Source organism: Paenibacillus gorillae, from assembly GCF_000513275.1.
Taxonomy (GTDB): Bacteria; Bacillota; Bacilli; order Paenibacillales; family Paenibacillaceae; genus Pristimantibacillus; species Pristimantibacillus gorillae.
Genome location: NZ_CBVJ010000111.1, coordinates 1 through 57671 on the forward strand (window position 1 = coordinate 1; position 57671 = coordinate 57671).

General features: G+C 49.0%; 54 protein-coding genes and 2 pseudogenes. 18 read left to right on the plus strand and 38 right to left on the minus strand.

Going from position 1 to position 57671, the window contains the following annotated elements:
* Positions 1 to 14 precede the first annotated feature (14 nt).
* From TY10_RS21040 to TY10_RS21060, 5 genes are read right to left on the minus strand one after another with little or no spacing between them, the layout of a single operon-like run.
* Entirely contained in the window at positions 15 to 1352 is a 1338-nt protein-coding gene (locus TY10_RS21040; protein WP_042167864.1) for an LLM class flavin-dependent oxidoreductase, read from the minus strand.
* A gap of 15 nt (positions 1353 to 1367) precedes the next feature.
* Positions 1368 to 2003, minus strand: a complete 636-nt coding sequence (locus TY10_RS21045) for an ABC transporter permease (protein WP_042167867.1) — start codon at positions 2001 to 2003, stop codon at positions 1368 to 1370.
* Between the two features lie 22 nt (positions 2004 to 2025).
* Positions 2026 to 2988: an ABC transporter ATP-binding protein gene (locus tag TY10_RS21050; RefSeq protein WP_042167870.1), complete on the minus strand. Its 963-nt coding sequence runs from the start codon at positions 2986 to 2988 to the stop codon at positions 2026 to 2028.
* Positions 2989 to 2999: 11 nt separating this feature from the next.
* Entirely contained in the window at positions 3000 to 3908 is a 909-nt protein-coding gene (locus TY10_RS21055; RefSeq protein WP_042167871.1) for an ABC transporter substrate-binding protein, read from the minus strand.
* Between the two features lie 20 nt (positions 3909 to 3928).
* Entirely contained in the window at positions 3929 to 4561 is a 633-nt protein-coding gene (locus TY10_RS21060) for an ABC transporter permease (protein ID WP_042167874.1), read from the minus strand.
* Between the two features lie 236 nt (positions 4562 to 4797).
* Here TY10_RS21060 and TY10_RS21065 point away from each other — a divergent pair, with 236 nt between their 5' ends.
* Positions 4798 to 5220 carry an Lrp/AsnC family transcriptional regulator gene (locus tag TY10_RS21065; protein WP_042167877.1) on the plus strand — a complete coding sequence of 141 codons (423 nt, stop codon included), beginning with the start codon at positions 4798 to 4800 and terminating at the stop codon, positions 5218 to 5220.
* Between the two features lie 114 nt (positions 5221 to 5334).
* Here TY10_RS21065 and TY10_RS21070 read toward each other — a convergent pair whose 3' ends face one another.
* The 3 genes from TY10_RS21070 to TY10_RS21080 are packed head-to-tail and all read right to left on the minus strand — an operon-like array spanning position 5335 to position 8155.
* Complete coding sequence (locus TY10_RS21070) at positions 5335 to 6285, minus strand: alpha/beta hydrolase (protein ID WP_042167880.1); 951 nt, start codon at positions 6283 to 6285, stop codon at positions 5335 to 5337.
* A complete protein-coding gene (locus TY10_RS21075; protein WP_042167883.1) occupies positions 6278 to 6682 on the minus strand; it encodes a MerR family transcriptional regulator in 405 nt (134 codons plus the stop codon). The genes TY10_RS21070 and TY10_RS21075 overlap by 8 nt, the downstream gene beginning before the upstream one ends.
* Positions 6683 to 6712: 30 nt before the next feature.
* Positions 6713 to 8155: an alpha/beta hydrolase family protein gene (locus TY10_RS21080; RefSeq protein ID WP_042167887.1), complete on the minus strand. Its 1443-nt coding sequence runs from the start codon at positions 8153 to 8155 to the stop codon at positions 6713 to 6715.
* Between the two features lie 183 nt (positions 8156 to 8338).
* On the opposite strand from TY10_RS21080, the gene TY10_RS32140 reads away from it, so the two are divergent.
* The 3 genes and pseudogenes from TY10_RS32140 (at position 8339) to TY10_RS21090 (ending at position 11090) form a co-directional block, all read left to right on the plus strand.
* Complete coding sequence (locus TY10_RS32140) at positions 8339 to 9838, plus strand: AraC family transcriptional regulator (RefSeq protein WP_272945316.1); 1500 nt, start codon at positions 8339 to 8341, stop codon at positions 9836 to 9838.
* Positions 9768 to 10271 carry an ABC transporter substrate-binding protein gene (locus tag TY10_RS32145; RefSeq protein WP_272945317.1) on the plus strand — a complete coding sequence of 168 codons (504 nt, stop codon included), beginning with the start codon at positions 9768 to 9770 and terminating at the stop codon, positions 10269 to 10271. Before TY10_RS32140 ends, TY10_RS32145 begins: the two co-directional genes overlap by 71 nt.
* 98 nt (positions 10272 to 10369) lie before the next feature.
* Positions 10370 to 11090 (plus strand): annotated as a pseudogene (locus TY10_RS21090) (3-ketoacyl-ACP reductase).
* A 42-nt stretch (positions 11091 to 11132) separates the two neighbouring features.
* Here the strand turns inward: TY10_RS21090 and TY10_RS21095 are convergent.
* The 4 genes from TY10_RS21095 to TY10_RS21110 all read right to left on the minus strand — a co-directional run bounded on the left by TY10_RS21095 (position 11133) and on the right by TY10_RS21110 (position 14513).
* On the minus strand, positions 11133 to 12326 hold the full coding sequence (locus TY10_RS21095) for a hypothetical protein (RefSeq protein WP_042167889.1): 1194 nt from the start codon (positions 12324 to 12326) through the stop codon (positions 11133 to 11135).
* A 241-nt stretch (positions 12327 to 12567) separates the two neighbouring features.
* Positions 12568 to 13434: a hypothetical protein gene (locus TY10_RS21100; RefSeq protein WP_052350685.1), complete on the minus strand. Its 867-nt coding sequence runs from the start codon at positions 13432 to 13434 to the stop codon at positions 12568 to 12570.
* Positions 13427 to 13960 carry an RNA polymerase sigma factor gene (locus TY10_RS21105; RefSeq protein WP_162160658.1) on the minus strand — a complete coding sequence of 178 codons (534 nt, stop codon included), beginning with the start codon at positions 13958 to 13960 and terminating at the stop codon, positions 13427 to 13429. The genes TY10_RS21100 and TY10_RS21105 overlap by 8 nt, the downstream gene beginning before the upstream one ends.
* 190 nt (positions 13961 to 14150) lie before the next feature.
* Positions 14151 to 14513: a MerR family transcriptional regulator gene (locus TY10_RS21110; RefSeq protein ID WP_420329423.1), complete on the minus strand. Its 363-nt coding sequence runs from the start codon at positions 14511 to 14513 to the stop codon at positions 14151 to 14153.
* 116 nt (positions 14514 to 14629) lie between these two features.
* Here TY10_RS21110 and TY10_RS21115 point away from each other — a divergent pair, with 116 nt between their 5' ends.
* The 3 genes from TY10_RS21115 (at position 14630) to TY10_RS21125 (ending at position 17646) form a co-directional block, all read left to right on the plus strand.
* Positions 14630 to 15268, plus strand: coding sequence for a nitroreductase family protein (locus TY10_RS21115; RefSeq protein ID WP_042167894.1), 639 nt, complete (start codon positions 14630 to 14632; stop codon positions 15266 to 15268).
* 230 nt (positions 15269 to 15498) lie between these two features.
* Positions 15499 to 17145 (plus strand): hypothetical protein, encoded by a 1647-nt coding sequence (locus TY10_RS21120; protein WP_042167896.1) that lies wholly within the window; start codon positions 15499 to 15501, stop codon positions 17143 to 17145.
* Positions 17146 to 17157: 12 nt separating this feature from the next.
* Complete coding sequence (locus tag TY10_RS21125) at positions 17158 to 17646, plus strand: hypothetical protein (RefSeq protein ID WP_042167900.1); 489 nt, start codon at positions 17158 to 17160, stop codon at positions 17644 to 17646.
* 80 nt (positions 17647 to 17726) lie between these two features.
* On the opposite strand, the gene TY10_RS21130 is transcribed toward TY10_RS21125, so the two are convergent.
* From TY10_RS21130 to TY10_RS21165, 8 genes and pseudogenes are all read right to left on the minus strand, one after another.
* The gene (locus TY10_RS21130) at positions 17727 to 18041 is read right to left on the minus strand and encodes a hypothetical protein (RefSeq protein ID WP_042167902.1); all 315 of its coding nucleotides are present in this window, start codon (positions 18039 to 18041) and stop codon (positions 17727 to 17729) included.
* A 23-nt stretch (positions 18042 to 18064) separates the two neighbouring features.
* Complete coding sequence (locus TY10_RS21135; RefSeq protein ID WP_042167904.1) at positions 18065 to 19375, minus strand: hypothetical protein; 1311 nt, start codon at positions 19373 to 19375, stop codon at positions 18065 to 18067.
* A 66-nt stretch (positions 19376 to 19441) separates the two neighbouring features.
* On the minus strand, positions 19442 to 19741 hold the full coding sequence (locus TY10_RS21140) for a BlaI/MecI/CopY family transcriptional regulator (RefSeq protein ID WP_238327847.1): 300 nt from the start codon (positions 19739 to 19741) through the stop codon (positions 19442 to 19444).
* Positions 19742 to 19885: 144 nt separating this feature from the next.
* A complete protein-coding gene (locus TY10_RS21145) occupies positions 19886 to 20158 on the minus strand; it encodes a barstar family protein (RefSeq protein WP_042167907.1) in 273 nt (90 codons plus the stop codon).
* Positions 20155 to 20691, minus strand: coding sequence for a ribonuclease domain-containing protein (locus TY10_RS21150; RefSeq protein ID WP_238327848.1), 537 nt, complete (start codon positions 20689 to 20691; stop codon positions 20155 to 20157). The genes TY10_RS21145 and TY10_RS21150 overlap by 4 nt, the downstream gene beginning before the upstream one ends.
* A 158-nt stretch (positions 20692 to 20849) precedes the next feature.
* Positions 20850 to 22406 (minus strand): ABC-F family ATP-binding cassette domain-containing protein, encoded by a 1557-nt coding sequence (locus TY10_RS21155; RefSeq protein WP_042167910.1) that lies wholly within the window; start codon positions 22404 to 22406, stop codon positions 20850 to 20852.
* 190 nt (positions 22407 to 22596) lie between these two features.
* Positions 22597 to 24297: a carbohydrate-binding protein gene (locus tag TY10_RS21160; protein WP_081735401.1), complete on the minus strand. Its 1701-nt coding sequence runs from the start codon at positions 24295 to 24297 to the stop codon at positions 22597 to 22599.
* Positions 24298 to 24735: 438 nt separating this feature from the next.
* Positions 24736 to 24909 (minus strand): annotated as a pseudogene (locus TY10_RS21165) (small acid-soluble spore protein H); the annotation flags it as partial.
* A gap of 262 nt (positions 24910 to 25171) precedes the next feature.
* Here TY10_RS21165 and TY10_RS21170 point away from each other — a divergent pair.
* Entirely contained in the window at positions 25172 to 26764 is a 1593-nt protein-coding gene (locus tag TY10_RS21170; RefSeq protein ID WP_042167915.1) for a hypothetical protein, read from the plus strand.
* A gap of 102 nt (positions 26765 to 26866) precedes the next feature.
* On the opposite strand, the gene TY10_RS21175 is transcribed toward TY10_RS21170, so the two are convergent.
* The 7 genes from TY10_RS21175 to TY10_RS21205 form a co-directional block, all read right to left on the minus strand.
* Positions 26867 to 27676, minus strand: a complete 810-nt coding sequence (locus TY10_RS21175) for a response regulator transcription factor (protein WP_042167918.1) — start codon at positions 27674 to 27676, stop codon at positions 26867 to 26869.
* On the minus strand, positions 27648 to 29363 hold the full coding sequence (locus TY10_RS21180) for a sensor histidine kinase (RefSeq protein WP_238327850.1): 1716 nt from the start codon (positions 29361 to 29363) through the stop codon (positions 27648 to 27650). Before TY10_RS21180 ends, TY10_RS21175 begins: the two co-directional genes overlap by 29 nt.
* 117 nt (positions 29364 to 29480) lie before the next feature.
* The gene (locus TY10_RS21185; RefSeq protein WP_042167923.1) at positions 29481 to 31136 is read right to left on the minus strand and encodes an ABC transporter permease; all 1656 of its coding nucleotides are present in this window, start codon (positions 31134 to 31136) and stop codon (positions 29481 to 29483) included.
* Positions 31133 to 32239 carry an ABC transporter ATP-binding protein gene (locus TY10_RS21190; RefSeq protein WP_042167927.1) on the minus strand — a complete coding sequence of 369 codons (1107 nt, stop codon included), beginning with the start codon at positions 32237 to 32239 and terminating at the stop codon, positions 31133 to 31135. The genes TY10_RS21185 and TY10_RS21190 overlap by 4 nt, the downstream gene beginning before the upstream one ends.
* A 40-nt stretch (positions 32240 to 32279) precedes the next feature.
* Positions 32280 to 33308, minus strand: coding sequence for an ABC transporter substrate-binding protein (locus TY10_RS21195; protein ID WP_042167929.1), 1029 nt, complete (start codon positions 33306 to 33308; stop codon positions 32280 to 32282).
* 278 nt (positions 33309 to 33586) lie between these two features.
* The gene (locus tag TY10_RS21200) at positions 33587 to 35248 is read right to left on the minus strand and encodes a hypothetical protein (RefSeq protein WP_042167932.1); all 1662 of its coding nucleotides are present in this window, start codon (positions 35246 to 35248) and stop codon (positions 33587 to 33589) included.
* A gap of 111 nt (positions 35249 to 35359) precedes the next feature.
* A complete protein-coding gene (locus TY10_RS21205) occupies positions 35360 to 36121 on the minus strand; it encodes a DUF975 family protein (RefSeq protein ID WP_202903212.1) in 762 nt (253 codons plus the stop codon).
* 250 nt (positions 36122 to 36371) lie between these two features.
* Between TY10_RS21205 and TY10_RS21210 the strand changes: the two genes are divergently transcribed.
* The 3 genes from TY10_RS21210 to TY10_RS21220 are packed head-to-tail and all read left to right on the plus strand — an operon-like array spanning position 36372 to position 39104.
* On the plus strand, positions 36372 to 37172 hold the full coding sequence (locus TY10_RS21210) for an ABC transporter ATP-binding protein (protein WP_238327852.1): 801 nt from the start codon (positions 36372 to 36374) through the stop codon (positions 37170 to 37172).
* Positions 37141 to 37965 carry an ABC transporter permease gene (locus TY10_RS21215; RefSeq protein WP_052350687.1) on the plus strand — a complete coding sequence of 275 codons (825 nt, stop codon included), beginning with the start codon at positions 37141 to 37143 and terminating at the stop codon, positions 37963 to 37965. The genes TY10_RS21210 and TY10_RS21215 overlap by 32 nt, the downstream gene beginning before the upstream one ends.
* Before the next feature lie 23 nt (positions 37966 to 37988).
* Entirely contained in the window at positions 37989 to 39104 is a 1116-nt protein-coding gene (locus TY10_RS21220) for an ABC transporter substrate-binding protein (protein WP_042167939.1), read from the plus strand.
* Between the two features lie 73 nt (positions 39105 to 39177).
* Here TY10_RS21220 and TY10_RS21225 read toward each other — a convergent pair whose 3' ends face one another.
* The 6 genes from TY10_RS21225 to TY10_RS21250 form a co-directional block, all read right to left on the minus strand.
* Positions 39178 to 39993 (minus strand): cupin domain-containing protein, encoded by an 816-nt coding sequence (locus tag TY10_RS21225; RefSeq protein ID WP_042167942.1) that lies wholly within the window; start codon positions 39991 to 39993, stop codon positions 39178 to 39180.
* A 97-nt stretch (positions 39994 to 40090) separates the two neighbouring features.
* Positions 40091 to 41509, minus strand: coding sequence for a dihydroorotase (locus TY10_RS21230; RefSeq protein ID WP_042167945.1), 1419 nt, complete (start codon positions 41507 to 41509; stop codon positions 40091 to 40093).
* Positions 41506 to 42615, minus strand: a complete 1110-nt coding sequence (locus TY10_RS21235) for an acyl-CoA dehydrogenase family protein (RefSeq protein WP_052350688.1) — start codon at positions 42613 to 42615, stop codon at positions 41506 to 41508. Before TY10_RS21235 ends, TY10_RS21230 begins: the two co-directional genes overlap by 4 nt.
* Entirely contained in the window at positions 42585 to 43628 is a 1044-nt protein-coding gene (locus TY10_RS21240) for a PrpF domain-containing protein (protein ID WP_042167947.1), read from the minus strand. The genes TY10_RS21235 and TY10_RS21240 overlap by 31 nt, the downstream gene beginning before the upstream one ends.
* A gap of 5 nt (positions 43629 to 43633) precedes the next feature.
* The gene (asnB, locus tag TY10_RS21245; RefSeq protein WP_042167949.1) at positions 43634 to 45448 is read right to left on the minus strand and encodes an asparagine synthase (glutamine-hydrolyzing); all 1815 of its coding nucleotides are present in this window, start codon (positions 45446 to 45448) and stop codon (positions 43634 to 43636) included.
* Positions 45449 to 45647: 199 nt separating this feature from the next.
* Positions 45648 to 46178, minus strand: a complete 531-nt coding sequence (locus TY10_RS21250) for a cupin domain-containing protein (protein WP_042167951.1) — start codon at positions 46176 to 46178, stop codon at positions 45648 to 45650.
* A 230-nt stretch (positions 46179 to 46408) separates the two neighbouring features.
* Here TY10_RS21250 and TY10_RS21255 point away from each other — a divergent pair, with 230 nt between their 5' ends.
* From TY10_RS21255 to TY10_RS21270, 4 genes are read left to right on the plus strand one after another with little or no spacing between them, the layout of a single operon-like run.
* A complete protein-coding gene (locus TY10_RS21255; RefSeq protein ID WP_042167953.1) occupies positions 46409 to 46951 on the plus strand; it encodes an NADPH-dependent FMN reductase in 543 nt (180 codons plus the stop codon).
* A 43-nt stretch (positions 46952 to 46994) separates the two neighbouring features.
* Positions 46995 to 48347 carry a purine/pyrimidine permease gene (locus TY10_RS31755; RefSeq protein ID WP_052350689.1) on the plus strand — a complete coding sequence of 451 codons (1353 nt, stop codon included), beginning with the start codon at positions 46995 to 46997 and terminating at the stop codon, positions 48345 to 48347.
* On the plus strand, positions 48319 to 48969 hold the full coding sequence (locus tag TY10_RS21265) for a DsbA family oxidoreductase (RefSeq protein ID WP_042167955.1): 651 nt from the start codon (positions 48319 to 48321) through the stop codon (positions 48967 to 48969). The genes TY10_RS31755 and TY10_RS21265 overlap by 29 nt, the downstream gene beginning before the upstream one ends.
* 24 nt (positions 48970 to 48993) lie before the next feature.
* Positions 48994 to 49617, plus strand: coding sequence for a DsbA family oxidoreductase (locus tag TY10_RS21270; protein ID WP_042167958.1), 624 nt, complete (start codon positions 48994 to 48996; stop codon positions 49615 to 49617).
* A gap of 156 nt (positions 49618 to 49773) precedes the next feature.
* Here TY10_RS21270 and TY10_RS21275 read toward each other — a convergent pair whose 3' ends face one another.
* The 5 genes from TY10_RS21275 to TY10_RS21295 form a co-directional block, all read right to left on the minus strand.
* A complete protein-coding gene (locus tag TY10_RS21275; protein ID WP_042167960.1) occupies positions 49774 to 50322 on the minus strand; it encodes an OsmC family protein in 549 nt (182 codons plus the stop codon).
* A gap of 29 nt (positions 50323 to 50351) precedes the next feature.
* Positions 50352 to 51026 carry an amino acid ABC transporter permease gene (locus TY10_RS21280; RefSeq protein ID WP_042167962.1) on the minus strand — a complete coding sequence of 225 codons (675 nt, stop codon included), beginning with the start codon at positions 51024 to 51026 and terminating at the stop codon, positions 50352 to 50354.
* 184 nt (positions 51027 to 51210) lie between these two features.
* Complete coding sequence (locus TY10_RS21285) at positions 51211 to 52035, minus strand: amino acid ABC transporter substrate-binding protein (protein WP_052350690.1); 825 nt, start codon at positions 52033 to 52035, stop codon at positions 51211 to 51213.
* A gap of 195 nt (positions 52036 to 52230) precedes the next feature.
* Positions 52231 to 53181 carry a LysR family transcriptional regulator gene (locus tag TY10_RS21290; protein ID WP_063510457.1) on the minus strand — a complete coding sequence of 317 codons (951 nt, stop codon included), beginning with the start codon at positions 53179 to 53181 and terminating at the stop codon, positions 52231 to 52233.
* Positions 53182 to 53457: 276 nt separating this feature from the next.
* The gene (locus tag TY10_RS21295; RefSeq protein WP_238327854.1) at positions 53458 to 54549 is read right to left on the minus strand and encodes an LLM class flavin-dependent oxidoreductase; all 1092 of its coding nucleotides are present in this window, start codon (positions 54547 to 54549) and stop codon (positions 53458 to 53460) included.
* 221 nt (positions 54550 to 54770) lie between these two features.
* Here TY10_RS21295 and TY10_RS21300 point away from each other — a divergent pair, with 221 nt between their 5' ends.
* The 3 genes from TY10_RS21300 to TY10_RS21310 are packed head-to-tail and all read left to right on the plus strand — an operon-like array spanning position 54771 to position 57327.
* Positions 54771 to 55766 carry an oxidoreductase gene (locus tag TY10_RS21300; RefSeq protein WP_042167966.1) on the plus strand — a complete coding sequence of 332 codons (996 nt, stop codon included), beginning with the start codon at positions 54771 to 54773 and terminating at the stop codon, positions 55764 to 55766.
* 36 nt (positions 55767 to 55802) lie between these two features.
* Positions 55803 to 56651, plus strand: coding sequence for a transporter substrate-binding domain-containing protein (locus tag TY10_RS21305; RefSeq protein WP_081735405.1), 849 nt, complete (start codon positions 55803 to 55805; stop codon positions 56649 to 56651).
* 46 nt (positions 56652 to 56697) lie between these two features.
* Positions 56698 to 57327, plus strand: coding sequence for an amino acid ABC transporter permease (locus TY10_RS21310; protein WP_238327860.1), 630 nt, complete (start codon positions 56698 to 56700; stop codon positions 57325 to 57327).
* The last annotated feature ends 344 nt before the right edge of the window (positions 57328 to 57671 follow it).

Here is a 57671-nt window from a genome sequence, read left to right on the forward strand (position 1 = left end):
TTTATGTTTACATCCTAGTTCTGATAAGCCGGCAAAGGACGGCTTAACCCCAAGTGGTCGCGAAGTGTCGTTCCGCGATACTGGGTCCGGAACAAACCCCTCCTCTGCAACTCCGGTACCACCTCGTTCACAAACTCATTCAGCCCGCTTGGCAGCAGCGGCGGCATCAGATTGAATCCGTCGCATGCTTCCTGCCGGAACCATTCCTCCATCAGGTCAGCTAGTTGCCCAGGCGTCCCGACAAAGGTTTTGTGACCTCGCGCGCCAATGACACGCTGGCTTAATTGACGGATCGTCATTTCTTCCTTCTCAGCCAAACTAATGAGCATTTTAATCCGGCTAATTACCCCGCTTGTAGAGGTTGCAGGCAGAGGGATAGATGGCAACGGCCCGTCTAGATCATAGGAAGCTAGATTGAAATTCAATAAGCCGGATAGTTGAGCTACGGCCACATGAGGAAGCACCAGAGCGTCAAGCTCCTGCTGCTTTTCCCTCGCTTCTTGCTCGGTTGCTCCAAGTATCGGCGAGATGCCCGGCATAATTAATAGCTCATGTTCTTCACGGCCAAAGTCCGCCATTTGATTCTTCACACTTTTATAGAACACTTTGGCTTCCTCTATCGTCTGCTGCGCTGTAAATACAACCTCAGCGATGCTCGCCGCAAATGCTTGACCTGCAGGCGAAGAGCCTGCCTGAATGAGAACCGGATAGCCTTGCGGAGGGCGCGGCACATCCAACGGGCCTTTCACGGTGAACCAGTCACCCTTATAATTAATCTCCCTAACCTTATCCAGATCAGCATAAACACCGGATGCCTTGTCCGCCAACAGCGCCGTATCCTCCCAGCTATCCCACAGCTCCTTAACGACCTCAACAAACTCCCCAGCACGCTCGTAACGAAGCTCATGGGCAAGATTCGTTTCTCTGCCAAAGTTATGTGCCTCGGCCTCCGTACCCGTCGTTACGATATTCCAGCCGGATCGTCCCGCGCTAATATGATCCAAGGTAGCCAGCTTTCGGGCGGTGTGGAAAGGCTCATTATAGGTTGTGGAGGAGGTGGAGACCAATCCTATCTGTTCTGTAACAGCAGCCAACGCTGACAGCAAGCTGTAAGGCTCCAGCGCACCGCCTACATTATGCCCGATCGAAGATAGGCTCCTCCCTACAGCCAGCGCATCGGCGATAAACACCATGTCCAGCTTGCCTCTCTCTGCCGTTTGTGCCAGCTTGACTAACTGGCGAAAATCGATATTGCCTGTGGCATTCGCCTCCTGATGCCGCCATGCCGCTGCATGATGACCAGCGCCCAATAGAAATACACCTAAAGCCATATGTTGTCGCGAATTGCTCATTATGCATTCTCCTTATTAGAGGGAGACTTCCCCCTTCGCTCGCCGCAAAGCTTTGCGCTCCAGACGGAATAACAGCTGATTGCTCACAATAGCCATGCCAGATACAAGCAGCGCTCCCCAGATGATTTTGGCCGGATTATTCTGATATAAGCCATCAAACAACAGGACGCCAAGTCCGCCTGCATTGATCCAGGAAGCAATCGTGGCGATCCCGATCGTCGTCGTAATCGTCAGCCGGATGCCGCCAATAATGATCGGCAGCGCCAGCGGGAGCTCAATACGCCAAAATAACCGCAGCGAGCCTAGCCCCATTCCCCTGCCTGCTTCAATAATGCTCGGGTTGATCGACTTGAAGCCCGCAAGCAGATTGCGGACAAGGAACAGCTGGCTGTAGGCTATAAGGGCAATAAGGGCAGGTGTAATGCCTACCCCGACGAGCGGAACAAGAAAGGCGAACATCGCCATACTTGGCACGACATAGACGAGGCCTAATGCGGCTAGTACTGGAACCGTGAAGGCTTGAACCCGCAAGAGCAGAAGACTAACCGGAAGGGCAATGAGCAAGGCAATCACCAGCGTCGCCAACGTAAGGAAAATATGCTGAACGGTCAACAACAGCAGCTGATCGTAATGCTTGATTGCGTAGTCCATGTCTACACCCCCTTCCTGCCCCTCACACCTTCAGTTTCAATTGCTCCCAAGTGATGCTGCCAACGGGGGTCTCCTCTTCATCAACGACCCACACGACAGTCACTTCCGGCTGCAGCAGAAGCAGCAGCACTGACTTTAACGATGATTCCCGGCCAACTGCTCTTGCCACACCCTGGCTGCTCTCATTCGAAACAGAATCCAGCGGAATCATAGCATCCTCTGCCTTGATTAAATCCAATTGATTGAATTGATTGTCCGACTTAACCAGCTTCTGAACAAATTCATTGGCCGGACGGGCTAAAACTTCAAGCGGTGTATCGTATTGCTGAATCGTACCGTCATTCATCACAATAATCCGGTCACCCAGCTTCATCGCTTCCTGTACATCATGCGTTACGAACATAATCGTTTTATTCAGCTTCTTCTGAATTTGAATCATTTCATCCTGGAGCGACTCCCGGGTAATCGCATCGATCGCTCCAAAGGGCTCATCCATCAGCATAATGGCCGGATCGCCCGCCATAGCGCGGGCAAGACCAACCCTCTGCTGCTGTCCGCCAGATAATTGCGCAGGATACCGCTTCTTGAATGACTGCGGCAAATGGACCAGATCAAGCAAATAATCGATTCGTTCTTGAATTCGCTTGGGCGGCCATTTCAGAACCTTCGGAATGGTCGCAATGTTCTCCTCAATGGTTAAATGCGGAAACAAGCCAATCCCTTGAATGACATATCCGATTTGGATACGCAATTCATTCAAAGGCCATTTCGTTATCTCTTGGCCATTAATGAGAATACGGCCTGAGGACGGTTCGTGAATCCGGTTAATCATTTTGAGAAGTGTTGTTTTGCCGCAGCCGGACGCACCGAGAATGGTTACAAAGCTGCCCGCTTCGATTCTCAAATTCGTTTCATTAACAGCCGGCTTAGCCGCTTTCGGAAAGGTTTTGGTCACCTCATTAAATACAATCGCATCTTGACTCATGGGCGCTCATCCTATTTCTTCAAAATACCTGCCTCTTGCAGGAACTGCTTCGCCACGTCCGTATATTCCTGTTTGTTAATATCTACCTCGGCATTCAGCTTTTGCAGTGTCGCTGTATCCAGCTTGGCCGATACTTCATTCAAGATGTCATCGATGCCTTTGTTTTTCTCCAGCACATCGGCTTTAATAACCGGCGCTACATAGTACGGAGGCCAGAAATGCTTATCATCCTCAAGGAGAACCAGATTAGGCTTCGTTAATTCTCCATCCGTTGTGAAGGCTACTGTTACATCCGCCTCATTATCATGCAGGGCACGGTACTTCACGCCAGCATCGAACAGCTTCACGGATTTAAATTCGAAACCGCCATAAGCCTGCTTCAAACCCTTCAATCCGTCCTCGCGGTCTTCAAATCCGGTTACAGCCGCCAGTCTAAGCTGAGGTGCCAGCTCCGCTAATTGCGATAGTGTCTTCAGGCCATACTTGTCGGACACTTCCTTCGTCACCGTCAAGCCTTGCGAGTTGTTGGCTTGAGTCGAAGCCAGCCACACCAGATTAAACTGATCCTTATATGCTTTGGACACCGTGTCATAAACGGCTTGCTGATCGGATTGCTTCGGCAGCTTCAAGATCGAGAGCAGCGCCGTTCCTGTATATTCCGGATAAACGTCGATATCACCCTTCACAATCGTTTCATGCGCCAGTAAACCGGCGAGCTTGAATTTGCGATTTACTTTGTACCCGGCATTCTCTAGCGCAAGCGAATAAGCTTCCGATAGGATAAAAGCTTCTGTAAAGTTTTTGGAGCCGACATTAATCGTTCCTTTACTAGCTGAACCCGAACCGCCGTTTCCGCATGCCGATACAACCAGAGACAGGAGCAGGATGACGCTTGCGATTATAATGGATTGATTTTTCATTTGTTGCTAACCTCCATAAATTATTTGGGCCATGCGGACCACTTCTCCACCACAGACAATACAATTTCAATGCCAACTGCAAATATCGTAATCGGAATGGCACCGGCCAATACGATTGCAAAATCATTAATGCTTAATCCATTAATAATGAAAGTGCCAAGTCCCCCACCGCCAATAAAAGCAGCAAGCGTTGCACTGGCGGTAACCTGCACAGCCGATGTTTTTGCCCCGGTAATGATTAGAGGCAATGCTAGAGGAAGCTCTATACGCCTCATAATCCGCGCCTCGCCCATCCCCATCCCTGAAGCCGCCTCCAGAATGGCGCTGTCTATATTTCGAAAGCCTAGATACGTATGGATCAGAATCGGCGGACATGCCAGCAGCGTCAGCGCCACGAGAGACGGCGTAAACCCCGTACCTAGAAAGGGCATGATCGCAACCAGAACGGCAAGACTGGGAATAACCCGCAATGTATTGAAGAGATTCATAATGGGAGCCGCGAACTTTGCTTTTTTGGCACATAGAATGCCAAGTGGCACGCAAAGCACAATGCCGATCATAAATGCCGACAAACTCAGCACCAAATGAACTCTCGATTCTTCCATAAACCGTTCCTGATTATCGGCAATATATTGGATAATCTCGTGCAGCATCTCCTGGTCATCACCTCCATCAGCAGTAAAGATCGCTGTCAGGACAAGCTTTCATTGACATTATAGAAGATAGGATTTAAAATTCACATATGAAAAACAAAGTAATTCAACCCTTTTACTAAGGTATTATAAAAAGTTGATTGAATCCTCTTTATTTGATTTGAACACTTCATTCAAAAGCACAGGAATTGGAATGAGGCAGCAGGACTTCAATTGAATGGAAAGGGAGAATCGAGATGGATGATACGGACGTAAAAATATTGAAGATGCTGCAGGAGAATGCGCGGTATTCGATGACCGAGCTAGGAAAGCAGGTTGGGCTGACACAGCCCGCTGTTACGGGGCGAGTCCGTAAACTCGAGGAGCAGGGGACGATATCGGGCTATAAGGCGCAATTGAACCCAAGCAAAATCGGCAAGACAGTCAAAGCCTTCGTCATGGTCCAGACTCAGCATTGCAAAGCCTTCAGCGAGCATTGCGCGAACGAATCTGATGTCGTGGACTTGCATCGCATTAGCGGGGAGTATAATTATCTAGTTAAAGTCATGACGGAGTCGATTGAGAAGCTGGAGGCCTTCACGGCAAGCTGCACGAAGTTCGGCTATTTCCAGGTGATGGTCGTTCTCTCCTCTCGAATCGAGCATAATCATAATTTTTGAGCAATACGATTACAAGAACAAAAGAGCAGCGCTTTGTCTCCATGTCATTAAACCTTAACCTAATGACAGGTAGCTTCGTCTCTGCTCTTTTTTGCTTAGCCATTTATTATCCGATTATTGCTGCTCTACTTTTTTCAAAAAAGAAAGCACGGCAGCATTCAACTGATTCAGCCCCGGCTGCTCGATCGGGAAATGACCGGCACCTTGTAGAACGACATATTCTTTGTCTCCTTTTATACGATCATAGAAAGGTTGACTGAAGCGTTGCGGCGTCATAGGATCTATCTCCGGATGTACCAGCAGTACCGGGCAAAGATCGAATTGTTCGGGCTTCAGTTCCGGACTCCGATTCAAGAATGTTCTTAACAATCGTAAAGGAATTTTGGTGCCCGCCGCATGGGCATCATTCATAATCAGTCTGGTCAATTCGGCATTATTTGAAATCAGATTCATCCGGGACACATGATTAACCGAGATCGCAAGCGAATCGAGCAAGTAAGGAAGCTTGTCCATACAAAACTTCCCCCATCGGCTAATCAGTATGTTCGGAGCCAGCTGGTCCCGAAACTTAGCATCGCTCGTATCGACAAACGTCGTTGCGATTAGCCCTTTGACCCGCTTGCTTTGGACGGCAGTATGGTAAGCCAGCATTCCGCCTATACTGCTGCCAAGCAGCACGATAGGCTTGCCGTCGCGCTTCAGCTCCGCGTCAATCAATTCAGTGAGAATATCAATCCACAGCTGGTAGTCCACTGACTTTGCCGACTCGGCATAGCTTAAGCCATAAGGCGGCATATCCGGGGCAACGACCTCATAACCGCTGTTGTGGAGGCTTCGTGCATAAGGGGCCAGCAATCGGCCATTCCCGCCAGCTCCGTGTATGAAAATAATTTTTAATTTGGCCTGCGGAGCCGGCATCCGATCGAGATGGATATGGACATTCTGCCAAGTCATCCATTCTTCCGCAGGCAACTGATTCTCCGTTAACTGCATCTCTTCGGGAAAAAACGGCTGATATTGCTTCCAGTAGTGTACCGTGTGATTATAGGTTTGAAGCTTACTCATGAATTTGCTCATCCTTTATACGAAACAATCGCATATAATCTTTGATTTCATTAGCAGGCGTCTGCAGCAGTCCAGCCAGCATCGACTGCATGGCTTGCAGCGTTTCAATCTTCTCGCCTATCTCGGAAATTTTATTTCGTACCAATTCCTTCAACGCCTCTTCTTCCATATCAGTACTAACAATTTGCAGCCCATCTTGAATTTCCTTGAGCGAATAGCCTAATGATTGGGCGTCTTTAATAAAGATGAGCTTGACCACATAATCATTCGAGTACATGCGATAACCGTTAGCTGCCCGCTGGGGAGCAGGCAGGATGCCGCTCTCTTCATAGTACCGGATGGCCGCTTTGCTCACTCCGGATAATTTCGCAAGCTCACCGCGAGTTATGCCCTCCATGCCCGCTCACCCTTTCTTATTGTATAGAAATTATGTTTTTTTCTTCGTATAGGACTCGTCAAACTTCACCTCGGGATATTCGGAGGATGGCCCCTCCAGAAGCTTCTGCGGCTCACCCTTCAAATAATGGTCGAAGAACGCTCTCGTATAGGCTCTTGTAATATCAATGTTATGAAAAGCGCTCATCTGTTCCGTAAACAGCGAAGGTGACAGGAGTGCGATGTCCGTAAAACTTTGATGGATAAAATGATCGACGATCAAATAGTAGGTATCGTTCGTGCTCTTGGTCATGACCGCATCTAAATCCGGGTAAAATTCCGGGTAAAACACCTTATCCTTCTCCGCCGTCGACGGATCCAGACTTTTAGCTGTGCCTCCCGTCAAAATATACATAAACGGCTGCTGCACGCCGGTATGGGCGACCTCTCCCCAAAACCCGCCTTCAAGACTAAGGCCCGCTTTGAACCGGCTATCCTGCGCAAGCGCCTCTGCCGTCGTTGCCCCGCCATAGGAATGTCCGAATATACCAACTCTCTCTAGATCAAGCTTGCCCTCGAATAACTGGTCAGGATCCTTCATGTTCCACTCCGTAAGCGTATCGAGTACAAACCTAGCATCTTCTGCTCGGATGCCTACACCTTTGACGTTATTCTCGTATAGTTCCGCCGATGTCGCGAATTCCGGCTCCGGTTGATATAGCGCGACATGTCCGTCAGAGAAAGATACCTTCGCAGATGTATACGGATGGTCTATCCCTACGACAATATACCCGTGACTGACCAATTCCTCAATCGCCGTCATACTCTGGAACCGAGTGGAACGAACACCAGGAGAAAATAACACGACCGGATAGCTGCTCTCCGTCTCAGACAACGCCGCCCCTTCCACAACATGCGTTGGAATAGCTGTTACATAACTGAACAGCTGCTTCGGTATGCCGAACACCAAGCTGATCGCTTCCCCCAGCTCCGAAGGATAATGCTCCTTCGGCTTGCCTGCTGCTTGATTCCGATCCACCGGGTACCAGACATTAATCAAGAGCTGCCGTTTGTCACTGGGATCGGTGCTCGATATTTCATCGCGGGATTCATCTGTAAGCTGCCTGGAAACCGTCCCGATCGCATAGCTGCCAGTAGGCTCTGGCATCGTGAAGACCGGCAATAGCATGCTGAAATACACCGATACGCCCGAGAGCGCCACTACAAGGATAGACAGCAGGCTTTTTTTCACCAAAGATTGCGGTCCGCTATCCGATTTGATCAGCCTGCGAATGAATAAGATAACAAGAACTAATGCCACTGCATAGGCCGGAGTCATAACCAAGCGAAGTTGATCCATTATGCCATGCAGCAATACCGTCCCAGCTACCATGACCAATAGTATCGCATCTAACTGCCTAACCCTTTTTCCAAATAGGATTCCAGCCGCCGCGGCCAAAATTATTACAATAATCATGACCTCTAATCTCGTCATTATACTATACCTCCATCTTCATCTCTGCAGAATACAGCATAAACGTTGAAGTATACTGCAAGGTCAAGCTTTATAATCTGTTTCTAATAGACGCGATGCGACCAGCGCTATCATTGACAATGGGTATCTTCTATAATTATAGGTATTAAAAGACGCACGAAGCGAAAAGGCAGGTTTCAGGCAATGGACATGCACGATCATATCAGGTTATGGGAACAGGCATATTGCAAAATAATAGACGTTCGCCGGATCACCTTGCAATCCCATGAAAATCTATGCAGCTACGTTGTGCCAGCCAGCCTCTTTATCCTGTCTATCCGTGGAAATGCGCAAATCATGCTAGACGGTACGGCGTACCAATGCCGGCGCTTTAAAGTGTTCCATGCCGGAAAAGGCACTGTACTCGATATTCACGCTGGCGAAGATGGACTGGCGTATTATGCTGTCTATTATAAAGGAAGCATACCACCTCCAGCGCGGCAGAGTCTGATTGATATGGCAGGACGAATCCGTCCCTTTCACATACAGTATAGCTTCTCCCCTGCACTGCCTGGACCCCTGTATCATGGTTTGACAGAGATACACAAGAAATGGAAGCAGGCAGGCTCCCTTAGCAGATTGCATGTAAAAGCGTTATTTCATACTTTTGTCCACGAGCTCCTGAATCAGATGCAAGAGCAAGGCCTCAGGCCGGAGAAGCGTGATTTAGCTGCCCAGATTATCGCTATTATTCATGAGCGTTATGCGGAAGCCATCACTTTGGAATCTCTTTCTGAGAGTCTGAACTACAGCGTGGCCCATCTTTCCTCCTATTTCAAAAGCCGGACAGGCCTTAGCCCTATCGATTATTTAATTAAAGTACGAATGAACAAGGCAGCTGAGCTGCTGATCGAAACCGATGCCAACCTGAGAGAAATCGCGCTTGGCATCGGCTATCAAGATCCATTTTACTTGGGAAGGATGTTCAAAAAGCATAAGGGGGTTTCACCGACTCGCTACCGGACAGACCACTTGGCAAAGCGCAGCTTGGAAGATAGTCCTTCCACGAGCATGAGATCCTCCATTGTCTCTCTCGAACCGCTCCGCTATACTGATGTCGATGATAATCATTATCAACGTAATGGAGAGGAAGAATTAACGATGTTTAGACATTCTAGACCGCCGATGGCGGCAGCTTTACTTTTCAGCTTCATACTGTTGTTGAGCGCCTGCGGTGCAGGGAATATAGCGGAGACGCAACCTACCCAAACCCCTGTGGAGACGGCCCCTGCTGTTAATGAGCAACCGCAAACCAAAACCATATCGACCGTCCTCGGTGATGTTGAGGTTCCGCTGCATCCGAAACGTGTAGTCGCTGGCGAATATTTAGGGAGCTTAATTGCACTTGGTGTTATTCCTGTCGGAACATCCAACCATCATATTCAAAATCCTTATTTCAAAGAGGCGCTGGAAGGTGAAGGTGTAACCGATTTAGGAGAAGGAAATGGCGATCTGGAGAAAATTCTGGAGCTTGCGCCGGACCTTATTATTATGGATGACACCTATATCGAGCTGAACGAACAGCTGTCCAAAATCGCTCCAACCGTCGTTATTCCTTTTGCATCTTTAAACGGTGCACGAAGAGCTGGACTATTTCGGCAAACTGCTAGGCAAAGAACAAGAAGCCCAAAATTGGCTAGCTGATTATGACCAGCGAATTGCTAAAGCGAAAGAGACGGCTCTTAAAGCCGTTCCGGCTGGCAGCACGTTCTCTGTTCTGGAGTGGATCGGCAAAGAAGTATCCGCAGTAGGCGCAAGCTACGGCAAAGGCGGACAGCCAATCTACGAAGGTTTTGGCTTTAAGCCGCCCGCAGCCGTAGCTCAAGAGATGATTGATCCAGGCTGGGCCTCTCTCTCCAATGAAGTTTTGCCGAAATACGCGGGCGATTATATCATTCTGACAACCGATCGCACGATAGAGGATCTCAAAGCCGATCCCATCTGGAAATCATTAGATGCCGTCAAAAATGACAGAGTGTTTACCTGGACCTCCGACCGTTCCTGGTATTGGGACCCCATTGCTATCCTTGCCCAGACGGAAGAGCTAGCGGCGTGGCTAGACGGGATTAAAAAGTAAAGATTTGCATGCTCTGCCCGCGGCTTGCTTTGCATTCGGACATCCATCATACTGAAACATGTACCGAATGTAAGGCAACAGCGGAAGGAGAGATTTTCATGAATCTGCAACATAAAACAGCCATCATTACCGGGGCGGGCAAAGGAATCGGCAAAGCAACTGCCATTGCATTGGCGAAGGAAGGCGTGCATCTGGGACTAATTGCAAGAACAGCTAAGGATCTAGAGGTGCTTCAAGCTGAGCTTGCACAGGAGTACGGCGTTCAAGTTCACATCGCGACAGCCGATGTTGGTCATATAGAAGAAGTTAATACAGCGGTATCCGAGCTGATTGGTCACCTTGGCTCTGTCGATATCCTCATTAACAATGCGGGAATCGCTCAATTCCAGACCCTGCTCGATATGGAGCCTGGACAATGGGAGCAAATTATTCAAACCAACCTGATGGGCACTTATTACGTGACCCGTGCAGCGCTTCCGACGATGATCGAGAAAAAAAAGCGGCAGTATCATTAATATTGCTTCAACAGCGGGCGAGCGAGGTTTCGCTACAGGCTCCGCCTATGTTGCATCTAAGTTTGCCATTATGGGATTAACGGAATCTCTCCTGCAGGAGGTTCGTAAATTCAACATCCGCGTGACTGCTCTTACACCAAGCACGGTGAATACCGATCTTGCAGCGCAAGCCGGGTTGAAAATCGGGGATGAGGATCGCATGATGCAATCCGAGGATGTAGCGGAGTTGATTGTTGCAGCACTCAAGCTGCCAGAGCGCGTGTTTATTAAAACAGCGGGGATTTGGACGACAAACCCGCAATAAGATGAAACCCCCTCCGGTTGTGATGGAGGGGGTTTTTTTTACTTATAGATTGATAACTCCAATATACAATTGTTTCTGGTCTGAGGGCAGTGAGAAGAGCGCGAAGAGACGAGAGCTGTCAGGCGCCCAGCGACATAGGCTGATGTACATATAATCCTCCGTTAACAGCTTCGTACCGTTTCCATCATCATTAGCTGTAGCGATTCTTGTACCCTTAACGATATCATCTATGCTTTCCCCTATTGCTCCAAGCAAATAGGCTATCCGACTGCCGTCTGGAGAAGGCTGAATTTGCGAGGGACCAAACCGGCCGCTCCCCTTTTCACCTATATAATAGTGAATTCTTTCAGTTGAGCTGTCTGATGTTTCCTTTTTCAAACGTGAGTACTCATCCAGATCGGCAGGCCAAGCAACCTCGGATATGACCTGACCCTCCGAGCCATATAAGCTGAACTTCCCTTCATCACTAACGAATAGCCGTCGGGACACTGATTCGACAAAGCTGTTCAAATATTCATATTCGTAAGTATTGACGATTTGCCGTTCCTTGCCGCTTTCTAAATTTACGATTTTCAAAGCGACAACGTCGTCAAAGCCGTTATGCGCTAGAAGAGACACACCGGGTTCCAGCCATTCTATCCTGCCCCAAAAGCCTTTGTCGTAGGGTAAAATACTAGATTTACCGGAAGCGATATCGTATCGGGCAAGCTCATAATAAGGGCCAGCTCCGTCGCCAATTTGTTCCCCCGTATCATGTAAATAAATAAAACCTGAAGAATCTGGAAGCCACAGAGGCTGAGAATCCTTCGCTCCAGTTCTCCACTTCTCGGTTGTCCCTGTTGGCGTAATAATACTTCCGATGTTATCACCACTATAGCTAACCGACCATTGGCCATCCGGGCTTGCATAGCTAGTACCTATATGCGAAACAAGTACACCGCTTGCCAGTTTGTATGATCGATTCACTGATTGTTCCGCATCATAGGTTTCCCATTCAACATGATCATTTACCCAACGCAAACTATACTTGTTCATTGATTCAGTGCCGCTTTCCCATACAACGGTCGACAGACCCGATTGCATATTCATGCGGATTATGGACTCCGAATCATCGTCATTTCTGGCCAACAGTATAACTTCGTCCGAGCTGATCGCGATCATATTCTCATAGTCGTATCCATCTGAAGGAAGTTTTAGTACGTTAGAATAATTACGTTGCAGCAGGGTATTTGTCATTACATCCGACTCCACCCGCTCTTCTGGAGTAGCTAAGGGAACAGTAGAAGACGTAGCCTCAAGCACAGGCTGCCGTTCCTGTGGATACGAATTGCCCATACAGGAAGTTATTGTAGCTGTAAGTGCTAGGACTAATGCTGCCTTCAATAATTTATTTAACAAGCGCCCTCACCCCATCGATTAACAAATACTTACATAATCGTAGACGCTTGGAATGCATAGATGTTGCATGCTTTAACACTTATTTACTCACCAAACTAGCCGTAACGACCGTTTGCCGCTTTTCATTGTTGCTGACTTTGACCTTAATGACCTTCTTGGTCTGATTGCCCTGCCGGTCTGTGATGATGATTGTAATCTCATCCTCCCTAAGCTTCTCCGGATAACCTTCCAATTGAATATGCCCAATACCGTCATTACCGGCAGCCAGTTCTGTTTTCTCTTTTACATTCAGATCTGCCGGCTCTTGTCCCACTCCCAGAAAATGCGAATAGTTATCTTGCACTGCCCATTTGTGCATATTCCATGCAGTCCAGCGGTACCAAATGTTCCCATAGTCTTTGAATGTATCGTCAAAAGTCATCGTCATCTTCTTATCATACAGAAGACTGAAATCCGCTATCGAAACTTGCCGCTCTTCATCGAATTTCTGATAATATTCTATATTCCAATACTTCTCATGCTGCGTCTTCGTCCAGTCTACAGCGTAAAGGTACTCATTCTTAGTAGACAATTCTATTTTTGCAATATCCTTGCCATCGATATAAAATTCCAGGCCAGGCCGGGCATCGACGTAGCTTACCGTTGTGGCGTTTTCGTCAGACTTGTTCTCATTATCCAACAATTTGAACACAGGTCCGTCTGCCCCGATTCTCACGTTAATGGCATAGACCGTTGTTTCTCCTCCGAATGGGATACTTAGAAAAACGACAATTGCAATCAATACAACACAGACGGCCGATAACACCAATCTAATGCGCCGTCTTTTTGAGAGCTTCGCTTGCACCACCGGCTGCTTCCCATTCAAAATATGCGTCTTCATTCTCTCCTTTTGTTCCTCATCCGGCGTCATACTATCAAATAATGAACCTAACTCCTCTCTATTCATGCAGATCATCTCCTATCTCCAATTTGAGTCGCTTTCTAGCATTTCTCATCTGCGTTTTCACTGTGTTAGTATTCAGCTTCAGCATGTTAGCAATCTCTGCTACCTTGTAACCTTCGTAATAATGAAGATACAACATCAACCTGTATGTAGAAGGAAGCTTACGAAGTTTGTCTGCCAGATCGTGACTTAGAGAAGTGTCCATACCTGTCTGTTCAATTGAATAAGCATCTAGATCAACGACTTTTTTCCTCCACCATTTACGCAGTAAATCACGACAATGGTTTTGAGCAGTAACAATTAACCATGCTTTCTCATGTTCGGCATCAGCAAATAACTTGCCGCTCTCCATCAGCTTTATAAAAACAGATTGGACCGCATCCTCCGCGTCCTGTTTGTTCCCCATAAGCGAGAAGCATACTCGATACACGACATTAACGTGACGATCGTATACGGCATTAATTGTATGGTCTGCTTCCATAGTAAACTTATTATCTTCAGATCGTTTTTGCATGAATATCAAGGACATTATCACCTGCCTCATCCCCCTTTCCTTCATAACACGATAAAAGGGATCAAATGGTTTTCTTTACATAAAATATTTCCTCAGGAAGTTGGCTGCTTTGGATTATATTGTAGATGATATTACCAAAAAAGAAACGAAGGGCAAGGAGTCACCCTTAAGGTAACCCTTGCCCTTCGCTTTTTCTAAATAAGCCCTAACACTTCGTTTGAAAATTCGCCTTCCCTTCCAAGACGGCATATAAAAATTGCTTCGACTTGCTGAGGCGCTTCTGGACATCTTCAATTTCTTGGATTTTTTGCTCGACTATTTTTTTCTTAACCTCGTAGGATAAATTCAGCTCCTGATTAACCAGCAAGCTTAACTCCTCTATAGAAAAGTCCACGGATAACAGTGCCTTCACATCATTCAAAAACTCAACGATCTCTTCCGCGTAAATACGATAATTATTTGCATCTCTTGTCACGAATGTATCTGGAATCAAGTTCTTACGCTCATAAAATCTCAAAGTAGATATAGGCAGCCCCGTTAATTTTGACACCTCATTTATTTTCATCATTGGACCTCCCCTTCTTCATTTGCTATAAACCTAGGTTTATAGTTCATAATGCGATTATGATAACGAACGACATCTATAATGTCAAAACTTCAATGTTATCAAAAGGAGAGATTCGAATGTTTAGCCGTATTCAGAATAATGATTTTACCAATATCGTCAAAGACCGTCGTTCGGTGCGTCATTATGATAAGAACGTTAAAATATCGCGGGAAGAACTCAGCGAGATTATTACGGAAGCCAGCTTAGCTCCGTCCTCTGCCAATATGCAGCCTTGGCGTGTCGTTGTCGTAGATACTCCTGAAGGGAAAGAAAAGCTGAGACCGCTTGTGCGTTTCAATACCGAACAAAACGATACTTCATCAGCTATGCTGCTTATTTTTGGAGATACGGACAGCTATTTGAATGTTGAAGATATTTATAATACCGCTGTGGAACAAGGAAAAATGCCAGCTGAAGTACGGGATCGCCAAGTCCCAACCATTTTATCGATGTATCCGACCTTGCCGAAAGAGCTCAAAGTTGAAGTGGCAAAAGTCGATAGCAGCCTCTTTGCGATGCAGCTCATGTTAGTAGCTCGCGCACATGGATATGATACGAATCCAATGGCAGGCTTTGAAGTGGATCAAGTAGCAAAGGCATTTGATCTGGATGAAGAGCGCTATGCGCCAGTAATGATCATTTCAATAGGAAAAGCCGCTGTAGAAGGACATGAGTCTGTTCGTTTAAGTGCTGATCGAATTACATTCTGGAAGTAAGTATTTATCCGTGGTCTAACAATATCCCTCTCTAGAAAAACAGCCGTGCAAACTGTACCTCCTATGATGACTAGGGTACTGTTCATACGGCTGTTTTTCCGTCTCTCCCACCCCGCTATCAAACATCTTAATTCTGTGCAAAACAATAGTGCTAAAGCATTGGGTTTATGCTACGATGTCTGTGACTAGTAGTACGGAAGTTTTATTCCATTGCGCAGAAGGGGATACCGATGCCCGAACCAGCCAACCATTCGCAGCCGTCCAAATCAAACGCTTCAAACGCTCCTGCTCAGCGTGCTTCAAGCGCACCTGAATCTACAGCAGCGGGATTGTCCTTACCGAACCTGAGACAAGGAAACATGTCCCCTGCCGAGATTATGCAATTACAGCGTTCTGTAGGCAACCAAGCTGTCAATCAAATGTACAGCAGCCGAAGTGCCTCCTCCTCAAGACCTCCCGTTCAGAGGCAAGGCATACGGGCAAGCAATCTTTTTCAATCAACGGAAACGCCAGCCCGGTCGTCACAGCCTGCTAGTGCAAGTGCAGCACCTGCTGCTGCACAACCTCCTGCTAGAGCGATTCCAACACCGCAAATTCCGGGAGATTTACAAGGAAAAGGCGGTTATTCGCAAGTATATAGCTGGCTGAGGCAGCAGGCGCACGCATCCAAGAAGTCCGGATTGTTCAGCTTCTTCGATTCCCTCCAGCCGCAACAGAAGATGAGCGCTATTCGCTCGATGGCAGGCAATCCCCGGAATATCACCGTTGACGCCGTCAAGAAGTCGATGATGACCGGGATTTTCTCCAAGTCGGTCGATTGGGACAAGTTCTCGGTCATTAGCCGTGAGACGAAAAAAATGGATACGAAAAACTACAACGCCGACCAGGATCGCGATTACGCCAGCTACACGGCAACTGGCACCTCTGCAGCAGCAGGAGGTGTCTCCGGCTCAGCCACAATCAGCAAGACACTGGGAGCTAGCGGAGCAGCAGGTACGGCACTTGTTGCGGCTCCAATAGCTGGAGGACTTAGCGGTTTTGCATCCGTCTCACAGATCTATAACGCTACGCAGAACTACGATGAAGCACTCAGTACAGCTGGCAAGGCAAGTCTTGTTGCTGGAGAAGGAGCGAGTGGTACAGCCGATATTGCGAGGTTCACCGCCAGCTCGGTCAACGGCGTCCGGGAAGCAGCCGGCATGGCTGTGAATGGTGCGGCTACCGTTGCGGCAGGCGCAGGCGCTATTGTAGGCGGGGCAGCCTATATGGTCGGCGGAGCAGCCGGATATGTCGAGAGCGGCCGCAATGCGAAGAAGCTCGGCCAGCTTGAGCAGCAGCTTGGCGAACGTGCAGGCGAGGCGGAGACGGATCAGAAGCTGCTGGCAGCCAGTCTTGGACGGTCGACGCAAGAAATGAACAAATCAAAAAGCGGGGCGACAGCAGTCAAAGGCGCAATGATGATCGCAGGTGGAGCCGTTCTTATTGCCGCAGCCGCGTCACCGGCAGGCCCTATCCTCCTTGCACTCGCCGCCATTCTGGGCGGTGTCGCGGCCATCGTGAAGTTCTACAGAAAGTATAAACGGAAAGAAGCATTTGTCGACAAGGCGCTCAAAGTTGAGGAAGCGATGGCTTTGCCTGCAAACAAAGACATCCCTAAGGATCAAGTCCGGCAAGCGCTGCTTGAGAAAAATGGCTTTAATAATGTAGGGCAATGCTATGCGCAGCTCGTTACCGATCTGGCTGGCATGCTGTTCGAAAGCGGCGTCAAAGGTGATGATGCGGAGAGCCGACAAATTATTGAGGGTATCGGTTTGAAGATCGACAAGGCGAAGCAGAAACCAGGCAAAGACTTGATCGCCAAAAAACTGCATACATAGAGGAGCATAGCCATGACAGACTCATCATCATTCGCTTACTCTGTTTTATCCAAATTGCTCGATTATTATCAGTCCCATCAAATTACTGCAAAGCTGGCTGAGCCGGATGAAGCCTCTCCTTATGCCTCGCTTCTGCTTCGATTCGAGGAGATCGGCTCCCGTAACGATTCACTCGTGATTGAAATGAGCTTCATCCCCGGCTTGGAGGAATTGGAGCAGGAAGGCATCTATCTGCTTCAGACGTTTGTTGTACTAAGGGAACAGACCACGCAAGCCAACTACCAAGCGCTGCTTCATATTTGCGCCAGCCTCAACCTTACCCTTCCGATTGGCGCCTTCGGCGTATTGGAGGGCGGCGGCGCACTTTATTTCAAGCATAATGCGATGCTGAGAAGCAATTGGCTGGACGATGAACAAGGGCTGCTGCATCTCGACCGGACGAATGCGCTTATACTCCACCAGCTCCATCAGTTTATCGATATGCTTGTTGCAGAAGCATAAAAGAGGAACAGAGCAAGGATGCCGCGGCATCCTTGCTCTGTTTTTATTTTATAGATCCTGGCCAAGTAGCGCTTATTTTTCTACTTGTTTGTATATTTAATAATGTCCTCTATATCGTTCGAGCTTACCAGCAATTTCCTCGACTTCATTTTCACCAATATATACTGATGATCGGTATGAAATTCTTCTTGCTCGTCCTTCCAAATTCCATAGGATACAGCATTGACTTTTAATCTTTGTGCTTCCTCTTGAGTCAATTCATTAGTGCCCGTAACAAGCAGCAATTTTTTTTGATTGGTATGATAGCTCTCAATTGAAGTGACAGCACTGAAGAAGACAATGAAGCACGCAACGGTAATAATAAATAGATAGTTGAACTTGATCGATTTTTTCACATTTTCACCTACCCTCATGGCTTCTAGCTTAATGAAATTTGACCCTTTTTATAAATAATATCCGAAACAAACTCACTCTTCCCTATTTGAAAATTCACAAATCCATCCATGCCGGCAGGAAAGATTGCTGTAAATAGCGACAGGCTGCCATCCAGATTATTGGTGATTAACAAATCGCCATTCTGATATACATAGTCAAAGTTTACGACTCGTTTAGCTGCCGGATCGAAATAAGCGGCATGAGAACGGTGAAGCCCCGAACCCCATGAATAGGTAAAGTAAAGCTCCGATCTGCCATCGCCGTCAAGGTCAGCAAGCGACAGACTCGTTACGCCAAAGCCTCCGAACCACTCACCGAGCGGATAGACGACTCCCTCATATAACAGGAATGATGCAGCCGATTTATCATATTTAAAAATCATGTAATCAGAGTTTTCCCTGATAAAATCCGGCGTTATATTATAGCAGGTGTCGTTATCATAACCCGACTCAAAATTCTGTTGAAGCGCTAGAAAATCAGCCGTATTATTCGAGGTTCCGGCTATCGCCGCAGGTTTTACCGCTATCTTCTCTTTCGTTTTATTGATTTTATAGATGCTCCAGAAGTAATGGCTCTTTTGTGTATTGACGCTGTCATTATGTATTTTCGCCAGCCATAATTCGCGATCCAGAAGATACAGCCGATATGCCGGAGAATCGGAAGGATCCGTCAGTGTATACTGATAACGCGCTTTGTACGAAGCAATATCCGGAACACCGATATCCGCCATTATAAAATCATCTTTGAACTTCTGTTCGTCTACTGTTGTACGCTTGAAGTAGGCTTCTATTCTTTGCTGATTGCCTGCTTCATCTGTAATAATAAGCTCGTTTTCAGTTATTGTGTAATATTCCTTGTACCCCTTCATCGGAATAAAGGAGCTGAGCGGATTCATATAAATTAGTTGGTCAAAGCTATAGGTGCCGTACATTCCTCCTGTCTCCTCCTGCTCCTTATTCGCAATTGGATTGACGGAACAGGCAGCTATCAGGGCTATACAGGTCAAAGAGGATAATACCGCTGCCCATCTTTTCGGTTCCTTAAGGTTTAAAATATGAGTGACACGCTCCCGAACATTCGTCGCTTCGAAGGCAAGCGGACCAACTGACGGAAAGCGGCGATTAGCTGCAAAGGAAAGCAGCGACGTGCAGTATGCCTTCCGCTCACGCGCCCCGATCTTCGACAGCACTTTTTCATCGCAGCTCATTTCCATGAGCCGAAAGAAGAGTACAGCAGCAATCACATAAGTTCCCGTTACGCTCATGTTGAACACCTTCAAAAAGAGCGACTCCATGCTCATTCCTCCTTGTGCGCATCGATCAAATGCTTCAGCTCGTCTGCTTCCTTCTCAGAAATAGTTTTATTGCCGAAAAACCGAAACGAGAAACTGCGGCAACGAGCCCTCGAAGGCACGCTCGATAAAATGCTCGCTCTCATAGGCCTGCACCCGCTCTTTCGGGACGACCGCTTCCACTATCGTATCCTTATTTTTCACTAGTCCCTTTTCACACATTTTTCGCAGCACGGTATAGGTTGTAGGCTTCTTCCAACCAAGCTTATCGGCGCATAATGCTACCAATTGTCCAGATGCCACCGGCTCGTTCTCCCATACCACCATCATAAAACGATAATCACTTTCACAAAGCTTTAAATTGCTCATTTTGTTTTCTCCTAACGGGTTTATGATCATAAACCAACACACTTAGTTTATAACTACAAACCATTAATTGTCAATTTATTCCTGTTAAAATACAAAAGGTCTGAGCCCGGCATCACACCGGACTCAGACCTTCAATTTATACAATTATGGATTAACTACGTATTCGAACGTTATATCCTCATATTGATCAGCCGCATCTTGAAAAACTTCCACGATGCCAGAGTAGCTGTCATGCTGCTCAGAGTCAGCGATCCATCTGATCTCCAGCGGCAGCGGCAAATGTCCGGTGACACAATCCCACAGTGCGTCCAGATTTCCGCCGTACCATTCAGGCAAGCTAAGCTCCTGCTTCAACCAGTCATGCACGTTCCCGAAGCGCTCGGCTTCCGACTGCTTCAGTTCTATAACCTTGCTCATTCGCGGATACTCCCTTTCTTCGTAATATCCGTAAACGATTTATAATGATCCGTCGTCATATAGATCAATCCATCATTGGAATAGAGAATCCGGTCCGCTCCGCGCGACCCCTTCTTATAATTGATATCGGCTTCATACCATATTCTGTTCTTCTCCTTGGGCAGCAGCCCTTCCCTATTGCCAAAACGGTCGCCTCCGATACTTTTGCCCGGCGCTACCTGATTCAGATTCCCTTTGGATGCCACCCAACCAAGCTGCTCGGCTTCCTTTTTCGTAACATAATTATCCGGGAGCTTATGATGCTGCCGTACATAATCCGATACCCCTTTAAAGCTGGTAAGCGGAGCTTTGGATTGTGATTGAGACTGAGACTGCTGCTGCTTTTGCCCCGTGTCAGCGGAACTGGAAGGCGGATTGATTTCATTTAACGATAAATTTCCACAGCCCGTCAGTACAATGACTAGCATGACCATCATCGCTGCCAGCAGTGAACGTGACCAGTTGCCCATTCGCTTCATACCTGCACCAAACATCGTATATCCCCATTTCTTATAACCAATTTTGCAAAATCACAGCGCACACTTGCGCCATCGTCCTTTATTAACCACCCTAACCATACACCGCATAAAAAATACACCGCCAATTGCCCTCGGCGATGTATTTAACAGGAGCAGCGGCTTAAACCCTTTTTCTATCCAAGGCTCTGCATCGACCAAGCCTCTACATCCCACGTTTTGGTTACCCAATCCTCATAAAATTCAGGCTCGTGAGAGACGAGTACGACTGTACCTTTATAAGCAGTCAGCGCCCGCTTCAGCTCTGCTTTGGCAACGACATCCAAATGGTTCGTCGGCTCATCGAACAGTATCCAGTTGCTTTCCCGCATCATCAATTTGCACAGGCGCACCTTCGCCTGCTCCCCGCCGCTGAGCTGATTCAGAGCACGGGTAATATGCTCATTCTTGAGACCGCAGCGAGCCAGCGCAGCCCGAACCTCATGCTGATTCATAAAGGAGAACTCATCCCATACGTCCTCAAGCGGTGTCATCGTTGGTGCTTTCGCCTCTTGCTCGAAGTAAGCTGGCGACAAATAATCGCCGAGATAAGTCTTGCCGTCAAGCGGAGGAACGACGCCCAGAATCGTCTTCAGCAGCGTCGATTTGCCAACACCATTGCAGCCTACGATTGCAATTTTATCGCCCCGTTCAATGACCATATCCATCTTAGGAAGAAGCGGCTTATTATAGCCAATGACCATTCCATCGGCTTCGAATACCGTCTTGCCGCTGGATCGGGATTCCTTAAAGCTGAAGGTCGGCTTTGCCGCTTCCTCCGGCTTATCGATACGATCGATACGGTCAAGCTGTTTCTCACGGCTCTTCGCCCGCCCGGAGGTTGAAGCGCGTGCCTTATTTTTTTGAATAAACTCTTCCTGCTTCTTAATATAATCCTTTTGCTTCTCGTAAGCGTCGATATGCTGCGCTTTGTTGAGTGCGGACATTTCCAGGAACTTGTCATAATTGGCGGTATAACGCGTCAACTTCGTAAATTCAAGATGATAAATGACGTTAACAACTTGATTCATAAAGCTCGTTTCATGAGAAATAAGAACAAGCGAAAACGGATAGTTTTTCAAATAATTCGTCAGCCAGTTGATATGCTCTTCATCCAAATAGTTGGTAGGCTCATCAAGCAACAAGACGCCCGGTTTCTCAAGCAGCAGCTTCGCCAGCAGAACCTTAGTCCGCTGTCCGCCGCTAAGCGCGGTGACGTCGCGGTCAAGGCCGATGACATTCAGACCTAGACCATTAGCCATCTCATCTACCTTGACATCGATCAAATAGAAATCGCCAATCTCAAGCTCCTCTTGAATTTCACCCATGCGCTCCAGAAGCTGCTCCAGCTTATCAGGATCGGCATCGGCCATTTGAGCCGTAATATCGTTAAGCTCCTCTTCCAATACGAGCAGGGGTAAAAAAGCATCCTTCAATACGTCCCGGATAGTTTTGCCCGCTTCAAGCTTCGTATGCTGGTCCAAATAGCCATAACGAACACGAGGTGTCCATTCTACTTTGCCTTCGTCCTTCAGCAGCTTGCCGGTCAAAATATTCATAAGTGTCGATTTGCCCGTGCCATTCGCGCCAACAAGCCCGACATGCTCTCCCTCAAGTAAACGAAAGGATACATTTCGAAACAATACCCGGTCGCCAAACGTATGCGATAATTGCTCAACAGTCAATAAACTCATTTTTTTCTATATCTCCATTCCTATATGCGCCTAATTAAAAGAATTGCTGGCTCAATTTGCTCGTATCATTGTAACACAAAAATGTTAATCCATTATTTAATGTATGTAAGTTTCCCTGGAATGCGAAAGGAGCTGCCTCTCCAGCCGCTTACGCAGCCGGGAGACAACCCCTTACCCATTGCTTTAAGGATTACTGATGACTTGTCGGATGCTGTGCAGTTGCCGGAATTTGACCCTTGAGCATCCGGTTGATGTCACCGGTCAGTCTCAAGTAGAAATCCGACGATACAGCAACGCCATCTGCATTCAGCGTCAAGAAATATTGGTTAGCCGGAATCATGGAAGAATTCTCGGCTGCCTTAGCGATGGCTGTGCCCTCATCGTATTCGTCGAACATTGCGACGTAAGCGGTATTAATGCCTAAGCTTTTAACATTGTACGCTTGCCGCCACATGAAATCGCCGTGCAGCCGCGGAATTTGGTTCTGCGGACCGCCATGCAGGTTGAACCAGGAGAAGCCTGGCCACAGCACCGGCTGATAAGCGATGCCCAATTGATTCGTCATAGCCAGATCCTGCTGCATAAAATTGTTTTTGAAGTGATCCGCGCCAGCTTCGCCGCTGAAACGGCCCACATACCAAGGAGACAGCATGTCGAAGGATTGATACACGCTCAAGAAGCCCGTTTTGGAATCCTCAACGCCGGTTCTCCAGTAAGTTGGCACACCGCCAATTACGTATACGTTTTGATCCTTGAACCATTGAATAAGTCCAGATGCCTCTGCCGCCGTACCCGGCCGGTCAGTAAAGCCAATACCCCAAATATTGACGACAGTCTTCCCGTTTTGCTTCGCGTAAGCGGAAGAGGAAGTCAGGTTCATACCGCCCTGGATCTTATTCGTCCAGTCCGATTTGATATCGTTGACCCATGTACTAGAGTTCATGCCTGTAATGTCATACATTACGTAAAACTTCCGGCTATAGCTCTCTGCCGCATTTTTCACCTTAACGGCAACGCTGTCCCGGTTCGTACGCCAGTTATCCGGTGTAGTACTCGCACTAGCGCCAAACCGCTGCAAGGCTGCACCGTCAATGTTATACGTCTGCATCCACTCGAAATGCTTGTTGACCGTTTCTTGGTCATAGGATGAGAACAGCTTCGCCTGCTGTCCGTTATTCAGATTTTGCAGGTTGGTCTGGTAAAGCTTCGAATACTCTCTGAGGTCAGGATACAGATCAAAGTTGATGTTGCTGCCTGTACCTGGCGCAGAGCTGTTCTTGGACCAATGGATCCAGCCTCCGTTCGGAGATCCGTCACCCGTAGCATTGAACCAGCCTTGATAGCCCGCAAATACTTTACCCACGACATCTCCGCCTGTAGGCTGCGGCGTGGATGGATTAAAGCGGAACCAATTGATGTTAAACAAATTGCCCGCTCCTCCTGTAAATTTCAGGAACAGTGTCTGTACGCCAGTCGGGTTGCCGCTAACGGCACAAGTCACCGTCGTCCAGTTCTGCCAGCCGCCTGTACCCGGTACCGTACAAGTCGCTGCAAGCGTACCTGTCAGGCTACCCAATCGCACTTCAATAGCGCCGCCGCTGGCATTGCTCGCCACTCGTGCATTGAAAGCGCTTGCACCAGTTCCGAAATCAACACCATCGAATCGGATATAATCCCCATTGTCGATAAACGCAACATTCTGTCCGCCCTCGCTTGAAGCTTCCAGTTGTATACCGGATTGCGCATTATAGCTGGACGCTGCTGTCTGTGTGAATGCGGATGCTGCCAGCGCGGATGACGGCTTCAATGCCATCGTTACCAGCAGCAACGCCACAATTAGCACTGCGGCTAACCACTTTTTGTAGACTTGATTGTCTGATGCATGAATCATTTGTATTCCTCCTCGCTTTTAATAAGTGCATGCTTGCATAGCGTAGCCTAATCTAGCTTGTCCTCCGTTTCCAAACGGCTGTCCGATTCCCCTTTCTTTGCAGCCCCGGTCTATCCGCCAATATCTGACGGCATTCTTCACCTGTCGCCCGAAATCATACATAATCTATGCGAGTGAGCCGACAACTGCCGGGATCCTGTCATTATCATGTTCGTACATATTTCGCCAGAGGTATAGGAGACGATCTTGACTTTTACAGTCGAATAATATCCAGATTTTTGAATTCGGAGAAAAGAGCTTTCCAGCCATGTATTCAGATAAAATAAAAGCCGCTCAGCCTCCGGCAAACAGAGTCTAAGCAGCCTTGGCATAGTCTTATGTGTCACTTGGAAGCCTGCATCCCATTTGCTCCACTTCCATTGCCATTTGGGATGAAGGTTCAATGAGGCTTCGCACGGGTACTTCTTGTTCTTGCTCCGGCTGGTCGATGGGATAAATTCTGGCTGTCTCATTCTCCTCATTCACATGCTGAATATAAATCTGAACCCCATTGTATTCCACATTCTCCATAATTGGCGACGCCGCAATTTCCTGTGCCCGCTGGATATTCATCTTATAGAACCTCCTCTAGTGCTGTTAATTGCCCATTACATTTTGTGCGCTAGAGGAAGGCTCTATACAGGGGTTTATAAAAACACTTCAATCATTTAGTGATTTTCCAATTTCACAAATGCAGTATACATATTTTATATTCTTCACACTATCAATTGGATAAATATATTTAATATGATAATATATTCAAAGATTTATATAAATTCAAAGCACAGAAACACCTATTTACCAAATATACTTATTTTGAGGGAGAGAAACGTAGATGAATAAGCTTTTAAAACGGCTAATTGTTGTGACAACCACTATTGTACTGCTTCTGAGCGTGATGCCCTCCGCTTCTGTACGTGCTGAGCAGCAGAAAAAGCCAGCAATTGTTACAGACTATGAGATCCAATTGATTGGGGAGAAGTCGACTTGGAATGCTTACCCTTTAGTAAGGATCGGGAAAACCAATTATGGAGACAGATATACTAGAAAATCGGATGAATATGCTTTTCCTGACTTGAAGTTCAAAATGCCAAGCATCGCCGGCCAGAATAGCAGCGGCAGCTACAAAAATGATGGAAATAAGTTTATATGGAGCGCTTGGGTTATAGAGCAATATTATCAGAATGGCGATCATCTTTATATCCATATCTCATATCCGGCAGGCGACAAACAGCATAATCAATTGTTTGATTTCAATAGTAAAAATAATACAATGAGGCTCGTCAAAAAAACGATTAGCGCAAGTCAAAGCTACACCATGGAGGTTTATCCGCAATCCGATTTATTTTCGGTCAGAACGAAAAGATTATTAAATAGCTTAGATATCTATCATATTAAAACCGGGAAGCTTATTGCTACTGCGGACTATGCTTTCCAGCCATATCCTCTAGTGAAAGGGAGCTTTGGCCACACCTTTAATCGGAAGCCTGCGAGTAATTCGCTCATTATTAACCTAGATGTCAATAAAACAGGCAAAGATAAAACAGGCAAGAGCTTTACTTACAGCGGTAACGACCTTTACGAATTACTCCCTGACGGCAGCAAAAAACAGATTGAATACAGTCAAGTGAATTATTGGGACGCTACAACGGGGTGGACCAATAAAATCGGCAATGTCGTTTATGGCAGTTATTACGATAAGCAAAGCAAAACTTGGTTAATTGGATACAAGACGGGATCAAGCAGCAGCTACAAGCCGCTAACTCAGACAGGCACAGAGTCACGGGTAGATTTCTCCCCCAACTTGAAATACATAATTATTACCGAGTACAAGAAAGATGCGAAGACAGGAAAAAGAACAAACGAATACCGAAGCATAATCGTTGATGGGCAGACGGGAAAAGTGTTGCGAACACTTGGAGCCTATAATCGTAAATATGTTTATTTCATTTATAATTGGAAGTACGGAGACGAACTGGTAGAACTTAACTTCAATAATTATGCAAGGGACGGTTACTTAAACCTTTCCACAGGTATTTTTGTCAGCAAATATAGCGAATGGACGTACTCATACGGCTCCTACTCGGGAGACTTTAGTGAGTTGCTGTCACCTGAGCGGAGTCCAGAAATATTAGTGAATGACACTTTACATGTAAATCTTTCAGCTCCAGGCGTATTTTTGGCAGGAAATTATTTATGGTACTTAAGCGTTAGTGATTTCGCATTGGAGATCGGTGCCAGTGTGTCTGTTGCTGATAAAAAAGTTATTGTGAAGCTGGACAATAAACAATTTACCGTAGATCCGAAGACAATGATAACTTTCCGGAACCGCATATATATCCCTATGCAAGATTTCCGCAAGCTGGGGTTGAAGCTGCAGCTAAACGGCGAAGAACATGTGAAACGTTTCATTTATGATGCCGCTTAATTCTACACTGCCGGGAGGAATCCCGGCAGTTTTTATTTCAACGTTTGTTCTAAAGGGCAAGCCTATAAAAGGAACCCGGCCGGACTGGCTGGCATCCTCCGATCACCCTTTCGTATCTCTGCTTTCCTTCGCTCCCCGACCGAAATTTTCCTGATAATAGCTTGGGGTGCAGCCCGCGTACTTCTTGAATATCGCGATAAAATATTTGTAATCCTTATAGCCTACGTCCGCCGCAATCGCATATACCTTCTCATCGCTGCGCTGAAGCAGTTCCATCGCCTTCTGAATTCGATAGCGACTCAGGAAATCATTGAACGTGTAGGTTGTTTCACTCTTGAACTTTTGGTTCAAATACGTCGCGCTGACCTCCAGCTTCTCCACCAGATCCTTAATGCCGATCTTTTCAGCATAATGCTCCTGCACATATTGGATCATCTTCGATACGTAACGGGACGACTTCCCAGGCAGCTTAACGACCGAAGCCTGCAGCGACTCCCCGGCACCATTCCCCGCCGTCTTCATCGCCGCATATTGACGCTTCATCTCTACCTGGCTCTTGGCGCGGTTCAAGGCTGCGAGCAGCTGCTCCTGCTCAAGCGGCTTAAGCAAATATTCAGTAACGCCTAGCCGGATTGCTTCTTTGGCGAGCCGGAACTCATCATAGCCGGATAGAATAATATAGCTGCAAGCAGCCTCATCTACACTTCGCTCGATCATCGTTATTCCATCCATTAATGGCATATTAACATCCACAATGACGATATCCGGCCGCAAAGCCTGAATCTGACGAAGACCGTCTTCACCGTTCTCTGCTTCACCGACTACGATGCAGTCTGCCCCCACCCAGTCAAAGGTGAACCGCAGTCCTTTGCGTATCATCTCCTCATCTTCCACCAGCAGTACCTTGAACATCCGCATCCTCCTTCAGATAAGGCAATACAAACGTAACCGTCGTCCCTTCCCCTTCAACGCTGTCAATCTGAATGCCATAGCGTTCTCCATACATGAGGACGAGCCTGCGATGCAGATTATGCAAGCCAATATGAGGCGCGCGGTTATCCTGTGAGAGCATGATGGCACGCACTTCCTCCAGCCGTTCCCTGCTCATCCCGCCGCCATCATCCTTGACCTCAATAATAAGATCAGCAGCTTTGACATAGCCAACCACCGTAATGGCGACCGACTGGCGCTGGCGGTAGCCATATTTGATCGCATTCTCAATGACGGGCTGCAGCATCAGTCTCGGAACCAGAGCGGCCTTCGCCGCTTCTCCGACCTTCTCTTGATAGCGAAGCCTGTCCTTGAATCTCATCTGCTGCAGCTTCATGTAGCCCGCTATATATTCAAGATCATTGCCAAGGACGACTTGGTCCCGCTCATTGCCAATGCTATAGCGCAAGTGCCGGGAGAGCGTCAATACGATATCCTGAGCAAGCTTGTCGTCTACGACAATCGCATACCGCAGCATCTCCAGCACATTAAATATAAAATGCGGGTGGAATTGCGATTGCAGATGCTTCACCTCGATGACTCTGCGCAAGTCGGAAAGCTCCTCGTTTTTCGCTACAAGCTCGTTCAACCGCCGCAGCATCAAGTTGTATTGATTCGCAAGCGTCTCGAATTCATCGCCTGTTCCGATATAGACATACGATTCCATATTGCCCGACTGCAGCTCCCTGACGGCAAAGGTCAGTTTGTCCATCGCGCGGGACTGGCGATTGGAGATAATCCGGGCCGAATACCGGATCAATATCCATAACAGCAAGCTGGCAAGGGCAAAAAATACGGCCAGCGATAAATAAGCGGCATGATTCCATTGCGCTGCGCTTAACGTATATATTTTCCACTGGGAGGCAGGCACATAGGTTTCCTTACTGTAATATCGCCCTTTGTCGATCCACACATAACCCTTCGAATCTCTAGCTAGGCTATACTTGTTCATCAGCCCGCGCGTCAGATTGTTCGTTGTAGCGATAATGTTATGATAAGAATCAGTGACGACAGCGATTTCATTGTTTTGCACAAAAATCAGCTTCTGAAAGTCTTCTTCATACAGCTGGTAGATCAGATAGCCGATTACTGTCTCGCCATGCCGGATTTCTTTGGCAAAGGTATAGGCCGTATAACGGTCGTGAGAGAAGCGAAGATGGTTCGTCTCGGCAAGTGTAGACAGGCTTTGCCGATACATTCTGCGGGCAATAGTCTGTAACGCGAGATCCGTAGCATCGGAGCTATAATTGGCTGAGGAAGCGAGCATGTTCCCGTCCGTACCGACGATATGCATAATACTTTTTACCCGCTGGCGGTTGTTGAAGTCGTAGAACCGTTCGAACACTTCCGGACCGTTGCGGCGCGACTCCACGAAGGAAATAACAGTACCCAGCTCAGCAGCCTCATCCATTTCCTCTAGGTAAGAGGCATAGACCTCCTCTACAGCCGTCTTAATCTTCTTGCCCGCATCCGTCGTCTGGCCAATTAGCAGCAAGCGTGAATTGACCATCATAAATAATAGAAACAATACGAATAGAATCGATATCGGCACGAGGGTATGAAGCAGGAACATCCGGCGCAGCGAATCCTTGAAACTCCCTTTAGCCATCATGTCTCCCCCTTCATGTATCCTATTATCTTATCCGACATTCCATAAATGTGAAACAGCCTGCCTTCGCCATATGGACAAAAGGCCGGAACCCGCTTGCGCGAGCCCGGTCTGGACTTACATCGTAACTTCTTTTTTGCCCGACAGCTTGAAGAACAGCAGCAAGGACAGGACAGTAATGGCTGTCAATAATGTTGATAAGGCAGCCGCTACACCGTAATTGCCGCGTACAACCTCCGTATACACCGCAACGGTCATCGTTCGGGTGTTCCCGGTATACAGAATGATGGAGGTACTCAATTCCGTTATAATACTGATCCAGCTAATGATTGCGCCAGCGAAGACGCCGGATATCATCATTGGAACTGTAATTTTGAAAAAGGTCCTCATTGTCGAAGCACCGAGGCTAATCGCTGCCTCTTCGATACTGTCATTCACCTGATGAAGGACAGCTGCGCTGGACCGGATCGTATAAGGCAAACGCCGGATGACAAATGCCGCAATTAGAATAACGGCTGTTCCGCTCAGTACAAGCGGCTGCTTGTTGAATGTAACCAATAGCGCGATGCCTAGAATGGAGCCCGGTACAATATAAGGAAGCATGGTGAAGGTATCCAGCAGATTGGCAACAGCTCCCTTGCGCTTCACCGTTACATAGGCAATCAGTACAGCAGCCAGCGTAATAATGACGATCGTAATGCCGGCCATGATAAAGGTATTATAGATGGAATCGCCCACCTTGGCGAAAGCTGCACGATAACTGTCCAAGGAGTAACCGTCGACGAAGATTTTACCCGACGTTTTCTGGAAGGACGTGTAGGCTACATAAGCTTGCGGCATCATCGCCAAAATCGTGAACAGATAAACGTACACATGCGCTGCCGCATTAGCGATACCCTTCAGTTTCTTGGGCTCAATCGGATTCAGAGCGCTCATGCTGTAGGACTTGCGGTTCGCGACAAACTTCTGCAGCAGGAATACAGCAGTGGCGAACAAGACGACAATGACGCTTATCGCCGCGGCAAAGCCATCATCGCCGCCAACCTCGCTTATAAATTCGTTGAAGATCAATACAGGCACTGTACGGTAGCCCTCACCGATCAGCATCGGCGTACCGAAATCCGCGAACGCCCGCATAAAGACGAGCAGACCGCCTGCCAGCAGCGTTGGCGTAATTAATGGCACGAGAATCTTCCACATTTTCCGAAGACCCGTGCAGTTCATGCTTTCCGCAGCCTCCATAAGGGAGTTATCGACATTTTTCAATGCTCCCGATACATACATGAAGATCAGCGGCGACAACTGCAGCGTCAGTACAAGCAAAATGCCGGAGAAGCCATAAATATCAGGCATACGGAAACCAAATACGTCAAAGATGAAGTTGGTAATGACACCGTTGCGCCCAAGCAGCAAAATCCAGGCATACGCTCCGATAAACGGAGCCGACATCGACGAAATCAATATGAGAATGCGCACCGTTCCGCTGCCCTTGATTTTGGCAATGGTCATAATATAAGCAAGCGGGCCAGCCACCAGCATCGAAAGCACTGTGACGCTTACCGTTACCTTTATACTGTTCCAAACGGCGTTCATATAGTAGGCTTTGCTAAAAAATTTAGTGAAATAAGCCAAGGAAAAATCGCCTGTTGTACCGTCAAAAAAGCTTTTAATTAACAGCATGAATAATGGCAAAGCCAGAAAGATCATATACCCTGCAAAAATAACAAACGTAATCAGCGACCAAATATCCCACCGTTTCATGCGGCCGGTCATATTCTCGTCCCCCGATTCAAATTGCGCTCCCCGGATGCGTCATAAACATTAATCGTTTCTGAAAGGATAGCCAGACGAACGGTCTGCCCGATATTCACCTCGTCATTAGCAGCGGATTGCTGAATAATCTCAACTTCTTGCCCATTGTCGAGCTTTACGACAAGATGTGTATTCAAGCCTAAGAAAACATTATTGACAACCTTGCCCGCCAGCCCCCTGCCATCCTCAGACAATACAAATTCCTCTGGTCTGACTGAAATCCGGACTGCAACGGATTCTCCAGGCTTCACTTGCGATTGCAGCGCCAGCATTGGCAGTGAATAATCGCGGCCGACCACTACGGAGGCTTCGCCGTCCGTCCCGATTTCCAGCTTGGCGTCGATCACATTCGTTCTTCCGATGAAGGTTGCCACGAATAAATTGGCAGGACGCTGGTAAATATCTCTTGGTGAGCCAACTTGCTGAATAACGCCCGATTTCATAACCGCAATGCGATCGGATACAGCCATCGCTTCTTCCTGATCATGCGTGACATAGACCGTCGTGATCCCTACTTCACGTTGAATGGACTTAATCGCATTACGCATATCTACGCGAAGCTGTGCATCCAGATTGGAAAGCGGTTCGTCCATCAGCAATACGTCCGGATTAATAACGATAGCCCTTGCAAGCGCCACACGCTGCTGCTGTCCGCCCGACAGATTTTTGGGCATTCTGTCTTTGTAAATATCGATTTTTACTGTATTTAAAATATCGCTGACTCTTCGCTGCTGATCCGCTTTGCTCACCTTGCGGTTTTGCAGCCCGAACGCAACGTTCTCCGATACGTTCAGATGAGGAAAGATCGCATAGTTTTGAAACACCATGCCGATGTTCCGCTTCCCTGGCGGGACGTCATTCATTACTTTCTCGTTAAAGGCAAGAGCTCCGCCTTCTATGCTGTTAAAGCCTGCCACCATACGAAGCAACGTTGTTTTCCCGCAGCCCGAAGGACCCAGAAGGGTGAAAAACTCACCCTTCTGAATATCCAAGGAAAGCTCGGGGATAACAGTAGTGTCGCCATATTTTTTCACGATTTCTTGGAAGGATATCGCAACGCTCATGATGTACACCCGCTTTCTGATTGATCAATCATTCTCATTATTATTTCGCGATTTTTGTGAACAGGTCCGTGTAACGCTCTACGATAGCCGGTTTATTGGCCGCTACGTAAGCTACATCTTCTTGGATCACATTGATTTTATCGATTGGTGTCATGAAGTCTCCAATTGCAGCGTCAGTGCGGAGTGGACGATTCGTCGTTTCCTGTCCTAACGCATCTTGGCCTTCTTTGGAGATGAGGAAGTCGATGAATTTCTTCGCATTCTCCTGGTTTTTGGAGCCTTTAACGATTCCCGCTACGGCATCCAGGAATACTGCGCCTTCCTTCGGATACACAACCTTCACAGGAGCGCCATCCTTCACATAGCTGACTGCCGGATCTTCGTAAGTCAATGCCACGACATATTCGCCGTCGGCAACGCTCTTATGCGCTTTGCTGGAGCCGCCTGCAATTTTACCATCCAAATTCTCGAGCAGCTTGGCAACATAATCCCAGCCTGCATCGGAATCGTAGTCTCCACCCATTGCTTTCAGCATGTTCGTCAATTGCGCAAACGCCGAGCTGGAGTTAGAAGGATCAGCCATTGCGATCTTGCCCTTCAGCGCCGGATTAAGCAGATCCTCGTAGCCGTTAATTTGAATGTCGCCCGCCAGATTGGTGTTAACCAGCAAGACGCTGCCGTCTGATACATACGGAGTCATGAAGCCTGTTGTATTGGAATGTCCTTCGACTAAGTCTTTGTCGTTGGGGGATACATACTTTTCGAATAAATCCGCATTGTCGTGAAAGAGTGCGAAAGCTCCACCAAACATGACGTCAGCATAAGGATTCGATTTTTCCGACTGGATACGCTTGATCAGCTCACCGCTTCCCGCCGATACCAGTTCTACCGTAATACCTGTCTGTTTCTCGAAGGACGGAATAAGAGCATTGATCATTGCTTCGCTGTTCGGCGTGTAAATAACCAGTTTATTCGAGCTGCCCGATGTGTCCGATTTGCCTCCTCCACATGCCGCCAGTACAGCCACCAACATTGTAAGCATTATTAACGTACTCAACCACTTTTTCATAACCCCTTCACCCCTCATCTGAATGTAACTTTATTTTATCAGTTTGTAAGCGCATTAAAATCCTATTATTCAACAGAATCATCTAAAATTCGCAACTAATTTACTTAATAGGTCATTATACATAACATAAAGGTATCATTAAATTCTTGAAAACCTGCTTCTCTTGTCTATTATTTGTTCGCAAGCATGCGGGTAAACAAAAGAAAAGCCAGGATCTTGTTTGATCCGGGCTTTTCTTAATAGAAGGTAATGAACTTATCGGCTCCCTATAAATTGCTTCACGGATGATTGGCCTTAATCCTTGCGATCTCATCCTTCAGCCCCAAGCTTTTCATCTCGTTTACAATGGCTTTACCAATGCCGGCTTCATGATAAACGAACTGTTCCAGGTTTAAATGATAGTCCCGGAATAACGCAAGCTTTGACGCATATGTAGCATTGCTCAAAAATGTCTCCAATTCTCTCTTGCCAATATCCTCGTCAAGCACTATTGTTGTATGCTGCCGCCCTGCATCCTTCGGATGCTCATTCAATATCCCTAGTTCATCTTGTGTCGGAACGATGATTCGCTCCTTTCGATCGGCTCTCACTTTCTCTGAATACGTATATGGATCTTGAATGACAGGCGGATGCAGCCTTTCCTCCAGCCTTTCCCGTACTATCCGGCCGTTCTCTAAGTCCTCTGGCGTGCTTTCATATTCAGATATTACCTTAAGATAGTCTTGCTCATTCTGATATCCCATATAAAGCAGACTGGAATCTATCATGACAATACGAATAAATTCACGGATGTTATTCGCAACGACTACAGCAGGCCGGTCAAAATCCATAGGGGACACCAGTACAATTGGTGCCACTTCCAAATCTGTCACCATACCGAAATCAGTCAAAAATCCGTAATGTATTCCGTCCATTCCTGTTGTACCGAATGCAACGACATCCATAGGCGTGTTGAAATAGCCGCTAAGGCCATCCATGAGATAGAATCCAAGTACATTTTCGGCACCATATCCTTCTTGCTCGAGCTCCTGATTTAACTCATTTAGTGCACGCAGTGTCGCAGGCTGATCGTACTTCCCGTAATTCACCCGCATACTCTCTTTATCAGATAACTCAGGCTCATCTTCCTCGTAGACATTCCATTCATCGTCATCACTATCATCTATCTCTTCTGTAGAAATGTTAATGGTATGGGCATCTTCATCCCATGCCACTTCCGTATCCGTGATCGACCCTAAATAATACATAGGTACATATAAGATGCCGTCCACCATCCGAAGATTTGGCTCTTCCTGTAGTTGCAAAAAGTGGCTTAAACTAGAGTCCGGCGTGTGATAAGTAATCGTGATTTTGCCAGATGACATTTCAAACTCCCAGCCCATCTGCTCTAACGTATCCTTCATAGGCAAAAATCGCTTTCTCCCATCTACGATCACCGGTTTACTGGGCTTAAGAAATTTGCCGTCAAATTTAACATGAATTTGCTGATCACCCGTCTTTATGTTCGTCATTTCAAAGCTTTGTTGTTCCCCATTGTAATAGACGTCTATGGAGCTTGGTTCTTTACTGATTAGAAAATTCGCAGCAAACCTATGCTTTACTTCATTATCATTATTGGCGTTGACGTCATTAATGCGGATTTTCACAACCCCGTTATCCTCGACTACATTCATTTTAAATTTATGATATAAGTTCTTATTATCGTTTGGATTGAAGAATAACCAGTACTCATATCTGGTTTCGCTATATTTTTCGTAGAGCAGATGTATGCCCCTTTGTTCATCTAATTTAGCTTTCCAATTCGCAACGGTTACGTTCAATTGCTGTTCACTTTCGATTATCATTGCTTTCACTTTGTTTTCATTTGTATTTAAGAGTATTGCTGCAGCAATACTAGACACAGCTATAATGAATGCTGCTATTATGATTATTTTCCTCAACGGTCGTCTTCTTTCCCCCGCAATCGATGAGCAAGGCCTGCAGCGTAAATCCGCCCTTTCTCAGACTTCTTGCCCACCAATGCATTGGTAAAATGTAAACTCTTATTCGATTTAGAAAACAGGCGTCTGATTCAGTCTCAATTCCTCTTCATTAGTGAAGCCTTTATCCAGCGCCTCTTGACGCAATGCCATGTAAAGCTCAGCCTTTGTAGCATTAATATAAGGAAGTACAAACAGTACGCCAACGAAAAGCGCAAGCGTGCCAAGTAAGATCCAGCCTAAAAAGCTTAAATCAATCACAAAGATATTAAATTTATGGCCCCTAGTCATCTGCCTGCTCAAATCTACCGCACGGCGATAGCCAATGTTCGGATTATCCGCCAAAATGAACGGCACCTGACTGTAGGAGTAGGATTTGATGATACCCGGAATAACGAGGAGCAGTGACCATAGGAAGGTCAGAAAACCGCGCCAGAGCATCGCTTTCACAATATCCAAATATCTGAGTTTATTGAATGCATACATTAAATGATTAAGATTCACTTCTCGCTCTGCTGATCCCTTGAAATAACGCATCGCACCGGCCTCAAACGGAAAACCGAGGAAAATCCGAAAAGCCATTGCAAATAAAAAGATAACGATAAAAATGACAATAATGATAGCAAGAATCGGCCCGAGTATCGCCCACTCTAAATCCCCGTCAATCAAGTTGAATTCATCAATAGTGCTTGATGATCCGAAATTAAAGTTCGGAGGACTGACGCTTCCGCCGACAACTGCCAGTATAATACTGACTAAAAATGCCTTCCAATACGAAGTCCGCAGCACCTCCTTTGCCCTCTTCTTCAATTCTTTACGATCCCACATTGACATCCCTCTCTCCTTATTACTTTGTTGTTCATCTTACAATAGATACCATAATTAATATAGTACTAGCAGTCATAAATCATTCTAGTTATGTGATCAAGCACTCCGAATTCAGCCCTATGTATTGCATAAAAGCTATTGATTATATAGCCAAATTGGTATTGGATTGCAGCATTCATCACTGGTACATTAGTAGCAATATATAACATATCTCATTGGAATAGTATGAATTTAAATGGAAGGAGTAGATCGAACGTTGCATGAGCTTGCTCCGATTTTGTCGATTGAAGGCGTAACCGTGGCCTTCAGAAGTCCCGGACAATCCGAGGACAGAATTGTCCTGAACCGTCTGCAGCTTTCCGTAGAGGCTGGGCAATTCATTTGTCTTCTCGGGCCAAGCGGCTGCGGGAAGACAACGCTTCTGAATTGCGTCGCCGGATTTCAGCCTTATGCAGGCAATATTTATTTTAACGGTGCACGTATTGAGAAGCCTGGAAAGGAGCGCGGAGTCGTCTTTCAGGAATACGCGCTGTTCCCTTGGTTCACCGTTGAGCAGAATGTAGAGTTCGGCCTGCGGGTGAACGGCGTTTCAGCAGCGGAACGTAAGGAGCTCGCCCGGCATTATATTCGGATGGTAGGTCTCACCGGCTTCGAGAAGCACTATCCGGGCAAGCTGTCGGGAGGCATGAAGCAGCGCGCTGGACTTGCAAGGGTGCTTGCCAATGAGCCGGCCATGCTGCTGATGGATGAACCGTTCGCCGCGCTGGACGAGCAGACCCGCGAGAAGCTGCAGACGGAATTGCTGGGACTCTGGGAGCAGCAGCGCAAAACCTGCTTGTTTGTCACCCATAGCATACAGGAAGCCGTTTATTTGGCCGATCGTGTAATCGTCCTGCAGCCGAACCCTGCACGTATCGCGCTAGACCTGCGTATCGACCTGCCTAGATTGCGAAACCGTCATGACGAAAGGCTGCTTCAATATCAGGCCAGAATTAGCGAAATTTTAAGAGAAGGAGACGCCCCCTATGGAGAACACCTTTCCATCATTACCGCATAAGGAGGTGCTCTCGTCCCCGAATAAACGCCTGAGGTTCTCGCAGCGCAAACCGTGGACGCGTCTACTTATTAAATTATCCGGCCTGTCTATACTGCTGCTTGCTTGGGGGCTCATTACCGGCCTTGGCTACGTAGTACCTGCCCAACTGCCCGGTCCACTAGCGACGCTGCAGACGATGACGCATATGCTTCAGGACGGCTCGCTTGTGCTGCATGCGGCATCCAGCTTGAAGCGTGTTTTTTCGGGATTTCTCGTTGCCTTTGCAATTGCACTTCCGCTTGGACTAATGCTGGGCTCCTCCCGTTTGCTTCGGGATGCGATCAACCCTGTCCTTGAGCTGCTTCGGCCAATACCGCCTCTCGCTTTTATTTCGCTAGCCATCCTGTGGCTCGGAATCGATGAATGGTCGAAAATATCGATCATTATTTACGGCTCCTTCTTCCCTCTCCTCCTTAATATTACAGGGGGAATCAGTCAGGTCGAGCCCGTACATATCCGGGCCGCACAATCGCTTGGTGCCCGCAAACTGCAGATTTTCTGCCACGTCACACTTCGCGCCGCCATTCCGAACATGATGATCGGTATCCGCTCAGGAATGGGCATGGCGTTCATCTGCTTAGTCGGCTCGGAGCTGATCGCAGCGAACGAAGGCCTCGGCTTCCTCATTCAGGAAGGGCGATACATGTTCAAGACTGATCAGGTGCTCGTCGGTATGATTACGATCGGCATCATCGGTTATTTCATTAATTTAGTCATTACCACGCTGGAGAAAATTCTGCTGCGCTGGAAATAAATCATTTTCTGGAGGCCATCACTATGTCTACTAATCGTAAAACGCATTCTTCGCTCTTTATTCTATTGTTCCTTGCACTAACCCTGCTGCTCACGGCTTGCGGAGGCGGAAGCAACAAGCCTGCCGCATCCCCTTCTGACTCGCCTGCTCCTACTGCGGAAGAAAAAGCCGCCGCTACAGCCGCGCCGACCGAACAGCCTAAGCCCGCTCTCGAAACGGCCAGCCTATCCATCGGTACGGCTCGTGATACACAGCTGTCACCACTCATCGTAATCGCGAACGAAGAAGGCTATTTTAAAGAAGAAGGTCTGGAGGTTAAAACCGAGCTGTTCGCGGCCGGCCCGGACGTCATAGCTGCTTTAGGCTCGAAGAGCATCCAGCTTGGCTCCTCCGGCGACATTCCGCCGATTATTGCCAAAGCGTCGGGCCTGCCTATCGAAATCATCGCCCAGCAGGCTGATATATCCGGCGTACAAACCTTAGTCGTCAATTCCGATAAAATCAAAACGCCGGCCGATTTGAACGGGAAGAAAATCGCCTTTGTACCGGGAACCGTATCCGAAGCTTTCTTTCTGCGAATTGTGGAGAAGTACGGCCTCGATTTGAAATCAATCGAATCGTTCAAGATCGGCCCGACTGAATTGCTGCCCGCCTTCCAGGCCGGCAATATTGATGCCTTTTCCATCTGGCAGCCCGTTGCCTTGAACGGTGTCAAAAAGGGCGGCGTTGCCCTACTGACCGGCAAAGAATCACATGTTCCCGGCGAGGAAGGACCGCAGCAGCTCATTAACTCCTATTCCATTCTGATTGGCCATAACGACTTTGTAGCCAAAAACCCGGAGACGGTAAAAGCGGTACTGCGGGCTTTGAACAAATCCGTAGCCTTTATTGAAACGAATCCGGATGCGGCAGCCGCACATATTGGCAAGACGCTGGGACAAGATGCAGCAGACATCACAACCTTAATTGCACTCAACCATTACGCGCTTAATCTAACGCCGGAGCTGGTTACTGCACTGGAGAGCATCTCCAAGTTTTTGCTGGATAACGAAAAGATTAAAGAAGTGCCTGACTTCAAATCCTTTATCAACACCTCTTACTTGAAAGCTGTTGCCCCTGAGCTGGTCACCATTCCTTAACTTAACGGTATAAAAGAAAAAGTTCACCGTTGCCTATCGGCAACGGTGAACTTTTTATGTGCTTAATTATTCCTTATGCCGGATCTACCACTTCCGGAGACACTCCGGCAAACGTATAGAAGCTGGCGTCAAACGGCGTCGGCCCGCCTGTCGTCACAAATCTGGCAGCCCCTTCACCGGTATAGAGATTACGCGTGCCATGGAAGATACCTTGCGGCACATAGAGCAAATCGCCGGCCTCGAACGGCAGCCATTCCCCGTTCAAATGAATTTCCCCTTTGCCCTCTACGCCGATGAACAACTCGCTGGAATGCGGGTGCTGATGAACGGCGAAGCTTTGCCCCGGCTCCTGTATGCCGCAATGCAGCGATAGTCTTGCGCTGCCTGTGCCCGGCCAGAACAGAAAGTTCATATTGGCCGGATTCTCGATCTTTTGCGAAGGATCATTGCCCGTAAAGCCTTTGAGCTGAGTCTCATCGTTGTACAAGTGATTAAACAGTCTTGGATTGGAAGCGGTTGGCGAGCCTTCAGGCAGTACCGTCTGCCAAATGTACAGCGTAACTTCCTCCCCTTGATCGGCCTTTACCTCATAATCAGAACCCGATGGCGCATATAGCGCGGAAGACGGCTCCAGAGCGCTCGTTGCGTCCCCGACGCGGGCACTGCCCTTCCCTTTCCATATAACGCCTACCACTTCTTGCGCTTTTCCTTTCTCGCAGCTGCTCCAAGTGCCGCCTGGTTTAATACGGACGACCAGCCCTTTGACCAGCACCGCTCCTTTCTCTTCATTTACAGGGATGGCGACTAGCAGATCGCCACGATCCTCCCAGTTTAATTCCGACCACCTAATTACCGCGCCTGATGTTAATGAGTTTGCTGCAGTTGTCATCGTTATTCCTCCTCTAAAAATGGTTATATAGGATGGGGCGGCAGGCGGGATCACCCCATCTGCCACCCCGCTGCTCCCGCTCTTGCCGCCGTTATGTTCAGACCAGCACTCCATAGGGACTGCCCGCCGTTTGGGCGAAGGCATTAGGCGCCTCTCGCCGCAGGGATACAGGCTGACCAGCTTCCTCGCCAAATTGTCCTCGCTCATAGACCACTTGCCCTCTTACAATCGTCACTACGGCCTCCCCTTCAAGTTCGGCCCCTTCATAAGCCGACCAGCCGCTGCCCGACAGCACATGAGCGTCAGTGAAGGTCCACTGCTTCTCGTCATCGATAATGAGAAGGTCGGCATCCAGCCCGGGCTCGATGCTGCCCTTCCGATGATCAAGGCCGAACCGGGCTGCTGGCCCTGCGGCAAGCAATTTAGCCACCGTAAGGAGCCTCTCTTCTCTGCTTAATGAAGGGAGAAATCGCTTCAATCCGGTTAGCAGCACAGGCAGCAGTTCTTGGACGCCCGGCAGACCTGGCGGCGCATCATGAAAATCAAAGCTTTTCTCCGCCTTGGAATGAGGCGCATGATCGCTTCCGACTGACGTAATTGTCCCCTGGGCTATCGACTGCCAGAGCCGGTCCCGGTCACGAGGCTCCCGGATGGCAGGGCTTAGCTTGGCCCTTGCTCCGAGCTCCCGTGCACTTGCATGATCGAACCATAATTGATGGGCGGTCGTCTCATACGTAACGGGATACCCTGCCTCCGCAGCCGCATCCAGCAGCTCCGCTTCCTCGGCTGACGATACATGCAGCACATGAATCGATGTCCCATACTTGCGGACAAAACGGAGCGCGCGAGCAACTGCTGTTATCGCACCTATCCGCGGATATACCGATTCATATTCCGATAAATCGGACGGCTCTCCGCGTGATTGCCGGAATAGACGAAGCACAAAGTCATCCTCCGCATGCAGCGTCAGCGGAATGGCCTTATCCGCAGCCAGCCGGAAAATATAGTCGAGCTCCGCATCGTCATCAATAATATGCTTAGCAGTCCGATGTCCGGTAAGGAACAGCTTAATGCTCGCCGCTTCACCGCGTTCCAGCGTCTGAAGCGCCTCTGACTTGCCCGGCACGACCCCGATATGAAAGCCGTAATCGACATAGGATTGACCCTGTACGAGAGCGGACTTTTGCCGCAGCTTATCCACGGTATCGGTGTACGGATTCGTATTGGGCATGTCCAGTACCGTCGTCACACCGCCCGCTGCAGCTGCCTTTGAAGCCGAGTGCCAGTTCTCCTTATGCTCATAACCCGGTGTTCGAAAATGAACATGCGAATCAATAAGCCCCGGCAGCACATACCGTCCTTCTGCGTCGATCGTGCGACCCGACGCTGCTTCTTCGTCTTGGCGCAGCAGCTTCGCGATCTTCCCGTCCAGGATACCGATCTTGCCCTCCAAGATGCGGTCCCGGTAGACAATACGGGCATTGTCGATTACAAGATCAAATGCAGCCCCGCTCATGAAATCAGCTCCCGTCCGATAATTTCTCTAGCCAGCCGGTTCACCGGCCCCATCAACGAGACGGCTCTTGCATCGCGCAGCAGTCGCTCGATTTTTTTTCCGCGCACATATCCGGAGCCGCCGATAATTTGCTGCGCTTCGCGGACGATACGTTCACTGGATTCCGAAGCGAATATTTTGGACTGGTAAGCAATCTGACTAAGCCGGTCGCCTCCCTCCTTCGCCCCCACCTTCTCGACCAGCGCTCGAACTGCTTCAAGCTGCATATGCAGCTCGGACAATGCGGCCTGAAGCACCGGATTGCCCTGCTGTCCTCTGGCCCTCACTTGCTCCAGCGCCAGCTTGTAGGCGGCCTCGCTAATTCCGAGCGACACGGAGCCCAGCGTCAGCCCACATTCGCGAATGCCGTTAATGACAGACGGCGCTCCTCCAAGTGGTCCAATGACCTGTTCACCAGCCACCTCACACTGATGCAGATTAATAAATCCAGTTGAGGAGCCTCGCATTCCGGACAGATTCGTATCTGCATCCGCGGTAATTCCCTGCGAAGTCTCGATAAGGAAAAAGGATTGCCCTGAATTGCCGTACAGCGAGCCGGAGTCGCCTGTGCCTGTCTGGACAAGCACCAAATATAAGTTAGCCAATCCAGCTCCGGTTGTGAACGACTTCACGCCTCCAATAATCCAATTGCCGTCTAAAGTCCGATCCGCAACTGTCGAAATATTCTGTTTATTTGCTCCAGCACCTGTCTCCGACCAAGCCGATGCAGCCAGCCATTGCCCGTTCGCAAGCTTTGGCAAATAATCAGTGCGCTGCTTCACGCTGCCCCATTCCAAAATGCGGGATACGACCGAGAAATGCTGAAAGACGATAATGGCAATTGAAGGATCTACTTCTGCAATGGAAGCGATCAGCCTCCCTGCAAATAAAGAATCATAGCCAAGACCGCCATATTCCTCCGGCACAAGACTGCCCAGCAATCCGGAAGCCTTAAGCGCATCAAGCGACTCCTGCTGCGTCTGCCCCGCATCATCAGCCACAGCGGCGTAACGGTCCAGTTCCTCCAATAACGACTCTATGCGTACACCTTGCGTTGCCACTCCCATTCGTAAGACGCTCCTTTCTTAAACGGTAACGCCCCGAGCAGACGCACGTTTTTCTCGGAAATGCTGCTGTACAGCAGATGGTCGGATAGCTTGCCGCCCGTCGTAGCCGTCGAGATGTAGGTACTTCCGCCTTTCGTATTCACCCTCAGACGGTAACCCGCGGCTAGCGTATCGCCGATCAGCCGGTGAACGATAGTTCCTTCAATGGCAGCCGCTGCACCAATGCAAGCCGCTCCAGTCAGCGCAATCGTCGGGTGCCAAGACGGTATCGATACGCCCCTGAACGCAATCACGCCTGGTTCATAGCTGGCAATAGCCGCCACCTTCGGGAAGACGCCGTCCGGATTCCAGCCCAGCAGCTGCGCCGCAGAGCGGCGAATTGCATGGAGACGCACCAGCGTGTCCTCTCCCGCTTCAAACAATGCCTGCTCCGAATGAATACCGAGCTCCGCGGCATTCACGAACACATACGGGTTGCCGGAAGATGCGAGCGATACTTCATAGTCTCCATATTCTGTGGCTAGCTGGTCAGTCAATGCGCCGGATGGCAGCAGACTGGAGAGCGGCGTTTCACCGTCCACGATGAAATGCGCCGTGCAATTCATACCAGAGCGAACTGCATGGTCAACCTCGCAGACGAGCGAGTCTCCGACGTTCTCCACATATACACGTACGCGTAATCCCGGGCTAGCACTGGGCAGCCAACCCCATTTCATTGCAACCTGTATCGCAGCCAGAATGGAATGTCCGCAGCTGCCCGAATAATCGAAGGTCACGGGATTGCCAGGCACCAGCTGGAAAAACAAATAGTTCAAATCGTACATTGGATGCTTGGACGGACGCAGGACGACATATTTGGAAATCAGCCCGTAAGGCCGTTCTTCATCATCCAAGTTGTCGCTAATATCCTTTAAGATTGGAATAATAGCTTCAGGCGAAGCAGGCAGCTCCGTTCCATCAATAATGATGGAGGATGACACACTGCCTTCGGCATGCGCCAAATACGTTTGCATAGGAATCACCCCTCGAACTGATATTGCTTGGAAGAACCAATTTGAACCTGATACTGACTGATCCACAGCTGGAAAATAACGAGCGACCACAGCGTCAATGCCGTCTTGCCGTCCGGCTGTGTCGCCTGCTTGTGCAGCAGCTTCTCTACTGCCGCCGGACTGAACAGATTATGTCTGCGCAGCGTGTCCCTATCGAGTACCCGCTCCACTGCCTCGAAGAGAGGAAGCCCCTTGCGCATCATGGCGTCGATCGGCAGCGTGAACGGCTGCTTCTTCCGGTTCAGAATTGCATCAGGCAGCTGCCCTTCCGCCGCCCGGTACAGCAGACGTTTCACCTTTCCTTCTCCAATTCGCCAGTCTACAGGCAATTTGCCCGCCAAATCCAGAATGCGCGGCTGGCAAAAAGGAACCCGCACTTCTACAGAATGCGCCATGCTGAGATGGTCCACACGTCTTAGATGATACGAAGGCAGCCGGTATTCCCGCTCGAAATCCAAGATGGCATCCAGTCTGCCCTTCCGGTGATGAGCAGTGCGGAGGCTGTCTGAAATCTGATCCCCGATCGACCCGTTGTCATGAATAAAAGCGCGATAATCCTCGCTGTACAGCTCCTTGCGCAATGCCGGCGAGGCAACGCCAAGCGAAGCAACATAAGGCTTAATCCAATCGTCCGCTGCTTCCGAGGCCTCCAGGAAGCGGTCATAACCAGCGAACATCTCGTCGGCTCCATCGCCGGATACCGTCACCTTGAAGCCGGCCTGATGAACCGCTTCGAATAAAGCATAACTGCTCAATGTGATAGGATCGGCATTCGGCTGCCCTAGCCTCTCGGCCACAAGCGGCAAAATCTTCTCAAAGTCCCGCGGGTCGAAGAGAACCTCATGATGCGTCGTGCCATATCGTTCCGATACTTGTCTGGCATAGATCTTCTCATCCAGCGGCCAATCGCCCACATAAGATAAATTAAAGGAATGAATACCGGCTTGTCGCTGGCTTGCCAGTGCGGTAACGAGGCTGGAATCCAGTCCGCCGCTGTTAATTGTGGATACCGGCACGTCTGCAAGCAGCAGCGCCTGCACCTCGCGGTCAAGCTGTCCCCGAAGCGATACAGCAGCGGAATTAAACTCACCGCCAAGCGGCTCCGATGCAAGCAGCGTCTTCCATCGGCGAATGGCCGGCCGTTCACCAAGCCTTGCTTGGAGCAGCGAGGATGGCGGCAGCGCATAGACACCATCAAACAGCGTCCGTTCTCCGAATACCACCTTTGTCGTCAAATAAAAGTCGACGCCCGGCAGCCATAAGTTTGAGGGTACGCTTCCGAATGCCAGCAGGGATGGCAGCTCTGATGAGAAATAAAGCGCCCTATCCCGTTCATCCCAATAGTAATACAAGGATTTAATGCCAGAAGGATCTGTTGCCAGAGTGAGCACAACCCCCTCCCGTAAATCAATGACCGCAATTGCAAACATACCGTCCAGATAGCGGACAAAGTCCTGTCCGTATTCCGCGTATAGCGCAGGCAGGATTGATCCGTCGCAATGATCCGTAAACGTATAGCCTTTTGCCTCCAGCTTGCTTCTGAGCTCCCGATGATTATAAATTTCACCATTCAATACAATACGAATCGAATCGCCAAGACTGTAAGGCTGCTCGCCCCCGTCAAGTCCGACGATCGCAAGCCGATTATTGCCGATTGCCCAGTTTCTCTCTGCCCATACCGACTGTTGATCGGGGCCGCCTGCCAGCTGCTGATCGGAGACCGCCTTCAGTCGTCCGGGATCGACGTCCACATTTCCAATGTATCCAAATATCCGGCACATCCTAACCACTCCCTCTGTCTTTATTCATTCCAACCTATGAATATGGCCTGCATCTCCCCCTCCAGCCTATCATTTTACAAATTGTTAATCATTTAGTATTCTGGAATGTTCTACAATTTAGACTGTACTCTCCCGCTTCTCAGCCGTCCAATATTACTTAGCCAATCAATCGCATTCTCCGAAAGCTATCATTCCGACTTTAATTGACAACGAATGTCGAATCTTCGACCGGGTATGTAACCGATGAGACCTCGCCCTCAAATAAGCGAACGACAATGAATTGGGGTCTTTCCGACAAGCGGAAGGCATGCGGCCGGTGAGCGGGCACGACAACGACATCTCCAGGCAATGCCGTTAATTCGAAATAGCCGCTTCCCCCTTCGTCTTTTATCGTAAATACGCCTGCTCCGCCAAGTACAATCCGCACTTCATCATCCAGATGATAATGAAGCGAGCCGAATTTCTGCAGCATATCGGGCGTCTGTTCCGACAAGATCACAATGTCCCACTGCTTATAGCCTTTCCGCTCTGCAAAATCCGCAATTGACGGTTCGTAGATCCGAAGCAGTTCCGTCTTTTCCTCATCCGACAGCAGCAGCCTCTCTTCGTACGATGAAGGAGTATGATTCCCCTCCCACCGTTCGTAATACACACCTTGCTCCTCCAGAAAAGAATGCAATTGAACTTCCTTATGCGTCTCCAAACCGCCTAGCAATCGCAGCCCCGCCATATAATTCCTCCTATTCCAATTTGAATTGTTAACTATCATAGTTGGAAATTTTTACCCTGTCAACCAAAAATATAAATGATAGCCTGCAAGCAATAGGTTCATAATTTCTGGTCTATATAATCGATTATGATTTTGGTATTGGAAGTTTTTCTCATTTACTCGTTATAATACTAACACACCCGGAATAGGTGGTTTTAACATCATAAATCAGGATATGGAGCGTGTGACCTATGAGTAAAAATGTACTGTTCATTAGCGGAAGCCCTCGTGCCGGAGCCAACACCAAGGCCGTTGTCAATGTTGTTTACCGTTTGCTCCGGGATAAGCAAGGCAACTCCCAGCTGCTTGATCTTCACCATCATGTACTGCCGCTGTTCAATGGAGATCCCGCTCAGCAAGAGCTGGACTGCGTCACTCAGCTTAGGAAGCTTGCTCAGGAAGCCGATGCTTTTTTCATCGTGACGCCCGAATACCATAACGGTATCAGCGGCGCCCTGAAGAACGCATTGGACTTTCTAAATGGCGACCACTTCAAGGGCAAGCCCGTCGCTATCGCGGCAGCAGCTGGGGGTGGAAAAGGCGGAATCAACGCTCTAAACAACCTGCGTATCGTGCTGCGCGGCCTGCAAGCCAACGTGCTGCCCGCCCAATTTGTTGCCGATCCAGGCCATATTGACCAGCATGGCATCTATATTGACGAAAGCGGCGTTCAGACGCTTCAAGCGCTTGTCCTTGATCTGGCTTCCGCCCTGCAGACGGAAGCCCGCGTATGATTTCCGCCGCCCATTACCGCATCAGCCAAGGGGCTAACCGCTCGTGAGAACGCTGCTGGATTCGCTTCAATGGGCCTTCTTTCTTCTGACAGGCGGTCTTGTGGCACCCATTGTCGTAGCGGCGGCCTTTCAGCTGTCAGATGCCGAGACGATTAGCCTCTTGCAAAGAACGTTGGCCGTTATCGGCGTATCCTCCCTGCTCCAAGTGACACTTGGCCATAAGCTGCCGATTCTGGAGGGCCCTGCCGGTGTATGGTGGGGTGTCTTCATTCTTCTTGCAGCGAACCTTACGCCAGGTGCATCCGGTGCCGAGCTGCTTCGCCAGATGGAGATGGGTTTGCTGCTCGGAGGAGTCATCATTTTGCTGCTGAGCGCTTTTCAAGTTATCCGTTATTTAAAAAAGCTGTTCACTCCGGTCGTTACCGGCACTTATTTGCTGCTGCTCATCTTTCAATTCAGCTCTCCGATCGTGAAAGGTATTCTTGGTGTGGGCTACAAGGACCCTTACATCCATGCGAGTATTGCGGCGCCTGCCATCGCAACTCTTCTTCTGACCTTTCTATGCGGCCGAAGCAAGACGGCGTGGCTGCGCAACTATTCCGCGCTGATTGGGATTGCAGCAGGCTACGGTTTATTTCTGCTTCTTGGTCACATTCCCGCACTGCCTAAACTGCCGGATACGGCTATTCTCATCCCCCAATTATTCGCCTGGGGAGCGCCGCTATTCGATTCAGGCATTACGCTCACAACGCTGGTCATTACGCTTCCGCTGCTCATTAACATGATTGCAGCCATCGTTGTCATGGAGAAGACGATCGGCCTTGAGCCTGCAGACCGTTATCGCCGCTCCGGCATTGTAATGGGCATCAACCAGGTGCTGTCCGGAGCCTTCTCCGCGGTAGGCTGCGTGTCCAACTCTCATACTGCCGGCTTTGTCGCATCCACCAGAATGACCAAGAGACTGCCTTTCATCATCGGTTGCCTGCTGTTGATAGTTGCCGGCTTCTTCCCGTTTCTAACCGCAGCGCTTGCGTCCGTTCCTGTACCCGTAGCATTCGCCGTTATCTTTTATTCGTTCGCGCATCTGCTGTCCGCCGGCCTGAAGGAGCTTGGCGCGATTTTGCAAAATGAGAAAAAGCTGACCATCGTCGCCTTTTCCTTGTTCGCTGGTGTTGGAAGCATGTTCATTCCTGCGGCAAGCCTTGCGGTACTGCCGGATGTACTGAAGCCCATTCTGAACAATGGACTGGTTGTCGGCGTGCTGGCATCCATTCTGCTTGAGCAGGCATGGCAATTTAAAGACTCTCTATCATCAGGCTCCGGTTTTAGGAGACGCAAACATCCACTTATCGAAAGGAGCACCGGCCATGCCGTTAACGATCAAAGTGTACTCTGATTATGTCTGTCCATTCTGCTTGCTGGCGGATGGCGAGCTGAAAGCAGCGGCGGCAGAACGGGACGTAACCATTGAACATCTCCCCTTCGAGCTGAGGCCTTATCCTGCGCCTACGCTTCGGCCCGAGGACAGCTATATGCAAACGAGCTGGAGAGAAAAGGTTTACCCCATTGCGGAGCAGCTCGATATTCCAATCCGAATGCCGTCTCTCTCTCCGCAGCCCTACACGCACTTGGCCTTTGAAGGCTATCAATTCGCCAAAGAAGCTGGCATCGGTGAAGCTTATAATTCGAGAATGTACAAGGCTTTTTTCCAGGACGGCCTCAATATCGGTGATATTGATGTTTTGACGGGACTGGCCGAAGAGTTAGGGTTGAATGGCTCCGCTTATCGCGAGGCGCTGGAGGCCGGAACCTTCCGGGAAGCGCATAAACAGGCGCTGCACCACGCCCTTTATGAAGCTAATATTACTGCAGCGCCGACTTACGTTATCGGAAACACCACAGTCAAGTGGCTTCTATATAAGGAGCAGTTTCTCGAAGCGATCGATGCCGAATTGAAAAAACAGCGGCTGGAGCAATGGAGTACCGGCATTAGCTGTACCATTGACGGCTGTTCCTAACTAAATAGAGAGGAGTAATGATTCATGACGTTAAAGCTGCAAGTTTATTCCGATTTCGTATGCCCGTATTGCATTCTTGCCGAAGGCGAGCTGGAGGCGGCTGCCGCCGAAAAAGGAATTGAGGTTGAATATGTGCCTTTCGAGCTCCGTCCTTATCCGACGCCAACACTGCGTCCCGAGGGCGAGCATATTACAAAGGACTGGAAGGAGCGCGTCTACCCGATAGCGGCAGAGCTAGGCATTCCGATCGTCAAACCTCCCTTCTCCCCTCAACCGTATACGCATTTGGCCTTTGAAGGCTATCAGTTTGCTATCGAGCAGGGTAAAGCGAAGGCCTATAATAAACGAATGTACGAGGCCTTCTTCCTGGAGAGTAAAAATATCGGAGAAATTGATGTGCTGACTGAACTGGCCGGCGAGGTTGGCCTGGACAAAGCCGCCTACCGCAAGGCGCTGGAAGAGCGAACATACCGTGAGAAGCATCGAGAGGCGCTGCACCATGCTTATTATGTCGCCAACGTCAGCTCGGCGCCCACCTTTATTATCGGAGAAACGGTTATTCGGGGCATGGCATTCAAGCAGCAATTTCTGGAAGCCATTGAACGCGAGCAGCAGCGGCAGTTGGAACTGGAGTCTGCCGCTGGCTGAGTACAAGCTCACACAGCCGATTGTCTGCCAGTCCACTTGCGATAGAACGACAAAAAAGCAGGAAGCGCGCATGATGCTCGCTTCCTGCTTTTTTTACTACGCTTTACTATCGTCGATAAGGCGCTCTGCTGCTATTCCATTTGTTCGCTAGCCTTCTCAGACCTGCTTGCGGCGTTTCTGCTTCGTCCGCACGAGCGTCCCCGCTACTTGCTGCGGCTGCTGCAGCAGGTTTAATATCGGACAAGCCAGCTCGACTGCCTCATGGAGCGCCGCCAGCTCCTTAGACGAAGCGCTGGACTCAATGCGCAGCGTGTACGCAATATTATGAAGGTAGACCGGGATATGCTCGTAGCCCGGCTTTCCTGCGAGCGGATGCATATTGCCCGTTACCTCCACCTCTACGGCTTCAAGCGGCACGCCGCGCTCCGCCGCTTGAATCAGCGTAATATGTGATAGGCAGCTTCCCAGCACACCAAGCTGAAGCTCAGGTGAGCTTGCCCCGAGCTGATGTCCTGCAAGCTCTGGGCCGCTGTCACTGATGATTTGAAAATCACGAATCCGGATTTCACGCACGCCGCTTCGTCCAGCGACCCGGATCCCCGCCTTCAATTGCTGATGAGGAACCTCTTTCTCCTGAACCAGCCGCAGCTTGCGGGCGTCCAGCGCCGATTTCTTGTCCTGCAAATAATCCGTTATCCCGCTCATTCCCCTCACTCCTCCTTCGTCATCACCCGTTATACTTCATGGCCGTACGGGCGGTTGACCTTTTTCTCCATAGCGCTTTGAATATAGCCATACACGATGGCGGCCAGCCAATACAGGATAGCAGCCGCCAGAAATGATTCCAGAAACTTGTACGTATCCGCCGCCATCAGCTTCGCCTGCGCCATCATCTCGGTTAAGCCCAGTGTAAAGCCCAGCGACGTCTCCTTCACAACGGTCACGAAGGTATTGCCGAAAGAGGGCAGCGCAATGCGAAGCGCCTGCGGCAGAATAATCCGCCGCATGCTCTGCCAGCGGGTCATCCCAATCGATTGAGAAGCCTCCCACTGACCGTAGTCGATGGAGCGGATCGCCGCCCGGATAATTTCCGCCAAATACGCTGCACAGTTCATTGTGATGCCGATTACCGTAGCCCAGTATGCATTAATCTCGCCGAAGGCGGGAATTAATTGAGGCAGTCCGTAGTACAAAATAAATAATTGCACGAGCAAAGGCGTTGCCCGGAAAAAGGAAATATACACCTTTGCCAGAGGCGCGAGCAGAAACAGCTTGCGCCTGATCGCCGTCTCCAGCACCAGCCCCAGAACGAGTCCGAACAGCATCGAGAGCACAGCGATCGTCATGGTCAAATACATGAATTGCAGCAGCCGGGGAAGCGCCGACAGCAAATATACCAGATCAAACATAGATGGCCTCCTCCCCTTCCAGCGCTATCGATATTAGGGTGTGTCTGAGAACTCTGAGGGCAGCAAATTTTGCTGAATTTTCGTTTCATGCAAGGCGCGTTTGTGAAGGCGTACCCGGGGGTACAACGAAGCAGGGGGCGGAAAGGCGGTGAAAGGTGCCACTGAACGGGTTTTCAGACACGCCCTAGTTATCGGGATTGGTCAAATCCTGCGTAAACCATTTTTTCGAAATCTCGGCCAGCTTGCCGTTCTCGCGAAGCTTCTTAAGCGCATCATTCACCTGGTTAACCAATTCCTTATTTCCTTCATTATTCAGGAATGGATTGGCGGCCGGAATCGTCGTCAATTGCTTGCCGCCCAGTTGAAGCGGCAGCTTTGTTTTATTAATCGTGCCGAGCGCCGATGCCTTCGTTGCGAAAGTCGCGTCGATGCGCCCGATTGCAACGTCCTGGAAGCCTGCTTCAGCGGTCTCATAGTTCACGATTTCGATCTCCCCGTTCTTATCGAACTCCTTAACCAGGTTCGCGAAGTTGGTGCCGGACTGAATGCCGATCTTTTTCCCCTTCAAGTTTTCCAGCGACTGAATGCCCTCATTGCCTTGCTTCACAACAAGCTGCGCACCGGAGTATACATAAGGCTCGCTGAACAGATACTTTTGTTTACGCTCCTCGGTCACAGCGATGGAATTCGCAATCGTATCGATCTTCCCTGTATCCAGCAATCCGAACAGGCCGCTGAATTCCGACGTTTTCCACTCCACCTCGTAGCCTGTCAGCAGAGCAATTTCCTGCCACAGATCCACTTCAAAGCCTTCTAGCTTATTCGTCTCACTGTTCTGGAACACGTAAGGATAAAAGCCTCCCGTCGAGCCGATGACCAGCTTTTTGCCCGAACCCTTCGCTGACGCCCCCGCCTTTTCCGATTTCTCTCCGCATGCCGTCAACAGCAGGACGAAAGCCAGCATGAGCAATGCGACTGCCTGTAAAGTTCCTCTTTTCTTTCTGTACATGTCTGAACACTCCTTCACTTGTCATTTTGTCGGCCCTATCCGCTGCGCAGCCCGCTCGGCTTATTCTCTACCGGACTGCGTCACAGCTAGGGCACCCCCTACGTTTCACAGTTAACCTATGAATTTAATGGGTATTTAGGCCGCAAAATGATTATAAAGGCGCTCTTCCTTCCTCATCCAATACCAAAATCAATATTACTTTAATAATTCCAGGCCTATAATGGAGCGCGAGCTCTCCCCAACCGCCGTCGTACTTGCCAAGCGCTGCTGCAGCTTATGGAAATATTCGATGACATAAATACGGAAACGCTCAAAACTTGGCGACAGCTCCTGCCGCTCCGACCAGGTCAGACTAATTGTGCGAGAGCAGTTCGGGTCCGCGATCCGCACCGATACCGTCGCAGGGTCCGTACTGTCCATGTCCCAGAGTGCGGGAATAAAAGCAGCGCCGATGCCTGCACGGACAAGCTTATGGAGCAAGGCCGGGTCCTCCACTTCAAAAATAACGTTGGGCGAAAATCCCGCTTTAAGGCACAGCCCATCCGTCGCATCCCGCAGCCCGAAGCCGGCTTTCAGTCCAATAAAGGCTTCCTTCTCAAGCTCAGCCAAATGCACCGATTCCCGGGAAGCAAAGCGATGGCCAGCCGGTACAAGCAGTCTCAGTTCTTCGGTGAGCAATGTAATACTGGTTGTGTTCGGAAGCTCAATGGGCGGGGCGGACAAGCATAGATCAATTTCCTTATCCTTCAACAGCTGTTTCATCGAATTATAGCAGCCTTGCTGAAACCGGAATCTCGTCTCCGGATGCTTCGATACGAATGTCGCCAGCATTTCCGATACCATGGGCAAATGAATTGAGGCTACCGTAATGACTTCCTCATACCTGCCGGCAATCCGCACCGCTTCTCTTTTTCCTTTCTCCAGCTCGCTGAAGGCGCGCTCCACATGCTGTAAAAAGATTCTTCCGGATTCATTAAGCCGAATATTGCGTCCAAGCCGGTCGAATAACGCAACGCCCAGATCCTCCTCCAGCCTTGCAATCGTCTGGCTCAAGGACGGCTGCGCAATATTCAGCTCTTTAGCTGCTTGTGTAATATGCTCCCGGCGGGCAACCGTCTGGAAATACTTTAATTGCAACAGGTCCATTCTCCATCTCCTCTTCTCTCTTGAAATCGCCAGCAAAAAAGCAAAAAAAGCCGAAGCAAGGTTGCTTCGAGCCTACAGAGGTCTGTTCGACTTATGATATGGAATCAATTGTATGATTTTATCATTAATCCCATTTTAGACATGTTAACAGGATTGGTCAATACAAACTATTAGAGATACGAAAGGAAATGACAAAGACGCTTGCTCCGTACGCTTGAAGCGTGTAGGTCAAACGTCATTTTTTTAGCTGATGAGTGTTGGTTAATTGGATAAAAGCTAGCGAAGCGGTCCGCCCGTTGTTTCGTTGACGGCCGTCGTTGTTTCGCACAGCGCTCGCCGTACAGCTGGCATCACTTCAGCCGCCAGCAGCTCAATGGAACGGGCCACTTTAGCGTATGGTATGCCTCCGATATCCAACTGCAGCAAATATCGGCTGTGCCCGATCCGTTCATGCTGATACAGGATCTTTTCCACGATTTGCTGGGGACTGCCGACTGCCAGCGCCTCATTCGCACTCGTTGACAGCTCGAACTGCTCACGTGTGAGGCGATCAGCCGGATTGCGTTTTTGCATAATATGTTCGAAGTAATTGGCGTGATACGGGAAATATTCATCCAGTGCCTGCTGCGAGGTACGCGCTATATATCCGTGTCCGCATACGGCGATCGGGAGCTGATCCGGTGTATAGCCAGCCGCTTCGCCAGCCGCCCGGTATGCATCAGCAAGCGGCTTCAGCCGGTTCGTATCGCCGGTAAGCTGAGCAAATGACAGCCCTGTTCCGAGTCTTCCTGCCCGCTGTGCACTCTCCGGCGTTCTGCCCACTCCGATCCATAGCGGGAGCTTCCCTCTCGATGGCCGTGGCGCGATTCCCGCTTCGATAAGCTCAGGCCGGAACCGGCCGTTCCAAGACAGCTTCTCCTGGGCATTAATTTGAAGCAGAAGCTCAATCTTCTCCTCAAACAAAGCATCGTAATCGTCCAGCTCATAGCCAAATATCCGGTATGTATCCAGAAACGCCATTGCGCCGCGGCCTGCAATGAGCTCTGCTCTGCCGTCCGACAGCAGGTCGAGCGTTGCGAAATCCTCGAACAGCCGCACAGGATCTGCCGTGCTTAATACGGTCGTCGCACTTGTCAGCTTAATGCGCTTCGTATGCTGGGCAATCGCAGCCAAGACGACGGGCGGTGCCGTCACCGCAAAATTCGGCGTATGATGCTCCCCCAGCCCAAACACATCAAGACCCGCTTCTTCAGCAAGCTTTGCTGCCGCCACAATTTCCTCCAGCCGCTGCTTCGCGCCAATCGGCCGGCCGCTATGCGGATCATGGTTCAAATCGCCAAACGTATAGACACCAAATTCGAAGCTCAAATCGCAATTCCTCCCTTTCGTCAGCCATAATCAGGCATCGCTTCCTTCTCTCTATCTTAACGGGCGGCTGCGCGGGAACTCCAATATCAAATGACATATTGAATTCATAGGCTGGAGCAATTAAAGCAATAGCGAACTTGATATTGGATTTAATCGCTTCGCTCCTCCTATAATTACATCCATAGTAATCCTATATGAATAAAATGAAAGGAGATGGCTCCATGACCGTATCTTTGCATTCCCCGGGCCAAATCAACAAGCTCCAACTCAAAAACCGGCTCATCCTTGCGCCGATGCAGCAGCACAGGGGTACGCCTGAAGGACATGCGACGGACTATCATGTCCAGCATTACGGACGTCGTGCAGCCGATGTCGGCCTGGTCATTATCGAATCAACCGCCGTATCACCTGAAGGCCGGCTGTACCAAGACGATATCGGCATCTATTCTGATTCCCATATCAAGCCATTAAGCGAGGTTGTAAAAGCCATTCACGCTCAGGATGCGCGCGCCTTCATCCAGCTGTCGCATGGCGGACGCAAATCGAAGCCGCTTCCCGGCGAAAGGCTGCTCGCTCCAAGCTCTATTGCCTTCAACGACGAATACGGTCTGCCCTTCGCGGCTAGCGAAGCTGAGCTTGAAGTCCTTATCGACCGTTACCGCAGAGCTGCGCTTCGCAGTCAGGAGGCCGGGTTCGACGGCATTGAGCTGCATGCCGCCCACGGCTATTTGCTGCATCAATTTCTATCGCCTGTTGCCAATAGACGTACGGATGCTTACGGAGGAAGCGCGAAGGGCAGGCTTCAATTCGTCCTGCGCGTCGCAACTGCAGTACGTGAGGCGGTTGGACCAGACTATCCGGTGCAGATTCGGGTATCTGCGTCGGATTATGATCCGGCTGGCCTGATCCCGCTGCAAATTGCGGATATTGTTAGCCAGTTGGAGCCGCTGATTGATGCCGTCCATGTTAGCTCCGGAGGCATCACGCCTATCCGCCCGCTGGACGTTCATCCCGGCTATCAGATTCCATATGCGGCCCTTTTGAAATCCAACACAGCGTTGCCAATCATCGCCGTCGGAGGCATTCATGGGAAAGCGTTGGCTGAACGCGTCGTCGCCGAGCAGCTCACAGATTTCATTGCAATCGGTCGGCCGATGCTGGAGGAGCCGGACTTCGCGGGACGGCTGCTCGGCAAGCAGCCCTCTTCCATCCAATAATTTTGCAACATCCACACTACGATAAAGGCGGTTTTCATGATGTCGATTGCAAAAAATAAAGGGTACATATTCAGAAGATTGCTGGCAGGAGCAGCCCTAGCGGCCGCCGCCCTCTCGCTGTTGACAGCTTGCGGAGCGAAAGCGGATAAACCGGCTTCCGGCTCGCCGAAAGAACAGAAAATCGTCCGTATTGGAACAAATGGCGCCTTCTATCCTTATACCTTCAAAAATACGGAAAATGGAGATAAGCTCGAAGGCTATGAAATCGAAATTTGGGAGAAAATCGCGGAGAAGCTGAACTTCAAAATTGAATATCAGCTGACTGATTTTGCAAGTCTGTTCGGAGCGTTGGAATCCAAGAAAATCGATACGATCGTCAATTCGATCGCACTGTCCGAGGAGCGAAAGGCCAAATATTTATTCACCGATCCTTACGTTTACTCAGGAGCCCAGTTAGTTACCCAAAAAGATAACAAGACCGTCAACTCGCTTGAGGATCTAAAAGGCAAAAAAATCGGCGTCGTAGCAGGCAACAAAATTATGCTGAACTATATTAAACAGGCTGATCCTGATGGGAAAATCGAAGTAGTCATCTATGAGACAGGAGAAGGCGCCTTCCGCGACGTCTTGCTTGGCAGACTAGACGCAACCTTTTCAACTAAAGCCGCTGCGCTTGCTCAGATTAAAAAAACCGGCCAGCCGCTTCGTCTAGCAGGCGAACAGTTCGTCGTCATTCCGGCGGGAAGTCCTTTCCTGATCACAGACGATAACAAAGCTTTCGTCGAAGAAGTGAATGCTGCTCTGAAGGGTTTGCGCGAGGATGGTACGATCACAAAAATAGCTGAGAAATGGTATGGCGAAGACATAAGCAAGCCAGCGGAGTAAGGAGATGAACTTCGACTTCGCCTACTTTATAAGAAGCCTTCCACAATTGTTGAGCTATCTGCCCCTTACGTTTATGCTAGCGGCGCTGTCTATGGTGTTCTCCGTTATGCTGGGCATTCTACTGGAATCGATGATCCGCTCGCGGATCAAAGCAGTGAGCACTGCGGGCAATGCTTATATTTTATTTTTCCGCTCCACCCCGCTGCTCGTTCAGCTCTTCCTGCTCTATTACGGGCTGCCGCAAATCTTTCCCGCACTAAGCGCTATGAATGCCTTCCAGGCTACAGTTATCGGGATCAGCTTGAATAACGGTGCCTATCTGGCGGAGATTTTCCGGGGAGCAATCGACTCGGTCGACCGTGGTCAAGCAGAGGCTGCGCAATCCATCGGCATGACGCGGATACAGACGTTCCGGCGCATCGTTTTCCCGCAGGCTTACCGGGTTGCCTTGCCTTCGCTTGGCAATACATTTCTCGTCATCATCAAGGAAACCTCGCTCGGCTTCACACTGGGCTTGACCGAAATGATGGGCCAGGCGAAGCTGATGGCCGCCGATACCTTGAAGGTGATGGAAGCCTTTCTCTCCGTCAGCCTGCTCTACCTCGTAGTCGCCCTCCTCTTCGGCAAATTGCAGGGATTGCTGGAGAAGAAGGTGGGTAAGCCTTATATACAGTAGGAATATAAAGTCCTTAAATAATAATCCGCAACGCAAAAGGATGTCCGTGTGAAACCGACATCCTTTTCTTATAGCCAATTATACTGCTGATTTTTGAGAAGATCTAAATAATTTGCTTCAGACGAAAAAACACAATTATTTCCTCGCTTTATATAACATACTAGGTTCTTTAATCTATCAGAACTTTGGACTCCAGATACTTCAGCTATTTTCCCCAAAATCCAATTATCATGAATTTTACGACCTCTCAAATTCTACTAAATAAATATATTCAATTTCTTATATGTCACTAATGTATCTCCTTTATCTAATGTAGTTTCCACAAAGATATTATTATTTCTTTT

Excerpts from the sequence above, each read along its gene's own strand:
- TY10_RS21265 (WP_042167955.1), top strand. The coding sequence starts at position 48,319 with ATGCCGTTAACGATCAAAGTGTACTCTGATTATGTCTGTCCATTCTGC.
- TY10_RS21285 (WP_052350690.1), bottom strand. The coding sequence starts at position 52,035 with ATGTACAGAAAGAAAAGAGGAACTTTACAGGCAGTCGCATTGCTCATG.
- TY10_RS21270 (WP_042167958.1), top strand. The coding sequence starts at position 48,994 with ATGACGTTAAAGCTGCAAGTTTATTCCGATTTCGTATGCCCGTATTGC.
- TY10_RS32140 (WP_272945316.1), top strand. The coding sequence starts at position 8,339 with ATGGACATGCACGATCATATCAGGTTATGGGAACAGGCATATTGCAAA.
- TY10_RS21250 (WP_042167951.1), bottom strand. The coding sequence starts at position 46,178 with ATGGCGGGGCTGCGATTGCTAGGCGGTTTGGAGACGCATAAGGAAGTT.
- TY10_RS21225 (WP_042167942.1), bottom strand. The coding sequence starts at position 39,993 with ATGACAACTGCAGCAAACTCATTAACATCAGGCGCGGTAATTAGGTGG.
- TY10_RS21300 (WP_042167966.1), top strand. The coding sequence starts at position 54,771 with ATGACCGTATCTTTGCATTCCCCGGGCCAAATCAACAAGCTCCAACTC.
- TY10_RS21235 (WP_052350688.1), bottom strand. The coding sequence starts at position 42,615 with ATGGGAGTGGCAACGCAAGGTGTACGCATAGAGTCGTTATTGGAGGAA.
- TY10_RS21195 (WP_042167929.1), bottom strand. The coding sequence starts at position 33,308 with ATGAAAAAGTGGTTGAGTACGTTAATAATGCTTACAATGTTGGTGGCT.
- TY10_RS21150 (WP_238327848.1), bottom strand. The coding sequence starts at position 20,691 with ATGTTTGGTGCAGGTATGAAGCGAATGGGCAACTGGTCACGTTCACTG.
- TY10_RS21140 (WP_238327847.1), bottom strand. The coding sequence starts at position 19,741 with ATGAGCAATTTAAAGCTTTGTGAAAGTGATTATCGTTTTATGATGGTG.
- TY10_RS21145 (WP_042167907.1), bottom strand. The coding sequence starts at position 20,158 with ATGAGCAAGGTTATAGAACTGAAGCAGTCGGAAGCCGAGCGCTTCGGG.
- TY10_RS21305 (WP_081735405.1), top strand. The coding sequence starts at position 55,803 with ATGATGTCGATTGCAAAAAATAAAGGGTACATATTCAGAAGATTGCTG.
- TY10_RS21240 (WP_042167947.1), bottom strand. The coding sequence starts at position 43,628 with ATGCAAACGTATTTGGCGCATGCCGAAGGCAGTGTGTCATCCTCCATC.
- TY10_RS21120 (WP_042167896.1), top strand. The coding sequence starts at position 15,499 with ATGCCCGAACCAGCCAACCATTCGCAGCCGTCCAAATCAAACGCTTCA.
- TY10_RS21080 (WP_042167887.1), bottom strand. The coding sequence starts at position 8,155 with ATGACGAGATTAGAGGTCATGATTATTGTAATAATTTTGGCCGCGGCG.
- TY10_RS21175 (WP_042167918.1), bottom strand. The coding sequence starts at position 27,676 with ATGTTCAAGGTACTGCTGGTGGAAGATGAGGAGATGATACGCAAAGGA.
- TY10_RS21125 (WP_042167900.1), top strand. The coding sequence starts at position 17,158 with ATGACAGACTCATCATCATTCGCTTACTCTGTTTTATCCAAATTGCTC.
- TY10_RS21215 (WP_052350687.1), top strand. The coding sequence starts at position 37,141 with ATGGAGAACACCTTTCCATCATTACCGCATAAGGAGGTGCTCTCGTCC.
- TY10_RS21180 (WP_238327850.1), bottom strand. The coding sequence starts at position 29,363 with ATGGCTAAAGGGAGTTTCAAGGATTCGCTGCGCCGGATGTTCCTGCTT.
- TY10_RS21160 (WP_081735401.1), bottom strand. The coding sequence starts at position 24,297 with ATGATTCATGCATCAGACAATCAAGTCTACAAAAAGTGGTTAGCCGCA.
- TY10_RS21060 (WP_042167874.1), bottom strand. The coding sequence starts at position 4,561 with ATGCTGCACGAGATTATCCAATATATTGCCGATAATCAGGAACGGTTT.
- TY10_RS21220 (WP_042167939.1), top strand. The coding sequence starts at position 37,989 with ATGTCTACTAATCGTAAAACGCATTCTTCGCTCTTTATTCTATTGTTC.
- TY10_RS21170 (WP_042167915.1), top strand. The coding sequence starts at position 25,172 with ATGAATAAGCTTTTAAAACGGCTAATTGTTGTGACAACCACTATTGTA.
- TY10_RS21155 (WP_042167910.1), bottom strand. The coding sequence starts at position 22,406 with ATGAGTTTATTGACTGTTGAGCAATTATCGCATACGTTTGGCGACCGG.
- TY10_RS21135 (WP_042167904.1), bottom strand. The coding sequence starts at position 19,375 with ATGGAGTCGCTCTTTTTGAAGGTGTTCAACATGAGCGTAACGGGAACT.
- TY10_RS21050 (WP_042167870.1), bottom strand. The coding sequence starts at position 2,988 with ATGAGTCAAGATGCGATTGTATTTAATGAGGTGACCAAAACCTTTCCG.
- TY10_RS21255 (WP_042167953.1), top strand. The coding sequence starts at position 46,409 with ATGAGTAAAAATGTACTGTTCATTAGCGGAAGCCCTCGTGCCGGAGCC.
- TY10_RS21275 (WP_042167960.1), bottom strand. The coding sequence starts at position 50,322 with ATGAGCGGGATAACGGATTATTTGCAGGACAAGAAATCGGCGCTGGAC.
- TY10_RS21040 (WP_042167864.1), bottom strand. The coding sequence starts at position 1,352 with ATGAGCAATTCGCGACAACATATGGCTTTAGGTGTATTTCTATTGGGC.
- TY10_RS21105 (WP_162160658.1), bottom strand. The coding sequence starts at position 13,960 with ATGTCCTTGATATTCATGCAAAAACGATCTGAAGATAATAAGTTTACT.
- TY10_RS21185 (WP_042167923.1), bottom strand. The coding sequence starts at position 31,136 with ATGACCGGCCGCATGAAACGGTGGGATATTTGGTCGCTGATTACGTTT.
- TY10_RS21115 (WP_042167894.1), top strand. The coding sequence starts at position 14,630 with ATGTTTAGCCGTATTCAGAATAATGATTTTACCAATATCGTCAAAGAC.
- TY10_RS21205 (WP_202903212.1), bottom strand. The coding sequence starts at position 36,121 with ATGTCAATGTGGGATCGTAAAGAATTGAAGAAGAGGGCAAAGGAGGTG.
- TY10_RS21110 (WP_420329423.1), bottom strand. The coding sequence starts at position 14,513 with ATGATGAAAATAAATGAGGTGTCAAAATTAACGGGGCTGCCTATATCT.
- TY10_RS21055 (WP_042167871.1), bottom strand. The coding sequence starts at position 3,908 with ATGAAAAATCAATCCATTATAATCGCAAGCGTCATCCTGCTCCTGTCT.
- TY10_RS21070 (WP_042167880.1), bottom strand. The coding sequence starts at position 6,285 with ATGAGTAAGCTTCAAACCTATAATCACACGGTACACTACTGGAAGCAA.
- TY10_RS21280 (WP_042167962.1), bottom strand. The coding sequence starts at position 51,026 with ATGTTTGATCTGGTATATTTGCTGTCGGCGCTTCCCCGGCTGCTGCAA.
- TY10_RS21065 (WP_042167877.1), top strand. The coding sequence starts at position 4,798 with ATGGATGATACGGACGTAAAAATATTGAAGATGCTGCAGGAGAATGCG.
- TY10_RS21290 (WP_063510457.1), bottom strand. The coding sequence starts at position 53,181 with ATGGACCTGTTGCAATTAAAGTATTTCCAGACGGTTGCCCGCCGGGAG.
- TY10_RS21095 (WP_042167889.1), bottom strand. The coding sequence starts at position 12,326 with ATGACAAATACCCTGCTGCAACGTAATTATTCTAACGTACTAAAACTT.
- TY10_RS21100 (WP_052350685.1), bottom strand. The coding sequence starts at position 13,434 with ATGAATAGAGAGGAGTTAGGTTCATTATTTGATAGTATGACGCCGGAT.
- TY10_RS21045 (WP_042167867.1), bottom strand. The coding sequence starts at position 2,003 with ATGGACTACGCAATCAAGCATTACGATCAGCTGCTGTTGTTGACCGTT.
- asnB (WP_042167949.1), bottom strand. The coding sequence starts at position 45,448 with ATGTGCCGGATATTTGGATACATTGGAAATGTGGACGTCGATCCCGGA.
- TY10_RS21075 (WP_042167883.1), bottom strand. The coding sequence starts at position 6,682 with ATGGAGGGCATAACTCGCGGTGAGCTTGCGAAATTATCCGGAGTGAGC.
- TY10_RS21230 (WP_042167945.1), bottom strand. The coding sequence starts at position 41,509 with ATGAGCGGGGCTGCATTTGATCTTGTAATCGACAATGCCCGTATTGTC.
- TY10_RS21190 (WP_042167927.1), bottom strand. The coding sequence starts at position 32,239 with ATGAGCGTTGCGATATCCTTCCAAGAAATCGTGAAAAAATATGGCGAC.